At 38.7% G+C, this 46,294-nt stretch carries 36 protein-coding genes; 1 reads left to right on the forward strand and 35 read right to left on the reverse strand.

Features of this window, described 5'->3' with window-relative positions; all coding sequences use genetic code 11:
• Nucleotides 1-50: 50 nt before the first annotated feature.
• The 7 genes from JWR61_RS20040 to JWR61_RS20070 all read right to left on the reverse strand — a co-directional run bounded on the left by JWR61_RS20040 (nt 51) and on the right by JWR61_RS20070 (nt 17,154).
• Nucleotides 51-794 (reverse strand): ankyrin repeat domain-containing protein, encoded by a 744-nt coding sequence (locus JWR61_RS20040; RefSeq protein WP_301929500.1) that lies wholly within the window; start codon nt 792-794, stop codon nt 51-53.
• Nucleotides 795-1,195: 401 nt separating this feature from the next.
• Nucleotides 1,196-2,794 (reverse strand): carboxylesterase/lipase family protein, encoded by a 1,599-nt coding sequence (locus tag JWR61_RS20045; RefSeq protein ID WP_301929501.1) that lies wholly within the window; start codon nt 2,792-2,794, stop codon nt 1,196-1,198.
• A 107-nt stretch (nt 2,795-2,901) separates the two neighbouring features.
• Nucleotides 2,902-3,942, reverse strand: a complete 1,041-nt coding sequence (locus JWR61_RS20050) for a nucleoside hydrolase (protein ID WP_301929502.1) — start codon at nt 3,940-3,942, stop codon at nt 2,902-2,904.
• A 459-nt stretch (nt 3,943-4,401) separates the two neighbouring features.
• Nucleotides 4,402-4,857: a hypothetical protein gene (locus JWR61_RS20055; protein WP_301929503.1), complete on the reverse strand. Its 456-nt coding sequence runs from the start codon at nt 4,855-4,857 to the stop codon at nt 4,402-4,404.
• A gap of 76 nt (nt 4,858-4,933) precedes the next feature.
• The gene (locus tag JWR61_RS20060; protein ID WP_301929504.1) at nt 4,934-14,557 is read right to left on the reverse strand and encodes a LamG-like jellyroll fold domain-containing protein; all 9,624 of its coding nucleotides are present in this window, start codon (nt 14,555-14,557) and stop codon (nt 4,934-4,936) included.
• 1,165 nt (nt 14,558-15,722) lie between these two features.
• Nucleotides 15,723-16,700 carry a caspase family protein gene (locus JWR61_RS20065; protein ID WP_301929505.1) on the reverse strand — a complete coding sequence of 326 codons (978 nt, stop codon included), beginning with the start codon at nt 16,698-16,700 and terminating at the stop codon, nt 15,723-15,725.
• Between the two features lie 223 nt (nt 16,701-16,923).
• On the reverse strand, nt 16,924-17,154 hold the full coding sequence (locus JWR61_RS20070) for a hypothetical protein (RefSeq protein WP_301929506.1): 231 nt from the start codon (nt 17,152-17,154) through the stop codon (nt 16,924-16,926).
• Between the two features lie 224 nt (nt 17,155-17,378).
• Here JWR61_RS20070 and JWR61_RS20075 point away from each other — a divergent pair, with 224 nt between their 5' ends.
• Entirely contained in the window at nt 17,379-19,517 is a 2,139-nt protein-coding gene (locus JWR61_RS20075) for a tetratricopeptide repeat-containing sensor histidine kinase (protein ID WP_301929507.1), read from the forward strand.
• Between the two features lie 1,011 nt (nt 19,518-20,528).
• On the opposite strand, the gene JWR61_RS20080 is transcribed toward JWR61_RS20075, so the two are convergent.
• The 28 genes from JWR61_RS20080 to JWR61_RS20215 form a co-directional block, all read right to left on the reverse strand.
• Nucleotides 20,529-21,509 (reverse strand): YhcG family protein, encoded by a 981-nt coding sequence (locus JWR61_RS20080; RefSeq protein ID WP_301929508.1) that lies wholly within the window; start codon nt 21,507-21,509, stop codon nt 20,529-20,531.
• 137 nt (nt 21,510-21,646) lie between these two features.
• Nucleotides 21,647-22,234 (reverse strand): hypothetical protein, encoded by a 588-nt coding sequence (locus JWR61_RS20085; RefSeq protein WP_301929509.1) that lies wholly within the window; start codon nt 22,232-22,234, stop codon nt 21,647-21,649.
• A gap of 154 nt (nt 22,235-22,388) precedes the next feature.
• A complete protein-coding gene (locus JWR61_RS20090; RefSeq protein ID WP_301929510.1) occupies nt 22,389-22,886 on the reverse strand; it encodes a DUF4440 domain-containing protein in 498 nt (165 codons plus the stop codon).
• Nucleotides 22,887-23,146: 260 nt separating this feature from the next.
• The gene (locus JWR61_RS20095) at nt 23,147-24,190 is read right to left on the reverse strand and encodes a PAS domain-containing protein (protein ID WP_301929511.1); all 1,044 of its coding nucleotides are present in this window, start codon (nt 24,188-24,190) and stop codon (nt 23,147-23,149) included.
• Between the two features lie 492 nt (nt 24,191-24,682).
• Entirely contained in the window at nt 24,683-25,081 is a 399-nt protein-coding gene (locus JWR61_RS20100) for a hypothetical protein (RefSeq protein WP_301929512.1), read from the reverse strand.
• A 306-nt stretch (nt 25,082-25,387) separates the two neighbouring features.
• Nucleotides 25,388-26,464: a hypothetical protein gene (locus JWR61_RS20105; RefSeq protein ID WP_301929513.1), complete on the reverse strand. Its 1,077-nt coding sequence runs from the start codon at nt 26,462-26,464 to the stop codon at nt 25,388-25,390.
• Nucleotides 26,465-26,717: 253 nt separating this feature from the next.
• On the reverse strand, nt 26,718-27,521 hold the full coding sequence (locus JWR61_RS20110; RefSeq protein ID WP_301929514.1) for a polysaccharide deacetylase family protein: 804 nt from the start codon (nt 27,519-27,521) through the stop codon (nt 26,718-26,720).
• A 243-nt stretch (nt 27,522-27,764) separates the two neighbouring features.
• Complete coding sequence (locus JWR61_RS20115; protein WP_301929515.1) at nt 27,765-28,385, reverse strand: dihydrofolate reductase family protein; 621 nt, start codon at nt 28,383-28,385, stop codon at nt 27,765-27,767.
• A complete protein-coding gene (locus JWR61_RS20120; protein ID WP_301929516.1) occupies nt 28,366-28,920 on the reverse strand; it encodes a dihydrofolate reductase family protein in 555 nt (184 codons plus the stop codon). The genes JWR61_RS20115 and JWR61_RS20120 overlap by 20 nt, the downstream gene beginning before the upstream one ends.
• 72 nt (nt 28,921-28,992) lie before the next feature.
• Nucleotides 28,993-29,727: a helix-turn-helix transcriptional regulator gene (locus JWR61_RS20125; RefSeq protein WP_301929517.1), complete on the reverse strand. Its 735-nt coding sequence runs from the start codon at nt 29,725-29,727 to the stop codon at nt 28,993-28,995.
• A gap of 238 nt (nt 29,728-29,965) precedes the next feature.
• On the reverse strand, nt 29,966-30,778 hold the full coding sequence (locus JWR61_RS20130; RefSeq protein ID WP_301929518.1) for a hypothetical protein: 813 nt from the start codon (nt 30,776-30,778) through the stop codon (nt 29,966-29,968).
• Between the two features lie 252 nt (nt 30,779-31,030).
• Complete coding sequence (locus JWR61_RS20135; RefSeq protein ID WP_301929519.1) at nt 31,031-31,669, reverse strand: hypothetical protein; 639 nt, start codon at nt 31,667-31,669, stop codon at nt 31,031-31,033.
• 310 nt (nt 31,670-31,979) lie between these two features.
• The gene (locus JWR61_RS20140) at nt 31,980-32,708 is read right to left on the reverse strand and encodes a hypothetical protein (RefSeq protein WP_301929520.1); all 729 of its coding nucleotides are present in this window, start codon (nt 32,706-32,708) and stop codon (nt 31,980-31,982) included.
• Nucleotides 32,709-32,970: 262 nt separating this feature from the next.
• Nucleotides 32,971-33,732 (reverse strand): nuclear transport factor 2 family protein, encoded by a 762-nt coding sequence (locus JWR61_RS20145; protein ID WP_301929521.1) that lies wholly within the window; start codon nt 33,730-33,732, stop codon nt 32,971-32,973.
• A 236-nt stretch (nt 33,733-33,968) separates the two neighbouring features.
• Nucleotides 33,969-34,466 carry an Imm63 family immunity protein gene (locus tag JWR61_RS20150; RefSeq protein ID WP_301929522.1) on the reverse strand — a complete coding sequence of 166 codons (498 nt, stop codon included), beginning with the start codon at nt 34,464-34,466 and terminating at the stop codon, nt 33,969-33,971.
• A gap of 232 nt (nt 34,467-34,698) precedes the next feature.
• Entirely contained in the window at nt 34,699-35,316 is a 618-nt protein-coding gene (locus JWR61_RS20155; protein WP_301929523.1) for a hypothetical protein, read from the reverse strand.
• Nucleotides 35,317-35,569: 253 nt separating this feature from the next.
• Nucleotides 35,570-36,010 (reverse strand): hypothetical protein, encoded by a 441-nt coding sequence (locus JWR61_RS20160; RefSeq protein WP_301929524.1) that lies wholly within the window; start codon nt 36,008-36,010, stop codon nt 35,570-35,572.
• A 949-nt stretch (nt 36,011-36,959) separates the two neighbouring features.
• The gene (locus JWR61_RS20165) at nt 36,960-37,394 is read right to left on the reverse strand and encodes a response regulator (RefSeq protein WP_301929525.1); all 435 of its coding nucleotides are present in this window, start codon (nt 37,392-37,394) and stop codon (nt 36,960-36,962) included.
• Between the two features lie 10 nt (nt 37,395-37,404).
• Nucleotides 37,405-39,639 (reverse strand): PAS domain S-box protein, encoded by a 2,235-nt coding sequence (locus JWR61_RS20170; RefSeq protein ID WP_301929526.1) that lies wholly within the window; start codon nt 39,637-39,639, stop codon nt 37,405-37,407.
• A 592-nt stretch (nt 39,640-40,231) separates the two neighbouring features.
• Nucleotides 40,232-40,663: a DUF6640 family protein gene (locus JWR61_RS20175; RefSeq protein ID WP_301929527.1), complete on the reverse strand. Its 432-nt coding sequence runs from the start codon at nt 40,661-40,663 to the stop codon at nt 40,232-40,234.
• Between the two features lie 234 nt (nt 40,664-40,897).
• The gene (locus tag JWR61_RS20180; RefSeq protein ID WP_301929528.1) at nt 40,898-41,350 is read right to left on the reverse strand and encodes an IS110 family transposase; all 453 of its coding nucleotides are present in this window, start codon (nt 41,348-41,350) and stop codon (nt 40,898-40,900) included.
• A 13-nt stretch (nt 41,351-41,363) separates the two neighbouring features.
• Nucleotides 41,364-41,816 (reverse strand): transposase, encoded by a 453-nt coding sequence (locus JWR61_RS20185; RefSeq protein ID WP_301929529.1) that lies wholly within the window; start codon nt 41,814-41,816, stop codon nt 41,364-41,366.
• 455 nt (nt 41,817-42,271) lie between these two features.
• Entirely contained in the window at nt 42,272-42,751 is a 480-nt protein-coding gene (locus tag JWR61_RS20190) for a hypothetical protein (RefSeq protein WP_301929530.1), read from the reverse strand.
• Nucleotides 42,752-42,977: 226 nt separating this feature from the next.
• Nucleotides 42,978-43,301 (reverse strand): hypothetical protein, encoded by a 324-nt coding sequence (locus tag JWR61_RS20195; protein WP_301929531.1) that lies wholly within the window; start codon nt 43,299-43,301, stop codon nt 42,978-42,980.
• A complete protein-coding gene (locus JWR61_RS20200; protein WP_301929532.1) occupies nt 43,302-43,643 on the reverse strand; it encodes a hypothetical protein in 342 nt (113 codons plus the stop codon).
• Between the two features lie 234 nt (nt 43,644-43,877).
• Nucleotides 43,878-44,645, reverse strand: coding sequence for a hypothetical protein (locus tag JWR61_RS20205; protein WP_301929533.1), 768 nt, complete (start codon nt 44,643-44,645; stop codon nt 43,878-43,880).
• Between the two features lie 260 nt (nt 44,646-44,905).
• A complete protein-coding gene (locus tag JWR61_RS20210; RefSeq protein WP_301929534.1) occupies nt 44,906-45,406 on the reverse strand; it encodes a DUF6882 domain-containing protein in 501 nt (166 codons plus the stop codon).
• A 309-nt stretch (nt 45,407-45,715) separates the two neighbouring features.
• Nucleotides 45,716-46,030: a hypothetical protein gene (locus JWR61_RS20215; RefSeq protein ID WP_301929535.1), complete on the reverse strand. Its 315-nt coding sequence runs from the start codon at nt 46,028-46,030 to the stop codon at nt 45,716-45,718.
• Nucleotides 46,031-46,294 lie beyond the last annotated feature (264 nt).

Consider the following 46,294-nt stretch of genomic DNA (forward strand, 5'->3'; position numbering starts at 1 on the left):
CTGAATATAAAACATGAACCTGCAAAAACAGTTCAGCCAAAATTATTTTATCATGTATTCAGGTATTTATTGGGAACGTTCGCGGGATAATATTCAGTTCCGTAAGCAGCCTTCATCAACAGGGAAACAACAGTATAAATATGCGCCTCGGTGCGCTGGAACTGGCGCAGCAGTCCCATCATCGCGTAGCCGATTGGATTTACCGAAGGAATGAAAGTTTCCCATTCATAGCCCTTGCCCCACACAAGCCCCTTTACCGTACGTAACAGGTCAGCCTTTTGAGAAATCAAATATTGCAATACATCAATGCTCTTATTCGCATCCTGGTTTACTGTATGAAAAATGGGAGTTTGTCCGCCAAAACCATTTTCATCAAGCCCTGCCGTTGCGTTTATATTGGCACCATGTTGTACCAATACTTTCGCACAATCTAAATGGTTGTATTCAGCACAAATGTGCAACAGGGAAGCTTCCCGAAGTGGTGCAAAAGTACAGTCAAAGGAATATCTTTTTAGCAGTGCAGCTTTATCTTCATTTAATTGCATATCCAGCGCAGTTGCATCATCCAGTAAAACTGACAGTAATATTTTGTCTTCGAAATCTACTCCATACTCTACAAAGGCCCGGATGCATTCTTTAAAAAGTGGTCCGCGTGTATACATGTTGATTAAGGAGTAGATAAGCGGTTTACCATCCACCACTTCGTTGGGATTTACCCCGTTCTTGAAACAGGCTTTTATTCCCTCAACCGAATGCAATTCAAAATTGATTATGATTTCCTTTAAGTAATTCATGCGTATTCAGTTTAAAATAGTTGCTGCAATTTGCTGCGTTGAGCGGTTGCAGTTTAAAGGCGCTTTCTTCAATGGTATGTGTTGGCCTGTTAAAATCACTATACGAGATCTAATTCAGCTTCACACCAAATAGCAAGCCAGCATACTATAGTATACGACAGCAATAAATTTGCCGGATATAAACCGTAAAAATACCTTTTGGCAATTCTTCCAATGACAGGGTAAAAAAGAAAACAATATGCCTTAGCAGCCATCTTAAAAAAAGGATTGCCAACCCTTGCGCCTTAAACCATCTTCAACTTAGTTTGTGCAAAGATTGGCAAACCTTTTACGGCCGCATCCTTATGTATTGCGACAATAATAAGATATCGCCTTTAATCTCCTTAAAAAATTAACCGTACTTATTTTACAAGGTCAAATAACTCCTTATCCATTTGTGGCTTTACTTCGCAGGTATTATCCAGGTGCATGGTAGCAGTGCTGGCTGTTGTATAGGCAGGCCAGTCGGGTAATCCCTTGTGATTCGGATTTCCGGTTTTTGCAAAATTGATAAATGCATTGGAAACTTTATCAGCTAAAACATAGGCATCTTTATTTCCACCCGTCATCTCGTTGCAACGTTGAATATTATTGAATACAAAAGGAATTTCCATGCAGTGAATGGCTTTGTATTTACCATCCATCACAGACGATTGCCAGGTGAACAAATACATATAAACAGGTGCCGCATTCAATGCGGATTTTTCATTGGCCTGGCTAACTGCGCCCGGACGAAACATTACATCAACATCCAGTAAATCAATTGGCTTTGTATCGTTGGGATATGCCTTCTTAACGGCGGCCAGGTAGGTGTCTGCTTTATCACCCCGCTGGGTTTTGATTACTTCCTTTATTTTTTCAAGCGACGCGTTGTTCAGGGCGCCGTTTGCAAAAGGGGCGAATTCATTTTTTGTAGTTCCAATCAGCAATGGAATATTTTTTGATAATTCGAACGCTTCTTTTGAAAAGAGCTGGTAGGGAAGGTCTTCGCCATCAATGCTGGGCCCCCAGCTCAGTCCAAAGCCCGGTGCTGATTTACCATCTGCTTTCATTTTATCAGCTACCACTTTAAGGGCCTTTTTACCTGCTTCGCTTAACTGTGCAAACGGTATATGCTGCAGGCTATCCGCCTGGCCAGGCTGCAGGTTCAATGCCTTTAATACTTCTGCAGTAATTAACTGGGTAGTTGCTTTTTCAAGCATATTCGATCTGAACGAACCGCTTTCGTTGATGGCTTTATGAAACAATCCTTTTGCAGATGGCATGGCCATTAAGGTATTCACTTTTGCCCCGCCCCCTGACTGACCGAAGATGGTGACGTTGTTTGGATCGCCGCCAAAATTGGCTATGTTATCCCTTACCCATTCCAAGGCGGCTTTAATATCCAGTATGCTTGCATTGGCTGAGTGTTTGTATTTTTCCCCATATGCAGAAAGATCCAGGAAGCCCAATATATTCAACCGGTGATTAATAGACACCACTACAACATCTCCATTTTTCGCAAGATTTTCACCATCGTAAGAAGGCAGCTCCTGCGATGAACCGGCTGTAAAACCGCCACCGTGAATCCAAAACATAACCGGTCTTTTCTTTGAGTTATCAATACCCTTTGTCCAGATATTTAACCGCAAACAATCTTCGTTTGTATAGCCAAAATCGTGATGAAAAATAAACTCGCCTTCATCCTGAACCGATGTAATGGGGTCGAGTAAAGGCGCAACCGGGCCGTATACCATTGAACTGCGAACACCCTCCCACGGTTTGGGTGGCCGCGGTGATTCAAAGCGGTTGGCTTCCGCATACGGAATGCCTTTGTAAGTATACACGGTGTTGTTAATATATCCCCGCACTTTGCCGGAATTGGTGCTGGTTACCGCAATATTTTCGCCGGTTACCAGCTGGCTGATGGCAGCGTTAGCAATGGCCAACAGGCCTAAAGTAAAAAGAGTGATTTTTTTCATTTGCAATTTTTTAATCGTTACAGGTAATTTATTTTGAAGATAAGCAGAAATGCCAAGCTGCAGGCTTTAAAATTGATGGTCAATTTCATATATCCGTTGCTAACCGCTTATTTATTTTGATTAAACAAGACCAATTTGGAAAAAAAATCTTCCAGTAACAATCCTGTATCCAATGTTGTGTACACCCGTATATTTCTCCCCTTATGGTTTACTTCATACAAACCCTGGCTATTAATCAACGGAGACGGACGCAGTACATAAAAACTTGATGAAGGGTCCGCCTCAAACGACGATTGCAACGCAGTTAACAGCACCAGCGGGCTGTCACCAATAATGTAGGTTTCGCCAACATTGAAATTATATTTAAGGCCCATCTTCATAACGCGTTCAATATCTGCAGTTAGATACGCTCCTATCCTGCCCTGTGTTTTTACCTTGAGCAACAATGATGAGTAAGGCAGCATAACCTGGCGATAAACGTTTCTCGGAATTTGCCAAACATTGATGGCAGACTTATTAAAAATTACCTGCCCTGCTTTAAGATCTATTGCGAGATTATATTCAAGGCTGGTGTAACCCGGGGGAGGTGTTGCCAGTTCCGCATATTCGGGCCCGCCAATCCATATCAATGTTAAACGACTTGCGATGGCAGGCTCTTTTAAATATGCACTTGCAAGATCAGTCAAACCAGCACCGCATACTACGTATAAAGGAAGCTTGGTATCGTCCCGCATGGCTTCTTTAATGATAGCATTTGCTGCATCTGATGGTTGTGCCGTACTATCGTTTTCCAGCGCAACGTTTGATCCCTGGAATACATTAAAACTTTTGCCGGCATTCATAATGTTTAGCACTTCCTCTATTTTCTTTTTTGCATTGGCTGCAGTTTCTCTGGAAGGATCGAAACCATCTCCCGCTCTTAAATGAGACCCTATGATAGCCCGTATTTCAACAGAAGGCGACAGCAGGTGATGCACCAGTTGAAACAAGCCATCGGGATCGCCGCCGAAATCATTGTCGATGATAATTCGCATCCGGGGTTTTACAAGACTATCTGCAAAAAGTTGCGGTGCATGTTGTTGCGCAATAGCAGCGGCTAATGTGCTGCACAAAAAAAGCGTTAATAAAAGGCATTTCTTGTTCACCATGGTTCAATATTTAGATTTAGTGTTGGTGGTCAGTTATAATTGTAAAATGCGCAAGCCGTTAAATGAAGTATTTATGATTTCATATATGGCTGTCTTCGGTTTCAAGGTAAATATTTTTAAGACTAACTCCCTCATTTAAGTTTTTTAAAATTGAAACCTGTTTGCATTAGAAGTCATTTGTGCCACCGGCTAGCCCCTTAAGGTAATGCCTGTATACTTCTGCTTCACCGGCTGCCCACAAAAACACCCCTGAAAAATCAAGGGTTAAAAAATTACCGGCGTTCAACCAAAATCTTGCTGCTGCTTTTACACTTTATAGATAGTCGCAAATCTGCTTAATAAGTACTGATAACGTTTACCGTCAATGTATGTAAAGCCTGCTTTTTAAGAAGGTAACAGGTTATTCAACTATATTACTATTTCCATCAGGATCAAAACTAAATCCCCCGGTCGCATTCATTATTTCTTTACCTGGGTAAGCGCTACTATTTGCGGATCTTCAGCTGTTCCGTAGGTCGCATCTGCCGAAAAAGTGATTACAGGCTCCGACTTGTACATGTAAGCTGTTTTATTGCTGTAATACCTGATGGTAATTTTATTTGTCTCATCGGTTAAGCCCTGTACCAGCACAAAGAACAGATTCTGTTTATCCACCTTTACCACTACTCCTACCCCCCGGCATTCATCATTGATGAAGGCGGCCAGTTGATCATTTTCCATCGCATTGGCAGCAAGTGCTGCAGGCAAAGCAATTACGGCGGTCATAGTGGCCGGGTACTTGCCGGTATCATCTGCTTTCCAGTCTGGTGTTGGGAAAGTAGCGACTTCCTGTACCGGCATGTCTGCGGACTTCTTACTACAGCCGAAGGTTGCAAAGACGAGGGAAATAAACACCATTGCTGATATCCTTTTCATGTCAGATCGTTTTAAGAAGGTTTGCAACAGAACGGTTAGTAACACGTTGCTGCTGCAAACCAAAATGAATGCTGATTTATTGTTTAATCACTTTATCAATATGCGGCACACCATCAATCATCGTGTGAATAAAATATACTCCCGCGCTGCTCATCATGCCACCCGCATTTCTTCCATTCCAGTTGGTTGTGTAACCAGTGCCTGACACTTTCTGTACCGGTTTTGTCAAAATCACCCTTCCGGTTACATCAACAACCGACAGCCGGATTTCATGACTTTCATTAGCAGCCAATCCGCTTAAATTGATGCTGATGTTGGTTGTGTTGTTGAACGGATTTGGATACACGGTGACCGCACCTGCCTGTTTAACAAAATGCAATTCCAATGGCCGGTTCAAGGTACCCATGATGGTGTTGTTATTGTAATTGACAATGGTACTGGATTGTGCGATGATGCTTCCTCCCCTTTCTACCATAAATACCAATGGCTGTTCAGATTCACCACCTATATTGAAGAAGTAACTGAACTTGTTTATCTCAGGATTAAGAATAGGCTTAGCCTTTCCACGCAACTCTCCATTTACATAAGCTATGATGCTGTCACCCTTTCTGAAGTCGAAGTCGGCAGCCACTGTTGCAATAATGGTCATGTTATTGGCATTGCTGAAGTTACCCGGCACAGGCCTTTGGTCAGGATTTACGATACCGCCGCCTGTTATCGGTCTTCCTCCGGAAAGGCTTCCGCTGATTGACGGGTAGAAAAAGGCCGTATCATTTACCCTTGTTCTATATAGCATGTAACCTTTGCCTGGTTCAAGATAATTCAGGCTTCCGATCCAGCCGTTTTGTGCACTGTACATAGCAAACCCTGTCTGTGATTTAATAACGTCCTGGTCAAGTGCCTTATACCCGGACAATGCTTCTTTAATGGTAGCATTCACCTGCGGCAGGTAACTGATGTAATTCCAGCGGGCTCCTTTCAATGGTATGGCCGTGGTGCTAACGTTTACCGGTATGCCGTTTAATGTGAGTAACTGCGCATTGGTGGCTTTTAATTTAAAGAGTGAAATATTGTCAAGGCTCTTTAAAGATCCGGTCCAGCCTGTGCTGGTATAATTGCTGAATCCGGTGAGGTCATTCTTAATTAAGTCATTGCTTGTCCACAAACCATTGGCTAAGGTTGTGCCAACCAGGGTATTGACTGGTATGCTGAGGTTAAAGGATACCCAGTTCCAGTTTTCGTTAACGACCATATCCTGGTACAACATACTGCTGCCATCAAAAATTACAGGCAGGGAAGGTGAACCCACAATGGCATTGCTGGCGAAGTTGACAATAGTAGATGGCGTAGCCCTGAAAGTCTTGCTGGTACTTGACTGCCAGATTCTGAATTCCACGTTGTTGTTTGCCAGGTCATTGCTGAATAGGGTAAGGTATACATACCACAAGTTGCTGGATGCATTGTAAGTGTTGTTGCTAACGCCTACACATTTGCCGTTTACGAACGCAGCCAGCATATCGCCTTTGCTGATAGAGAAAAGATTGTTGAGCCTTATTTTTCCATACACATTCATGTTGTACTGGTAGTCGCCTGGCTTAACAACCCAATTTGGTTTTTTGCCGTTTACCTGCAGGGTTAATTTCAGCGCTTCTGTTTCATTGTTGTCATTGCGCATGAAAATGATCTCTTCATAGCTGCCAATATTCAGTCCGTCATTTACGGTAAAGTCAATAGTCAGATTACCCTTTGGATCAACTGTTCCGGTAAGCGGATCTGCTTTCAGCCAGGAAGGCAGGTTGGACAATGTAAAGTGTTGTGAACTTCCGCCACTGTTTACCAGGTGGCTTTCAAAACTCAATGGCGCATTTACTTCCTTCACCAGGTTGATTTCCTTATCGCTCCATTTCAGTTGATTCTGATCTATATAAGCTGTCCAGGTAACAGGCGATAAAATCTTGTTGCCATTCATATCGCGTACATTCTTTGATTGAAATGTGATGACGGTTTTATCGATCGATTGTTTTGGCTCCTGCATATTAATGATGAGCGCATCGTTGTTCACCACAAAATCAAAGTTGAGGTTAGCAACAGGGCCATGATCTTTCATTGGTGCTGCCTCATCGCTGGCCACAGCATTCACCAAAACTGCGTCAGGTACAACAGCATTCACGTCTTCCTGTACTTTTAAATCCTTCGGTGAAAAATACAGGCTGGTATTGCCCTGGAACATTTCATAATTCTCAAACGGGTAGTACGCCATCAGTCCGAATTCGTTACCCATCAAACGTACATTGTTATTCTTTGATATCAGTGTTTGGTTCATGTAAGTGTTCCATATCCTGAATTCATCAATGTAGCCTTTAAAATAGCGGTCAAATTTTGGTACTGTTGTGGCATCTGCACTGTACCAGGTTCTAACACCCAGGTAAGTAACAGCTGCTGCAATTCCTCCCAGGTTTTTGGCGTCAGAAAACTGGTTTAGCACACCATCTACCAATAGTTGCGCACTGCCTGAATTTCGGTTGACTGCAACCGCTACATGATGCCAGCTGTTATCAAGATAATTACCAGTGGCCTGTATTTTAAATCCGTTGTTCTGGAACGTGAGCAGGCCGCTTTCAAAACCAAGGTTGAACAGGTTAAGCGAGCCGCCGAACTCCGTACCATCGCCTTTACCATTACTGGCCAGCGTGCTGTTTGATTGTGTGGCATCGCCTTTAAACCACAGCTCTATCGTATAATCCATGGCAGCCAGCACGGGTGCAAATGATGTGTTCAGTTTCGCATAGCCGTTACCGTTGAGGCTGATGGCTTTGCCGGCAGGTGTGCTCCACAATCCATTCAGTGCAGCGTTGGAACCATGTGCCTTATCGAATGCAACCAAACCCTTTCCTTCATTCATCGGGTAATATGCCAGCAATGAATTTTCAGCACCCGATAACATACTTAAACTATTCACCTGAAGTTTGATCGAATTGAGTGTATCATTCCATATCCTGGCCTCGTGCACCTTGCCGGAGAAGTAACTGTTCTGCTTGCTGATACTACGGCCATACTCGATGTGCCCTGTACCGGTATATGGATTCACCGGTGCAGCATGTATCATCTCAACAAAATTATAAAACGCGGATACGGTTTTACTCTTATCATTGTATACCATGGCCACATGTGCCCATTCGCCTGGTTTATAGTCGTAGGCTGAAGTACTTTTTATTACAGTGCTACCTACCGTAATCTGCATTTTATTGTCGGCTGTCAATGACAGTTCCAATGATTCAATGGCACTACCATGACTGAATAAAGTTTGGTCGGCCTGTTTTGAAGGAAGTATCCACATTTCAGTGGTGATGCTTTTTCCGGTGAAACATTTTTCAAATTCTGTTCCGAGGTAATTGGAGGCACCATCCAATTTTACACTCACTGCATGATCGCCTTTTACGCCATTGCGGATGCCGGTAACCTGGAAGTCGCTGTTGGTTAAAAGACCGGCAGCAATTGTTTCATTAAAGTTCAGCCTTATATCGTCGTTTACACTTAACACGCCATCTGCCGGTTGCGGTGTACCAAACAAACGCGGGTTATACGTATCTTTTATACCGGTGATGAGGTTAGATTCCGTGGTAACAAAACCTGCACCCACTTTACAATAACTCACCGCCTGCACATCATAATTCTGGTCGTTGAAAGATCCATCATCCATTACAAAATTATAAATGATGCCGGATGCGTTGGTGATGAATTGCTTCTCACCCTGTGCGGCTTTCATCTTAACCGAATCCGAATAAAACTTTATAGCCGTGATCCAGGTACTGGAAGACGTGGGCTTGTATTGCAATTCTATGTGATCAAACAAACTGTTGGTCACATCAAACTGGTCTACGATAATCGGCAGATAACGCCTGCCCTGCGCATTGACCGGCGACTCGGAATTAAGCACCCATTTGTCTTTAGGCGATTTGATATTGATATCCGAACAGGAAGGAATAAAGTGTGCTGAAACGAGCACGGTATCGGCAATGTTCGACCGGTAGCCGGTAGGATCGTACTGGCAACTGGAATGCAGCAATATCTGGATGTTGTTATAATCCATAGCATTGGGGCCCCTTGTTATGGTCAATACTTTAGTGATGCTTTCACCATATTGTAAATACACCGCACGGCCTGCGCCTCCTATCGGGCTGCCGTCTACTGCAATCGTAGCGCCTTTTATTGAATCGTTGTCAACATAGCCGATTACAAATGTTGCCGGCAGTTTGGCTTCTGATTCGTTGCGCAATGTCAGGTTGTAAGTGGCTTTGCGGCTGGAGGGTACATCATTTACAACCGGGTTGTCCACTATCAAAACCGGTACTTCAATGCGTTGTGTAGGCTGATCGATTAACGTGCCCGGCTGATAATATTTGGAAATGGTAGCCGCTTCATAAGGGCAGCCACTCACGCCACCTTTGGTATGAAACACGAGGCTGTTATCGGCGGCTTTGTTCAAATCGATACTAAAATAATCATCGGTGCCTTCGGAGATAAGGTTAAAGCCCAATGTTGTACTTGTTTCCGTGCTGCTGCCGACACTGCCTCCCTGGTCGGTTCCTATCGACTCCGTGTATTTAAATTCCATTCCGATTCCATTAATTTTTACAGTGCTGGAATTACCGCCCTGGTACGCAATAATAAAATTAAAAGCGTTTTCTTTTGTTTCGTTGATGGTGGTAGTGGTTGAATATTCTATCGGGCTACCCGCGTGGAAAGAGTAGTTTTGAATCAGGGAAGATTCCAATTTTGCTTTTTCATTATCGGCCATTCTTTTTTCCCAGTTGGCTACATATTGGTTCAGGATCATGATGGTATCCGTGCGGTATTGCGAGCCCGCAGGAAACAATATCCGGTAGCTTTTTCCATTATCAAACGCATCGGTTTTGGCAGTTGGTCCAAACGCGGTCGTATCATTGTTTGACTTGGCAAAATTGGTATCGTCATTAGCGAGTTTAGAAATATACACTGGTTTTTGTTTGCTGTCAGCCAGGGATTGGGCATCCGCTAAGGAAGTGCCAAGCGGTAACAGCGCAATGTTCCTTATATTGATAAGATTCGGAATCAACACCTTTTCAATATGCTGTTGTGGAAAGGCAAATAAGGTTCCGAATGTTTCACCAACATTAATCCCGGCCCTTTGAATAACAATGTAGGTACTGGTGGGTGAAGACTGAAACAATAAAATATCGGATGCCTTCAGGTTAGTTCTTTTAATGATGGTGATGTTATTGCTTTGTCCGTAAGTTATGTTGGTTGAATACCCAATAAATACATCCGCTACAGGACCAACAAATAAGGGGTCATCACTTGTTTGAAACTTTGTTGTAAGTGTGGTGGATGACTCTTTGGTACTGGTGTTGGAGTAGTGCTCTTCGTGATGAATGCCAATACTGGCACCGGTAGATGCTACCGCGGAGTTGATAACTCCTACGCCAAAGCCGGTAAATGTTACAAGCTCAGCACCCAGTTTTTGAGTCAGGTCTAGGTCGCCCACCTGGTCAACCTTACCGCTATAGGTGGTTGAATTAGTAATGGTAGATCCCTTTTCGGCATAAGAGAAACTTTTGGAGCCCGGAGGATCACGCAGCACCATTAATACTTTATCTGGTCCCGCTGTAACAAAATCAGTACCTGTCAATTTTCCTCCAATTACAAAGCCTTTCAGTTGTGGATCACCAAACCATGTCCAGTTGATCGTAGTTGCTTCTCCAAAACGAATACTGGTGGATAAATCTTTTATGCCCTGCGTTGCGGGGCTTGGATCGCCTGCTGTAAATACATATTGGGCCATTCCTTTGTCATCCAGCCTGAATGTATCGGGTGCCACCGTACCATTGCGTATCCTGTTTAATACAGATACAAAACCGTCACTTGTAGGTACATTATCCAACACATTTTTGCCGCCAACCTGCTGTATCACCGGCACACCATTTACCACACTGGCATAAAACGGATATTGCTCAAAAGCTTTGACACCGAAAGTATATTGCTGATTTTGAATGAACACGGGGTTTCCAAAATTATAGATGGCTTTTACTGTACCCGTGGTATCCACAACAACAACGTTCTCTTTCTGACCCGTAAGCGATACGGATTCATAATCCAGGTTACCAAAATACGGCAAGCCTTTACCGTTATTATCCTGTTGTAAAATTTCTACCGAAGGTGTAACGCGTTTGATAAATTTATACGATGCGTTATACGTAAGGCTATCAAAATAGTTATTTGTATCGTAGGCGTTTTGACTGTTTAGTGTTGAATCAGCATAATGGCGGACCGAGCTTTGCACACTGAATTTATCGATGAAGTCCAGCAGCACAGGTTTACCATTTAATATATCGCCCCAACCAGTAACATTTACTGCAGAAGCAATAAATTTTACCGGGATAAGATCGGCCACGAATTCACCTGTTAAAGAATCCGGAGTGATAACAATGCTGTTGGTATTGTAGGTAACTTTTGTTTTATGAATTTTTGATGAGTCTGTTACATTTGAAGGCAACAGGTGATTGACTGCAACGGTTCGGATTGTCGGAGATGTGTTTAATGAATACTTATTTCCCGTAGGTAACAGTAAGGTTATGCTGACAGCTTTGCCCAGGTTGTTGACTGAAACGGAATGACCAAGCGGCAAATCCTGTTGAATAGCTCCACCGGCAACCCTGCCTATAAAACGAATGGTGGTGGTATCTGTCAAACTAAGTCCGGCGATATTATCCTGGTAGTTTAAATTGTGACCATCTTTATCGGTAACTTTTCCATCATTGGCAAATGCGTGATTGGCTTTAACCGTTTTTACTTCGTGCGTACCGACCGGCACGAATATGCTGAACCGTCCATTTTCATCTGTTTCTAAAATGGTGCCGTTGCTTTGTTGCGCATACTGTCCGTCAATTTTAAACTGAACGCCAGGTACCGGCACGGTGCTGTTTTTATAATACACAAATCCGGAAACGGCGAAGGACGACTTGTCCTTAAAATCAACCGTAAATTGGGTAGATGATGGTGAGATGAGCCTGTTAACAGATACCGGATCAAATTGGTGTGTACCTTTTAACGGTACAATGGTATAAGTAGTACCATTGCCAGTGTAGGGTATGCCGGCTATAAAATAATTGCCTGAAAGATCTGTATATGACTTCAGTGCAAGCTGATCGGCGGTCGGTATAATACCCGACCGCGTAACATCAGCCACGCTCATAGTTCCGTTATTTCTGTTGTAATTTTCTCCATGAAACGACAGGTCATAAAACTGGTCTTTGATCGCCTCGTCAAACCGCCAGTACGCTGCCAGACCGGTTTCATCGCCACTAAACAAACGTGTTTGGTTTTTAATTGCATTAGCTTGTGAAATGGCTATATTGTAAATACGCATTTCATCTATGTATCCTTTGAATTGTTGCGTGGTGAGGCCACGGCCTATGTACACTTTCTTGTCGGGAACCGATGCACTGTAGGGCGCCGCAATTTTACCAATCACCGTATTGTTCAGCATGATAAACAAGGAATCTTTGGTATGAATACCGGTAACATGAACAAATATATTAGCTGCGTTGCTATAGGTTCCTGTTGCACTGATTCCTTTGTAAGAAAAGAATAATTTTCCCGCAGCGTCAAAACCCAGCGCATACTGGTTGTTTCTGTAAAAAATAGTTTGGTTGGCAGGGTTGGTAACATCCGGCTTTATCCATGCTTCAATAGTAAAGGAAGAGTCGGAAAATGGCGCAGTTGTACTATCCAGTTGCAGGTAACTATTCGCTGTTCCATTCAGGTATACACTTTTACCCAACTGCACCTGATCGTTGCTTTGCAGCCGAACGGATACATCCTGAACAGCCTGGCCGTTTTCGTAAGTAATACGGCCGTATATATTGCCGGTAGGGCTCCTGAAGCCAACGCCAGCCAATGTTTCTTTGGAGAACACGGTTGTGTTGTTACATTTTACAGCACCTATTACCTGGTACGTATAATACACACCGGGCGTTCCTTTTGCATCATCGGTTTGGTACTCACTGTTGGTGGAACCTGGTACTGTTGCCATTTGTACAAAATTGGTAGTTCCATAAACAGCACGTTTTATAATGAAGTTATCAAAGCTGCCATTCGTTGACCAACGCAGCTCCGTTCTGTCAGGAAAATATCCTTTTGAAACGTCCAGTTTAACAAGCGAACCAATTTCGGTTGGCAATATTTCATTGGGTATCTGCACCGGCGCAAAGGCAGTGAAACTGGAGCCAACAGGCGGTACTACCTGCAGGGTATAATTATAACTGTTGCAGGTAGAAATTTGTACATCGCTGTAAGTGCCCTTATCAAAATCAGCCTTATTAAGTCGTATTTCACTTTGAGTTTTTGCTGTGTTATTGATGCGGGTGATAATAAATGTTGATCCCGGCAACCAGGCTGTCGCCAACGGGTTCCATGTAAGCACGGCTGTTTTGCTGTTTTGTAAAACAGCGGTAGCAGTTAAAGGAATAGTTGTAAAAGCAACGGCAGTGGTGGCCTGTTTTGCAAGCTCCCAGTTAAAGCCCGTATGGGCCCTTGCCACCCTGAAATACATCTGCGGTGAAAGGTTGTTATCAACAACATAACTAAACGATGCCTGGGCCGGATCATAATCATAACTTACTTCTCTTGCATCCGTAAAATTGGCATTGTTGGCCACCTGTATTTTAAATTTGTCGTTGATAAAATTGGTTCCGCTTACCGGGTCGATGGTCCACGAAAAAGTTACTTTTTGAGCGACAGGATCATAAGCAGCTGCCGCGGTTTTTGGAAAGGTAAAAGCAGGTACCGCAACTGGTATGGAACTGTTGTACCACCTTTCGTTATACGCCAGTTGCTGGTAATAATAATTTTTTGCAACGTTCAATGCAGGCAGTTGGTTGGAGCCGCTGGTAGCCACCGGCAGGTATCCTGTCAGGCGTTTGTCTTGTGGGGGACTTGACTCATTTATAACCATATTGCTAATTCTGTCAATGTCACCGAGGCTTGTTTTGGTATAGCTAAATATGGCTTTCGGTTCAAAAACGCCGTTGTTTTGAACCGTAGCAAAATCAACTGTCGGCGTATTGATTGCCGTAAACTGTGGAATGGCGATATCTTTTGTATCAGAGCCAATATACCAGTCATGATTGCCGCAACAAATTTCGCCCCACATTTCAAAGTCAATCTTTATGGCTTTAATATTTTTCATATTGTTATCGAGGTACAGGTCAATGTATCGTATCTGTGCATTATCTACCTGTATGGTATTCGACACCTGGTTATAAGGTGGCAAAAAGTTGGTATAGGCTACCGTGCTCTGACTATTACCAAACTGAAAAAAAGGAGTCCAGTTAACGCGGTCCGTTGTGAATGAAAGCGTTGCACTTCGAAGGTATGCCATGTAGTGGCTGAGCGCCTGCATCCAGTAATCCGGGTGGTGCGCAAACGTTTCAATATGAAGGGAACCATTGGTGATATTAAAACTCACTTTGAATTGGGAAGCTGCAGAAGCAGCGCCAGTTCTGGATTGCGCCCACATAGTTTGGGCTTCCAATGTGACCGACGTACAAAAAAAGATGCTTAACAAAAGCATTGTTCTGAGTAGTTTGCCAATACGCTTGTTACATGCTGCATCTCTGTGTTGACGTACTGCCGGTGTGTGGTTTGTAAATACTAAGCTCATTGGGGGTGTATTTTGGTTTGATTAAAAGAAAGGGGTATATCTGGCTATGCGTATTCAGGCTATCATATAATAGCGGCTGGCAAACACTCAGATAATAGACATGGTGACAGTAATTCTTGTTGGAAGCAGACGTAAATTTCGGAGCTTTCAGTAGGGGGCGGTCAGGTATCAACAAAGTGCTTTACTTTTTTTGCACTTCCTGATATTCATTTCACGTGCAGGTACAGGCGAGTTTTCAGCCTGCATCTTTGGAAATATTCATTCATATCATTGAGTGTATATTGCCTGGTCAATATCTTATTGAAGGAGTTTTATACAATGACTGAATAAAAATACTGTTAGTAGACAAGACAACAACAACAGCAGGGACGAACAGGGCTTAAAACTGTCCCAAAGCAGGGTATTATTTATCAGGGGTGATTCAATTAAAACTGCTCACGTGCAGGACGGTTTTAAAAACAAATTATTCGTCCGCTGGTTAGAATTGTACGGCCGAATTATATGCTATTTTCAAAATCAAGTTTATCCCTTCATTGCATTTACAAAAGATCATACTTGCTTGCAATGCCGGAAATCAGGTATAATTCAACGCGGCATATTGAGGCTCTGCTATCCGGGAGGGTAATGCTTCTTTTTTAATCGGAATATTTTTATATACTGTTTCAGAAAAGAATAAAAGATTTAAACCTGTTCGTGGTAAAAAATACCAAGCTGAACCTTGTTAGCTTCGTTGGAGTTTTTCTTGTAATCTGCTTCAACTTCATTGACTTAGATTGTAATCCGGTTATATCAATTAGCTCCATTATAACAGCTGAATGATCTTCGCAGGCTTTTACTATTTAAAAATCTGACTGTTGATTTTGTGCGTTTAAGCTGCTCATTGTTGCCATTGCCAACATGTTTGAAGTGATGAATAATTGTCTCATTTTTTTATTTATTTAATGAGGCAAATTCCAACTTCAATAATGGATAAACGATGACCCAGGTTAAGCCTTTTGTATTTTAACAATCCGGTGAAAAGGTAAAACAAAAGATAAATGACTACCGCCTCAAACCGCGGCAACTTGACGCAAACCTTACGACAATGGAAAAGTTTAGTTGTTTGAAGATGTACTTGCGTCAGGTACTCCTGCATTCCTATAAAAGTAAAAACACAGGGAAATTTTTATTTTGGTGTTGCTGTTTCTTCCAGGATCCTATATTTTGCTATCTGAATACATCTTCCACTTTCATTGTGCTTATTCTCCGGACACTCAGAGGCAAGGGCCTTCTTGCGGGCCTCGTCTTTGGTAAAATTCAGAATGCTTTCCCATGTAGGCTGCAGTTCGTCATCGTATATACTTTCATCAAGTGCTTCCAGAAAGAAATGCGTAAAAAATCCCCCCTCTGTTGGGGTTCCGCCGGCAAGTTCTGTGGAGTCTGAGGCCGTAGCGATGATGGATAGCGGGTTATCTGGCATAAAAAGGTTATCAAAATCCTTCGTGTCATTTTCCATTTCATCGGGTTTCGGCGGTTGTCGTTTACGTTTGGTCATCTTCTCTGCGGAACCGGCCCTGGCTCCGGGAACCGAATTGCAGCAATCGCTTAAAACAATATTAACGCCGGCTCCCATTTTTACGATGGGGTTAAATATATCTTCCTCCAGGCTCAGGTTGGCAGTGGCCGTATTTTGATCATCGGGTGTTTTTAACCACATCCGGGGATAAACACTTGTATCGTTTTGAAACCGAAATCCATGACCGCTGAAATAAAATACCACGATATCTGCCTTGGTTGGCGCCATTGATTTTAGCCAGATATTGATAGCATAGCTTACTGCAGCTTTACTATATTGTTTGCCTTTAATTACTTTTGGAACTAGAGTAACCATATCAAGCCACGAAGAAAAATCTTCAAAGCTGGCTGTTATTTCTTCAAGGTCTGTTTCACATCTTTGTCCAATAATTTCATCATCTGAATCAATTACTGTTATTAAAAACAGCCTGGCTTTGTCATCGCTTTTATGCTTTTTGATAACATCCCCGGATGCAAAGTAATTGCTATAACCGCCCGCATGCACCGGTAAGCAACATACAAGCATTATCAATCCTACAAAGTAATTTTTAAAAGGCCTGGCAAAGCGGTAAATCGTTTTTTTATTCATAAAAAATAGTGTTTAAACCTGCACCCAAATTAATTGATAACAACAGTTGGCGCCGCAAAAATAAACAGCTTGTTTGCTATCAGAAAATATCAGCTGCAATTGTTTGTAATAAAAAAACGTCGTATAAATGGAGGAATTAAACAGCGATAGCAATCTTATCAGTGAAGCATAGCTGCGCCACAGAATAAATGTGAAGTATTAAATGAATCAAACTACAGAACCCCTAGGGCTGCAGCGGCGGTTTTCCACCAGTTTGCGGTGGAACCGGCGAATGAACAATTGTCGGGTCAAGTGGCGGAGCATCCTCGTCACTCACTTCTGGTTCACCCTCATCTGTTTCTTCATCACCCGGGCCGGCTAAATTAACAGTGTCAGGAAAAAAATCTAAAAGCTGGTTTTCTGATTCAGCGAAGCCAGTTGTGTTTTCTAAGAAATTACCAATCGAATTTTCCATATCTTCATATTTATAGTTAAACCTAACATTTTTTTTGATTATTCCCAATTAAAAATCTTGTCATTCCGGTTATCATCTGTAAGATCAACCGCTGTTCTATTTTTCAGACACTATACAAATTGTATACTGGTTCAGGAAAAACAATTTTAAGCGTTTTGAATGATATGTTTTAAAGAATGTTTGATCAGTATTAGTTTTACATCAGTACCCATCCAATTTTAGTTATGAAGTTATTATTTAAAATAACAGTTTTAGCTGTACTGATTGCAATGGGTGCTCCGGTTTTTGTAACAGCACAAAATGATGCAGATGTTTTTCAGTTAAAAGAAAAATTGAAACAGTTTGAAAAGCGGCAGGTCTACCCGTCTGATACTGCTTATGTAAATACGTTGAACGACCTCGCTTATATTTATTCTTACAGCTATCCTGACAGTGCAATTGCCCTGCTTGCGGGCAACGCCGAACGTAGCCATTCAGCCGGATACTTTAAAGGTGAAACGAATACCTTTATTATTCTGGGAGATGCTTTTCAAACAAAAGGAATTTATAAACAAGCGCTGGGTTATTATGAAAAAGCGTTGCTGCTTGCACAAAAAAATAGTCCCCGGGATGTATTGCCACTTGTACTGAACCGGATTGGCATGATACATCTTAACCAGGGTAATTATGCAGAGGCGCTGAGCAAATTTTATGAATCGCTTAAGACCGCAGAAGCTTCCGACAACAAAGCATTGATTGGTGCCACACTCAATAACATAGCCATTGTACATTTTCACCAGGGTAATTTTGTGGAAGCCGAAAATGATTATCAAAAGAAACTTAAAGTGGCAGAAGCCATGCTCGATACCAGCAGCATGAGCCTCGCTTATAACGGCATAGGTGAAGCAAACCTGCAAATGAAAGACAAGGTTAAGGCGCTGCATAACCTTTCTATTGCGAACAAGCTGGCCTTACAAATTAACGACCAGGAAATGCTGTTAACTACCTCCTTGTCCCTTGCAGAAATTTACTACGCGACAGACAGTTTGCAAAAAGCAGTTTACCTTTTTAACAATGCACTGGCGCTTTCAAAACAAAAAGATAATGGCACGCATATTTGCAATGCTTTAATTGGTTTGGCAAAAGCCTACAACCGGCAGGGGATGTTGAAAGAGGCGCTGGCTGATGGGTTGGAGGCACTGCAAAGAGCTGAAAAAATGGGCCAGGTGCAGCTGATAAGAGATGCCAGTGAAATAGTTTCTTCCATTTATGAAGGCATGGGTGATGGGATAAAAGCCATCGCCTATTACAGGATATATAAAACAAATTCAGACAGCCTCAATAGCCTGGCAAGTCAGCGTGCAGTAGCGATAGAAAAAACCAGCTACGAATTTTCAAAAAAAGAAATTGCGTTTCAGCGTAAAACACTGCAGCAACAATGGTTAATTTTTTCCGCACTGGCGGCGCTCTTTTCCCTCGCAATTATTTTATGGGTAATCAGCCGCAGCCGCAACCGGCTTAACCATACTTATAAAGATCTGCAGCACAAAAACGAAGTGATTGCCGCTCAGAAATTAACGGCGGAAGAAACGCTTAGTAAACTGAAGGCGGCGCAGTCGCAGTTAATTCAGTCAGAAAAAATGGCGAGCCTTGGAGAACTTACCGCAGGCATTGCACACGAAATTCAAAATCCTTTAAACTTTGTCAACAATTTTAGTGAAGTAAGTGCCGAGCTGGTCGATGAAATGAACGAGGAAATTAACAAAGGAAATATACAGGAAGCAAAAGAAATAGCCGGGGATTTGAAACAAAACCTCGAAAAAATAAATCACCATGGTAAACGGGCAGGCGATATCGTAAAAGGAATGCTTCAGCACAGCCGTAGCAACAGCAATGCTACGATTGAACCAACTGATATCAATAAACTGGCTGATGAATATTTACGACTTGCTTATCATGGGTTAAGAGCAAAAGATAAATCTTTCAATGTTGCATTAAAAACAAATTTTGACGAATGCATCGGTAATATCAATATTATTCCACAGGATATTGGCAGGGTAATTTTAAATTTAATTACAAATGCATTCTATGCTGTAGATGAAAAAAAGAAATCAGGAATTGAAAACTATGAACCAACCGTTTCAATAAGTACAAAAAAGATGCATGGAAAGGTGGAAATAAAAGTTGCAGACAATGGCAATGGTATTCCACGGAACATAATAGACAAAATTTTTCAACCCTTCTTTACCACCAAACCCTCCGGACAGGGAACAGGGCTAGGATTAAGCTTAAGTTATGATATTGTAAAAGCACATGGGGGGGAGTTGAAAGTGGAAACAAAAGATGGTGAGGGGAGCGGGTTTATTGTTTCAATACCAGTTTGAATTATTAAAAATGAAACTGATAAAAAACAAAGGAGCAGTCTTGATAACACCAATTGCTTATTTGGCTGAGGATTACAGAGGGTGATCCCTGCTCCACCGCGACAGCGCATTCACTGGCGGGATACTTGCGCAAGATATTCCGGCAGTGCCGTTGTTTACTAGTTTGAAGAAGTGCTTAGACTTGGTGGGATGCAAAAGCCCTTGCAACGATGAGTGAAATTGACAACAAATCATTAATCAGTTAGCATGGTACAAAAAAAAGTGATATTCTTTATCATTTATAACGCGTCAATTAAACTGGAATAATAAAATAAGAATAATAAACAGGGTTCAAGGCCCGCCTTTTTGAGTACGCTTTAAAACTAGTCATTTCTCTGCGCCACACAAACTATTATTGTCCAGTATCTTGCTGGCGGAGCATGGAACAACTTACGAAGATTTTAAAAAATCAACTTGGCACGAGGGGCATAACTGATGCCTTCTCCCGCAACACATGTATTTTAAAGGAAAAGCAACTGCTTATAATAGACGAAAAGGGGGAAACTTGTCCGTTTCCCCCTCAGGTGGAGCTGCAGGGAGTCATTTCCGTTAGCTACCATATTGTGATTGAATATCTTATGAATTAAAATTGAAGAACTCACCTTTTTACGCACCGGCTCGTTTTTACAACAAAAAAACTATCAATTTTAGTAAAGGTAAATAAAGTTTGTTATTATAAATTAAGATCGCACTCAAACATGTCATCTCCGCACTTATTCACACGAGACATTTTTTTTACCGCCCGAAACAGTTTTTGCATTAACTCTTAGACATTTTGCTTCGTCGAAACCTACAATAACAAGTTGCTATAATTATAGTGTTACCAACGGTTGCACTTATTTTGTAACCAAAATTGCAAGAAGTCAAAGCAAGAAAAATGTCAGAATTAAAATTGGCTCTATGAAACTGCTGAAACACAGCATCCATCAACTTCAGCTTTCGCAAATACATTTGTTAGCAGCAGTAGCTCTCTTAAGCTTCACCGTCTTTGTCAAATAATTCATGCAGCTTTTGTTGTAATAGTTTTTTGTCTGGAAGTTGAGTTTTATATTCTGAGACCATGGTCGGAGAAAGGCTTCTACTCAAAGCATATTCAACTACTTCACTGTCTTTGTCTTTGCAGAGCAAAACTCCAATACTAGGATTTTCATTTGGTCTTTTTACGTCCCGGTCTAAAGCTTCCAGGTAAAAATTTAATTGACCCAGGTGATCAGGTTTGAATTTGTCCGCTTTTAGTTCAAACGCTACTAAACATTGTAAGCCACGATGATAAAATAATAGGTCCGTATAAAAGTCACTATTGCCAACTTGCAATTTGTATTCTTCACCAATAAAAAGAAAATCTTTTCCTAACTCAAGAATAAAATCTTTCATCTGCCTGATAAGGCCCCGCTGCAGGTCGCTCTCTGTGTGAGGGTCTGGTAGATTCAGAAAATCAAATACATAACTATCTTTAAATGTGTTTGTTAAATCAGGCCGGGTTTCTCTCAACATTGTTGAGAGTTTTGAATTAGCGATTATTGTCCGTTCAAATTGGCTTGCAGAAATCTGCCGGTCCAGTTCTCTGAAACTGTAATTCTCTTGTTTTGCCACCTTCAGATAAAACTCACGTTCTTCTGCCGTTTTGCACCTTGAAAAAATAGCCAAATTATGAGACCAGCTAATTTCCCTCAACAGTGTTGAGAGTTTTGGGTAATCCTTATAAGTTTCATAAAATTGCTTCATTCGCCAAAGATTTTTATCAGAAAAACCTTTAATCTCAGGCTCATTTTTTTGGATGAATTTTGCTAACTCAATAACAACCGATTCTCCCCATTCGGCAAGTTCAAGTCTTTTACAAATATATTCGCCGATGTTCCAGTATAAGTTTATCAATTCAGCATTAACTGCTCTTATGGCATTAACCCGGGATTGTTTTATAAGTTCAATAATGACAACAAACCGCTTATCCATGTAATTCCTAGTTTGCAACAAATTTAGAAAAATCTCACCCTGCTTGTCATTTTTTTATTGTCTACACTGTTCAAGTCAAAACTGTTCATTGTCAAGCTCCATTAGCCAAACCCGCTGTTGATAACAGTTGTTTTACGTTATAATGATTGTTCTAATTCGCTTGCTGCCTTAACCAAATAGTGTCGGGTTTCTCCGTCACGTTCAGTCTGTAGACGCTTTTGTATATCGATATACTTAGTGCTTCTATTGATAAAGTGCTCGGTCGAAATGAAGGTGTCCAACCATTTAGTAAAATCACCAAGTTCTTTTTGTTCTCTTGAGTAGTCAAAGTGTTTTGTAAAATCTGGAATTTCCAGATTAGAGCCTTCCCATTTGTCAATCGCAATGATTTGCCTTCCGAAATATTTGTCAAACAGGTAAGTATTGCTGCAAAAAGTTTGAAATGCCTTCTTCTCGGCTTCCTTTGTCTTACCTGTTTTAAACAAAATGATGGTCCACTCGAATAAAAAGTCGGGAAACCCCCTATCGTCTGGAAAGTTTTTATCAAACCACTTGGTATAGGTCAAGCCGCCTTTATAGTCGGTAAGTTGAATAAAATATTTTACCGGTAAGTAACGAAGCCCACGACTGTCATCATAGCAACCAAACTTTCTTTTCTCCGCGCTAAGTCTCCGCTTAATGTCGGTGATTTTTTTCTGAAGTTTCTCGATTTGTTTAGGAGTCATGAAGTCAGTTTACAATTGATACCAACGATCGAGTGTTACTGCAGGTGGGATATTTGCAGCTATGTCAGACCGGAACGTCCACCCAATAACAATTTAAAAGTACGAGTTAACAACTGTTCGCCGGAATGTAGTTGTGACAACTGTAACAAAGATTTTATTTTGCAGCTGGCATACTTGTACTCCCTATGTCACGATACAATTTCCAATCACCATTTCGCTTTTCCCAAACGACAACATATTTACCTCTGTCGATTAATAATTTTTTTTCATTTTTCATTTCATAGTTACCCGTTTCAATTATAAGCGCTGGGCTTGCGGTGATATCTGTGGTTGAAAACGTCATTTCTTTGATTCCCGCCCGAATAGCAGAACCCCAAGCATTGAGAATATCATTACCCTTCACAACTTCGCTATTGTCGAGCAATAATTCGGCATCTGGCCAATAATGAGACGCTAACGCAGAAGAATCACCGGCTGCAATTTGTTCTGAAAATTTCATATTGATACTGTCTATAAATGACTTCGCCCATTGTTTGTCTAAAGCCTGAATTTCAGCTTCCAGATTTGGCAATTTTTCAGAATTATTCGATTTGCAAGACGAAATATAAAAGCAAATTATTGATGCTGCGATAAAAAAATATGCCTTTGTCATAAAAATATATTTTAAATAAAACGAAATGTCTTTTAAAGTTACGTACAACGAACAGGGCTTGCTGCAGAGCTGGAATTCATTGCTCGCCCGCCCGGAACCGCTGCTGATTAAAGATATCAAAGTACAGGTTAATAAATAAAAGCCCAGCGATGTTTGTCCAGCCCAGATGAAGCACAATAGCGATAAAATGCCCATTGCTCCAATGTCCGGCCAGCCTTGCAGCAAACCTTTTGTTAGCTGCAGTCATGGGTTTTATACGCTCATCGCATCTCTGTTATAAAAAGTTCAATTATCAAAAGAGTTTGAGATTGATTTATAGTTTTGGATATTTTTCCTGAATAATAATCAACCCTGCTTGCAATTGTATGATATTCTTTTGAATCCTTATTAAGTTCGATTTTATTATCGGTGACAAATTTTATTATTACCTGGGACTCAGTATATTTTAAAGACACTTCAATGTTATTAATATCCCCAGAGTCAAAACAGATGGTTATACAATTCTGGAGTATTCTAAAAATTGCATATTTATCCTTTAAGCCAATATTTTCGATGTTATTTCCTCTAAAACAAAATGAAATCTTCTTTTGATGCTGTTTGGACAATCTGGCAATGTAATGCTCAACAGATTCAATTAGACCAAGTAAATCAATTTCTGTGGGCGACAGATTCTCGCATAAATGATTTAGTTGCCCAATAATTTCGCTGAGGTTTGAGCTGAGGTTTGTATACATGTTAATGTTACCTTCTTCCTTTCGTCTTCGTTCTATTTCCATTTTGGAAGCAGCAAGTGTTTGATTTACACTTTCTCTTAAAATTTCAACCACCTGCCTTTTTTCCGTTTCCTCTGTTTCAATGATCATTTGCAAAGTATCTCTTTTCGCTGTATTAATTTTCTTCTCCAGTTCTTTTAAAGAAGTAACATCTGCAACATGAACAAAAAAACCGATTACTTCACCACTATCTATATCAGGAATATAAGTGGCAAGTGAATGTCTGACGCCGCTGCCATCGGGCAATGGTATTTCCCTTTCAAACAATTGTTTTTGACCTAAAAGAACAGCATGTATATAAGGCAGGTTTTTTTCATAAAGGGGACCAAGTAATTCGTCAATACGCATATTGTTGATCATTTGCTCCTTGGATTTATTAAACCAATTTACATAAGCACTGTTTGCATACCGGCATACCAAATCTTTATCCCAATATGCAAGCATTGCGTCAATATGGTCTGATATTCTTATTGCTAACTCACCTAAATTATTGGAAGCGTATTTTTCAAATATTGCTTTTTTCTTTGTCATACTGATAAATATGCATTAAGGTATAACTTCCTATATTTTTTAATTGTGATGTATATCAGATTTCTAAATAATATTTGTCAGGTTAGTGGCTGGTTAAAGATTGCAGCTACCGTCAGACTGTGAAAAAACTAAACTATTTTTATTAATGTCAAAGACACCTATTAGAGAATGATTATCGTTTAAGCGATTCTCAAGCCTTTTTTTTAGTTTTTTCACAGTCTGACGTACCAGGCTTTATGTTGGGATTTTAACTGCCGTCTGCCCGGTACCGATGTTAAATTTATAATTAAAAGTTCATTGTTTGTACTGATGTTCAGAGATGCTGGTCAAGCGGAAACTGATGCCTGGCTTTGCTTTTGGATGAAGATTGTTGGTCAAGCCCCAATAGCATAAAGCCTCATGTTGACAGCATTTTTTTATGACTGATATAGTAAACCTATAACAACTTCGACCCCAAATGCAAATGCAATCGTGATTATAAGGCTTAGTATACTAGCTATAATCGCTCTTTCTGAGCCATAAAATGTCCCACCATTGGAAATATAAAGTCTCATTTTTTTCTACTTGAAAAAATTGAACACAAGCAGAAGCAATTATTGTAGAGCAGATTGGCAAAATAAAGTTCGGCACTTTTTCCAGTTGTGGTAAACCAATGATAGAGATAACCAATCCAGTTGTTATAATTATAGAGATTATCAAAGTGCGAACCTGACTTGACTTTTCTCCAAGGGCTTTGAAATTTTCGGCGATCATAAAGCCAGCAACTAAAGGACCAGTGAGCAAAGTGCAGATTAAAATCGTTCTTTTTTTGTAAAGTTTCGATTCCGGAATTATTGGTAAAATATGGTCTTCCATAGAGTCAACATAATTATGTTTAAAAATTGCTGCCAACGTTCCATGGCTTTATGTTGGGATATTTCCATTCATCCGCCCGGAACCGGTGCTGATTAAAAATATAAAAGTACAAGTTAACAAATAAAAGCCCAGCGATCCTTGTCCTGCTGAAGGTGGGATATTTTATAATGTCCAGCCCGGAACCGCCACCCAATTGAAAACATAAAGTTGAAATTAACGACAAAAAGCCAAATTGAAACTCGTCTGCCCGAACCAAAGTACAGCGATGCAGACAGCCGAAGTTTCAACGTCCATCCCCACTTGCAGCAATACCAATGTTATGTGCCGCTCTTTGTCTGCCCACTAATTGCTGATTAACTTTTTAAAGTCCTTATCATTAATTTCTTTCAAGTGCAAAGTGATTTTTTGTCCTTTAGTAATTGTCAAATCAGTTGAGTAAGCAAATACTTTTTCGTCCTTTACGGTATATGCAATTAGCCTTGCTTTGTAACCTATAGGCATATTTTCAAATTGTGGTGATTTGTCCGAATAGTATGAGGCTTGAATTACACTGTTTATGTCTTTGAAGACTAAATATACGTTTGCATTTTTCACACTGTCTTGCGGATTAAAAGTTGCATACAATTCGGTCGTGTTATCAGCTTCTAAAAATCTGTCGCAGTTAATCCAACCTAATTTACTTATTCCAATTTCATCATATACTTTTTGGCTAACAACATAGTTTTTCCGTTGCTTAATATTTCTCTCTTTTTCTTCTGGTGTTGGATTATAACCGCTATCCACATAATCCATAATTTTGTCGATGTCTGATTTCTTTTCATCATCCCACACTATATATGAAATTGATGTTGTGTCATTTGTTTTTGTAGTGTTTGCCGGTTGCTTTGATGCCTTAAATGTTTCAGTTGCTTTTTGCCAATTCATTTGTCCTAAATCATTCCTTTGTCCGTAAAAGAGTGCCATTTCTTTGTCTGACAATTTTGGTAATTGAACACTAAGATTTTTGCCTTCCTTTAATTTTAGCTGCTCACCATTTGAAGTCACACCGATAAAATATGCACCGCCTGATATAAGTAGTTTTCCATCAGAGGTAGTTTGAGCGTTAGACTTTAATAGCTGCCCTGTATTGGTTAGTTCTTTTAATTCAACTTCTATATTTTGTCCTAAAAGTTTACCACTCTCTGTAATAAGGTCATTGGGATTGATTGAAATTTTTGTTCCTCTTCGCCCTGTTACAACACTTGGTTTGTCACCAGAAACTTTAAATGTTTGCGAAGGCTCTTCGAATTTTTTTAAAGCATAATTAAGTATAGTTATGCCTGCTTTGTCATTGGTGTCATCGTCCTTTGTCTTTTTGGAATTGCTACAACTGCAGATTAATAAACAAACAGAAAGAAAAAATATCAATGTTCTTGTCATGGTAGGGTGTCGTTTAGAATAGCACATAACAATCGGGTATTTGCGAAGGCAGGGTATTCATTGATTGTCCAGCCCGATATAAATGCCCATTTGAAATTATGTTGTTGAAATTAGGAACTAAAGTTGAACATTGAACGTCGAGACTGAACCACTGCCGATGCTTTTACTTAGCTGATGTTAAATTGTTCCCGCCCCTGCTTTTGCAAATACTTTTGTTGTGCGTTCGCCTGTGTCAATTTATAATTGTAACGAATTACTGTTTTGTCACGAAATCCATTGCTTCAGAAAAAGTAGTTACCCAATAGTCGTCCTGATGTGCTTTTAAATAGGCAAGGAAAGCTCTATGTGTTGCAGTTGAAATTTGAAAAACTTGCCCCCCTACACCATGTAATTGAAAAACACCCATTCCACCCACTTTCTTTACTTTCTCTGCAAAGGCAATAAGTTCTTCCAGCGTTGTTCCTGTCCATACATGCCAGGACGGAACTTTCATTGTGTTCAGATTTTTGAAATTTGAAATTATGCTTGTACTGTCTCCACCGGCTCTAGCATACTTTACTAACCCTAGCTTTTTTATGATAGTTGTGTAATCCGTATCTCCAATTAAAAAATTATTGCAAGGAAAGGCAAAAGACCTTTCTTTTCTATTCGGGTCTAACAAGGCAAGAATAGAATTCTCGGTTTTAATTTCCGTTATTAATTTATCAATTGTGTAAGTATCAATTGAAATTGATTTTTGCCATCCTAATTTTTCAGGACATGCATGAAATAGTGTATGGTTTGCGAGTTCCTGTCCATTCCTAGCAGCTTTCGTCCAACCTAAAACAGCTTCTGGAGTTTGTCCAACGACATCAGATTGAGATGAACCTTGAATTGAATTCAGAAAGAATGTTGCTTTGAAACCTACCGAGTCTAATTGAGGAATTACAGTTGAAAGTTGTGTTTCCAAGCCGTCGTCATACGTTAGGCAAATGATAGCTTTTGCCCTCTGGGCGAAAGCGGACAAGAAAAAAGTAGTTACTAAAATTAAGGCTAGCCCTATTTTTTTATATTTCATGAAGCAGGGATTTGAACTTTATGTAAAGTGACGCACAACGGGCCAGGTATAGCCGATGGTGGGGAATTTTATATTCGTCCGCCCGGAACCGCTGCCTGGCTTTTTGCTAAAGTTAAATATTAAGAACTAAAGTCGGGCTTTATTCGTCACGCCCCGAACCACAGCACAACAGAATTACCGCTGCTGATTGCTGCAATGGCAAGCCCCACTATTGGCAATACCAATGTTAACGGTTCGTTGTTTTTATTTTTTTGTCAGTTTATATTTCAAATGAGTTGTCAAGTCGGATGGTATAACTTCTGTAATTTGCAAGTCATATTTGTCTTTGTCAATACCTTCAAACAGACGGATACCGCTACCTAAAAAAACTGGTGCAATGTGAATGAAAAACTCGTCTACAAGCCCGGCATTCAAAAACTGTTGGATAGTGTTTGCACCACCTTGAATTCTTATGTCCTTTCCTTTGGCCGATTGTCTTGCTTTGTCCAAAGCACTTTCTACTCCATCGTTTATAAAGTAGAAAGTTGTTGTTCCTTCTTGAACCCAAGGCTCTCGTATCTCGTGTGTTAAAACATATACGTCTGCTTTGTATAAGTCATTTGGCCAACTGGCTTCGCCTTCTTCAAACATTCGTTTACCCATAATGAATGCACCCGTCCTCGCAATTGTTTCTCTAATGTATTTTCCGTCAGCACTGTCTTCTTTTCCGCCTTCAAACCCAAGGTATTCCCAAAAAGCTTTTTGATTAAACATCCACGAGTGAATTTGTCCTGACACACCTCCCATAGGATTTTTAGGGCTTCTGTTATCTCCTGCGAAAAAGCCGTCAAGTGATATTCCGCTATCAAATATGATCTTGCTCATTTTTAATTTTTTGTTTGTAATGTAATTGTACTAATCCTGTATCAAATGTTTTTGCTGTCACAAATTCAAATAATTGCTCAGGTCGTCCGTCTTTAAAAAGGCGTGTCCCGTATCCTAACAACACTGGTATAACCGAAATTATTAGCTCATCTATTAAGCCGTGTTTCAATAGTTCATTTATTACTTCTGCACCACCGTCACAATAAATATTTTTTCCTTTTTCAGACTTTAGTCGTTTGACTAATTCGGTTATGTTTCCTGTATAGAAGATTGTTCTACCGACTTGAGATTTTTTAGTTCTTGTTATAACATAAATATCTCGATGTCCGTTATCGTAGTGAGATGGTCCGATCTCTTTAAGTACATAATCATAGGTTCTTCGGCCAATAATTATCGTGTCAATTGTGTTTGTAAATTCTGAATAACCGTAGTCTTCGCCTTCCTTTTCAACAAGCTTTAAGAAACTAAGGTCGTCATTTGGTTTTGCAATGTAACCATCTAAACTCATTGCAATGAAAAGTGATATTTTTCGCATCTGTTTTAAATTTTAACGTTTCTGCAAATCTACTTTCAGACAAGCAATCACACTTTGTAAAAATGCGACAAATTAAAGTAGTGATGGTGAAAGTCCGGTATTACGCTTGATTTCATTGCTAAGATGCGAATGGTCATAATAGCCACATTCAAATGCAATATCTAACAAGCTGCGTTTTTGATTTGAATTTTTGATTATACTTAAAGCATTCTGAAAACGAATAATACTTGAATATTCTTTTGGTGATAGTCCAATGAGCTTTTTAAAATTTCGCTCCAATTGTCTTACCGTAGTGAAATTTCGTTTTGATAGTTCGGAAATACTAATTTGTCCATTTGTTGAATGGATATCGTTGATAACTGATTGTAGTGGTTTGTTTTTGCTTTTTATTCTCTCTGAAAAGAAATGGTCAAAATAATTAAATGGGTTGTCAAATATCTTATCAACATTAAATGAATTGGATTTTTCAAATTCAATAGTATCGTTGGTTAACTCATTTTGCGAAGCGTAACTATAGAAATTATCAAAAGTTGCAGGTTTCAGGCACACACCTATTAAATGTGTATCGGTGTCAATAAAGCTGTCTTTAAATGTAGTCATCGCACCAACTATGTAAGTTTTCCCAAACTCCATTAAAATCGATCCGTTGTCAGTCAAACAAGTATCTCCTAAGTTCATTACTATACCAGCACAACCATCTGGAAAAACCCGTTCCCACTGTCTTTCCAGTTCGTTTCCTCTCAGTTCCCAATAGAAATGAATAAAGGGTTCTAATTCTTTGTACGGCTTTACTTTATGGTACTTCATTGGTTTTTGCAGTGTCGTTTTACAATGACCGCTAACGGACAGGGCCTTGCGCAGCTGTGGTATTAGGATTACGTCCGCTCGAGCCGCTGTTGATTAAAAATATTTGATGAAGTTAGAACAAAAGTTCAGCGATGTTTGTCAAGCCCGAACCAACGCCCGGCTTTGCAAACTGCTGAAGTTTTGATTGTTCAGGCCCGCTTGACAGCAATACTTTTGTTACCAGCCGTTTTTCAACGAATTATTTAACTGGATATTTACCTACTGCTTTTACTTCCTTGTCTGTAAACTTTAAAATTTCTGTTGTTATTGGATAGCCTGATTTTTTGTATTCATCAATTACTATCTGCCCAATTCTAGCAGAAAAGAAATTAAAATCTTTTTCTGAGAAAATGTAACAAAAGTCTCTAACTGGAATAACTGCATAAAATGGAAATCCGAAATCCTTTTTTACCTTTTCTTTCATCGAAGGAGCAAAAAGTAACGCAGGCTTTAATGATGTGTGTTCAACTTCAATAAGTCCAACCTTACGATTTTCGATTGTATCAAAAGAAATGGGAGTTACAGCCAAAAGCTTGTCAGCATTCTGATTCGCTTGTTTATCAAGATCTGCCTCCGTAATATTCCATTTTTTTAAATCATCTGGCGTTATCCATGTTAATTTTCCCTGTCCACTATGAATATAAACTTTACTAAATTCATCAGTGACTTTGCTATGCAAAGAGTCAGCAAATTCATAGTAATTTGGGAACAATGAGATATAAATGTCATTTTGTACATCTGTCCACTTTGAAGGAAGTTCAAGGGAATTAGATATTAAGGTTTGAACCAAGTCTGAAATGTGAGAAGTGTCTTTATCCCTTTCATAGTTCTTTCTTACATTATCCAAACTGACTTTTAACGTTGTTTCACCTTGCGAAATATAAATTAGTTCTGTTTCATCAAAGGAGTCAATACGCATTCCGTATTTTTCAATTTGTGATTTAAATTCGTCAAATACAAAATCCTTCTTCGCCTTCGCCTTGCACCCTAAAAGCCCAAAAAGCATTGTCAAAATTGTAAAGTATATGAAGTGTCTCATTAAAATGGCAGGTAACGGCCAGGGCTTTATGCTGTTGGGATAATTACCATTGTCCTGCCCGGTACCGATGCTAAATTTATAAATTAATGCTCATTGTTTGAATTAAAGACCAAAGTTGCTTGTCAAGCCCAAACCAAGGACTGGCTTTTCTTTTAGCTGAAGATTGTTGGTCAAGCCCCAATAGAATAAAAGCACATGTTAGCCGTAATGCATTTTATCACTAAATTAAATCAGAAACAAATAATAGAAAATTGATTGGTGCACACACCAGCAAACAATAGCAATTAAATAAGGGGAATATTTTTTCTTGTTTCTAATGTCAGAGATTATAAGGGCTATCAATATAGATTGTATAATTGCAAACTGAATATTTTGAGTAGCTAAATCAGAAAAACCAAAAATGTTTGGTAAGATCCGCCCCACTGTAGGTCCTAATAGCACCATTGCCGCTGCAATCATATACCGCATATGTAACGAGCTTTTTTTTCGATACTTAATTGCCATGCAATAAAAAAGTATAAGCAAAGATCCATCACCAATTGCAAAAAATGCATACTTGGGTGTATCAGAATTTAAGTTGTTGACTATACTGGGGATAAATGACAGCATCAGTAAAGGGAAAATGAAATAGGATAATTTGCCTAATTTTCTATGCCATGCCATTTTTTTGTTACCTACCAAAAATGGTTGTACAATGATTAGTGTAACCCATACCACAGCAATAGCTGCATGGATATGAATGAACGTATGTTTTACTTTTTCAAATGAAGGAAATTGAACAATATATGTTTTGTAAAACCCTACAAATATTAGTGGAATTAATAGTAGAAAGAAATAACCGAGATACCTATAGGATTTTTCCATTTTTATGATTGTTTAATGTGTTCAGTCATTGGTAAGCGCATTACAGCTAACGTCCGGGGTTTTAGGCTGTTGGGATATTTACCATTGTCCTGCCCGGAACCGATGCTAAATTTATAATTAAAAGTTCATTGTTTGTACTAAAGTTCAAAGGTGCTTGTTCTGCTGAAACTAAAGACTGGCTTTGCTTTTAGCCGAAGATTGTTGGTCAAGCCCCAATAGCATAAACCCACTGTTGTGCCTTCGGCTTGTTTGTCGGTGATAGTATAATTATTCTTTCAAGTGAGGAAATGATTAGATATTAAAACTCTTTTCAAAAAATAGTATCTCCAACGGAACGCACTACAGATTGCCAAACCTCTGTGGAACGAACATGATAGAAAATTGTATATACAAGCAAGCCGACCATTACTATAGTGTAAGGAATTGGGTTTTTCTTCCTTATAATATCATTTACTAAAAGTAGTGCTGATACTATAACACTAAAATATAATGGGATAAAAAAGTCGTACGGTTGAATGCTATCAGGCTCAAAACTGTGTTGCAAAATTCTGCTTAGAATGGCTGTGAGCATAATAAATGAAGTGCCAATCATGTATCTCTGGTGATTGAAAACATCTTTTTTATTTATGATAGCAAGCGAATAAAAAAGCAAAAATATCAGTGGTGCAATAAAATTTAATGCTTGTATACTAGCTACTTCGTTAAACGGTATTTTTTCTATGGTAGTAAGATAATTCTGCCTTGTTGCCAGAAACATTGAGATGACCATTAATGGAACTATGAAATAAGATACTCTCCCTATAAATTTGTGTGCTTTGTATTTGCCTTTATAAATCAGATAGGGCTGAATAAATAATATAATCATCCATGAAACCATTAGTGCTCCATGAGTATGATGTAACCAGTTAAATCCATTAAATTGAGGAAAGTATTTAGTGTATTCAGGATGAAAGGCTACCTGCAATAAAACGAATAAGAATCCCATTGCTATAAAAAATGCTTTGGGTGTGACGTCTTTCGTTTTACTTTCCTGGTTCATATTTTGTTAAATGATAGTGAAGGTCTTTTAAGCTGACGCACAACGAAGGCATTGGTGCAGTACGGGGATAGTCGCTGTGTCCACTTGGTGCTGATGCCAATTAAAGATGAGATTTTTAATTTAAACTACAAAAGCTAATTGGTTATCGGTCAAGCCGAGACTGAAGAAATATAGCGATATGATGCTGATAATATAAATGTCCGCACGTATTGCGCCAATGCAATGTTAGCAGTAGTGCTTTATAAACATTGAATTATAATACTTATTTAATTTTCCTAGCCTTTATTCCGATCCCATAACTTTTAAATATTAGATATTTTATTTTCCCGCTTTTATCTTTAACAAAAAAAACTTCTTCAGTCCCGCCATAATTGAAAAAGCCTATGTTAGGTTTGAAGAAAAATTCCTTATCAGAACATGGTATAAGTTCAATTTTTTCAGTATTATTATTTTCCTGCATCATTAGTTTATTGTTTTCTTTTGAAACAATATAAGAAAGAGAGGGCATTAGCTGATATTGTCCCACATAGGAGTCATAGAATTTCCAATTAGGTGCAGAGGCTTTTTTTATATAAGGATAAAATGTTTCATGTGAAGCTAAAAGGAGCCAATTCCCACCTCTATTTATGTACGTATCTGTCTTTCTAAGATCCGGCACTTCGTTTTCGTTATTCCCCCACCATTCATGCTCTTTAATTTTATAACTCATCACAACAACATTTTCTTCCTTGACTAAATAGACATCTTCGAAATTAAACACGTCTTTATATCCTTTAAACGGAGGCCCAAACCCTTTCATGACCTCGGCTTTATTAATAATTTTTCCGGTTGGAGTACTAATAATATAGTCATTTGCGACATACGGTGACCAAATACTTGTGTCGCCTAGATCAAATGCTTCTATTCGCTTATGAGCCAGCTGCATCATTTGACTGATAAAAGTTGAATCTACTTTAGACTGTGCTTGTGCAATTTTTATAAATGTAATTACAGTTATCGTCAAATATGTTGTAAGCTTTTTCATACTTTAAATTTATTGAGTGTTCGATTACATTACTGCTAACGAGCCGAAGCTTTGCGCAGATGTGGAATTAAGATTGTGTCCTGCCAAAACCGCTGATGATTGAAAATAATTTACTGAAATTAAAAATTAATGATCAGCAATGTTTGTCCAGCCCGGAACTGAAGTTTGGATTTGTACAAATGCTGAAGTTAGTTTGTCTAGCCACACTTGCGCAAAACTTTTTGTTGGACGCTGTTCTATGGGAATTTAGTGTTAGCTTTTTCTATTGCCTCGCTATAGAGAAAACCATTTGCTATTAAGTATCTCAAGTATGCATCTTTCTGTCCAGCATAATCGGTAAACTGGATTTGAGATGCAATGCCGGCTTGATATTCTTTTTCTTTTTGCTCCCATTCCCTTTTTAGTTTACCAAGTAGTTCCAGTTGTTTCTGAAATCGTACTCGACGGATGTCAACATTGGGTTGTGAATTTTTAGATGCAAATTCAATTGCCATTGAGCCAGTAATGTCTCGAAAAACTATATAAAGCAAGTGATCAAGATCAAGTGCATAATCTCTTTTAATTTCTTGTCCTCTTTCAAAGATTTCATACGAAAATTGCCCTGTGTCGCTTATTTCTATATTTGGATGCGAATCAGTCGAATTGCCAAAAGTTGGAATTAATTTTTCTGGGGCTTCAATAATAGAAGCTAGTTTGTTGATTGAAGATTTTATATAATTAAACTTATCTTTCAAGTTATACGAGATTTCAAAAAAATAGCGATAGCCGGCCAGGTATTGCTGCAGGGGCGGAATTCATTGCTTGTCCTGCCCCGGAACCGCTGTTGAATAAAGATAAAAAAGTAAAAGTTAACAAACAATAGCCCGGGAGGATGTTTGTCCCACCCAGCTGATGTTGATAGCGATAAAATGCTCATTGATACAACGTCCTGCCAGACTTGAAGCAAACCCAATGTTAGCTGCAGATTTATTGAACCTCAAATAGTTTGTCCGTGTGTAATTGCTTTACAAACTGCGTAATTTGTTCAATAAGTTTTTTAAGTTGTGTTTGGCTATTATAGTTGAAATACATATTCTTTCTGCCGTTGTCAAACTCTTTGAAAGACAAATCGAAGTCACTGGCTCTTTTACATACCTTTCTTTTCTTGATAAAAAAAGTCATTTCGTAAAAACAGGTGTGGTCAATAGTCTGACTAATTGTTGTTACTGTCTCACCATGCTTGGATTGAATATAAGTTGGACTATAGATTATTTCACCGTCAATCTTTTTTCGGTGGGTAATGTAAAAAGTCAGCGGGTTAATAGTGTCAAGCAGCAAAGGTTTATAGAGCTTACAACCGTCAAATTTTTGCAGAAATGTGTTTCCTTTTTGTTTCCAAAGCAGGTAACAATCGTTAAAGACGTTGCAGGTATCTGTTATATTTACGCTGCCCGAACAAACCAAAGAATATTTGAAAAATGTGTCAATATTATTTTCCTTTAAACTGTCCTGGAACCTTGTCACTCTTGTTTCAATTTCATTTAAGTTTTGTCCGAAAGAGAATGTTGAAATAAATATTATAGGGCAGAGAAGAAGTCTTGTCATTAGAATTTTTAACTAAAGATTCAATCGCAGAGTGTTTCCACAAAATTTGCAGCTAACGGCCAAGGTATTTGCGAAGGCTGGGCAATAGTATTCCGTCCGCCCATACCCCATACCGATTGAAATTATTTTGTTGAAGATAACAATTGATGCTGATTGTTTCCGTATCCGCCGGAACCGAAATTGATTAAAGATTTGCTGCAGATTGTTTTTCCGTCTGCCCAGCTTTTGCAAGATACCCGTGTTAGCTGATGTTTTATTCCTCAAATGCTGAAGGATATATTTCCATCCCATCTATCATAAACCTATATAGATTATAATCTTCAACAGATAATTGGTCTTCAGAATTTGCCGATACTAAAATTATTTGATTTTCTTCTGCCAATCCCCACCATACCCAATTGACGTTATCTTTTTTAAATCTTCGTTCGAGAAAAATTCTTTTGTTAGAGATTTCTTTTATTATCTCTGATTCAGGAATGTAGTTTCCAGTAAATTCTTGAAAGAAATCTGTTAGTACTTTTTCATCCACATCCAAACTAGCCTGATAACCGGTTAAGGTTAGGTTTGAGCTAGTTTCAGGAGATGTTATCGTAACAATATTATCTTCAGTTTCCTCAAGGACAAAATGTTTTGGATAGAAAATTCTGTAACTACCAGTTTCAGGTACATGGGGAATCAATTCAATTTGTGCCATTATATTCAATTGGAAATTAGGGTTCGTATAAAATATCAGCTAACGGTCAGGGATTGGCGAGGTGGTGATATTATAATTCCGTCCGCCCACAACCGCTGCTGATGAAATTATTTTGTTGAAGTTAGGATTCATAGTTGAAAGTTGAATGTCGAGCCTGACCCGCTGCTGGCGCTTTCATCTAGCTGATGTTACATTGTCCCGCCATGCTTTTGCAAATACTTTTGTTAGCAACAGTTTAGCTGTGTAAACTGTAACCATCCCGTGCTTCAATCAATCTGTCGCCGAATTTGAATGTCACACTATTAAAGATTAATGATTTTATGTCTGAAATATCTTCAGGTTCTTCACGGATGTCAAATGAAATTCCAGAGAATTCAAATTCTTTGGATAAAAGGATAAAAGAATATCTGTGTGCCTCCGTCGTAAGTGTTTCTCTTTGTTTTATAGTCTGGAAAGCGGTCAAGAATGTCCTACATTTTTAAAGAGAAATCTTCACCTGCAATTGCGAAGCAGTCAATGGGCTTATCTGCGTCGGTAGGTAACAAGTCAGGATTTATGCAAGCCCATACAAATCTTTTGTCAAAGGGAATTAGAAACTTCGAGCCACGAATTTCTTTGCTAGGATTTGGTTTTTCAACTCCAACAAATTGTACGAGTTGATGAGTTGATGGAAATTTGTCACGTTTCAATAGGTCACAGAAGCTGTCGAACCAGGCTAATCGTCTTTCTTTTCTAAGTCACTTCTCAAAGTTGCGAATTGTGTCATTTAAATTGTTGCTAACGTTCTAGGCTCGCCGCATGGCTGGAATTGTTGCTGTGTCAGCCCGGCAACTGAAGCCGATTAAAAAACTGATGTTGAAGTTAACAACTGAAAGCCAAATAGAATTCGGTCAAGCCCGATATTAGCTGATAGTAGTAAAACTGCCGATTGTTATTCCGTCCGCCAGCCTTACGGCAAACCTTTTGTTACCTCCTGCCCCTTGTCATGTACTGATGAGGTTGTGGCATTTTGTGAAGTGTCATACCTTAAAATATTTTGTGCGATTGTTTCTTTTAAAGTCTGAATGTCAAACGGCTTTTCGATATAACCATCCGCATTAATTTTTTTACATATCTCTTTAATTTCTGCATTGGCTGAAAAGAGAAGGACAGGAATGTGCTGTGTCGAAGGATTTTGTTTTATTAGGAATATGGCTTTTTCACCGCCAATTACCGGTATCCACAGGTCCATTAAAATAAGGTCGGGCTTAATGGATTCAATGTCGCTAATTACATTTTCACATCGGGATAATGTTTCTACCCGATATTGATTTTGTGATAAAAATTGTTTACAGAAAAACAAAATGTCCATGTCATCCTCGTAGATCAAAATACACTTTTCCATAACTCTTTTTTTATAAGATTAACGTATTTGATCTTAACGGTAACGTAAAATAAAATGTACTGCCTTTCCCCAGTTCACTTTCAGCCCACAATTTGCCGTTATGACGTTGAATAATTTCATACGAAATATACAATCCGACGCCCAAACCCTGAAATTGTACTGCATTTTCTTCTACCCGATGATATTTTTCAAATATTTTGTCAACGCTTTGTTGGGCAATACCGATACCGGTATCTTTTACTGATACTTTTATTACATCCATTTCCTGCTCTACCAGGATAAAAACCTTTGCTGCATAGGGAGAATATTTTACAGCATTGGTTAATAAATTTATCAGCACTTGCTGCAGCCTTGCTTTATCGCCGGTTACTTCGTCATTTACTTTACCGGTTTTTATAATTTTATGATTTGGCGAAGTAAGTTGTACACTTTCAACAGCACTTTCAATCATTTCATTAAAATTAAAAGTAGAGATATTATAATTTAACTTGCCAAGCCTTATCTTACTTACATCCAGCAATTCGCTTATCAATTCATTCAGCCTGTTTACAGACGCGTTTGCCTTTTTTACATACAGTTTTGCATCTTCCTCGCTTTCATTTACAGAAAGTTCCAGCATTTGCAAGTAAGCTTTGGCGGTGGTGAGTGGTGTCTTCATTTCATGGCTGGCAATGCTGATGAATTCATCTTTTCTTTCTTCATTTAGTTTTTGCTCATGTATATCAGTTAGTGAGCCAACCCACTTAATTACTTTTCCAGCAGGATCCAAAAAGGGTCCACCTATCAAATAAAACCATCGGTATATACCTTCTTTGTTTTTTAGCCGTATTTCATACTTATAACCTTTTCCACTGGTAAATACCTGATTCCAATGCGTTGTCAAACGGTCCCGGTCATCCGGGTGCATCATGTAGTTCCAAGCTTCGGCTACATCATCTATACCTGAATATTCTTTCCAGTTTTTTGAGCCGTACTCTATATTGCCCTCGCTATTTATCACCCATACCATTTGGGGCAAGGTTTCCGCAAGGTTGCGAAAGCGTTCTTCACTTTCTTTCAGCTCTTGTTGTTTTTTCTTCTCCTCTGTAGTGTTTCTGACTTCAATTACGGTTCCCTTGGCAATTCCGTTATGCGTAATAGGGCTTGCTGTAAAAGCCACAGGATAAAAGGAGCCGTTTTTGTGTACAAAAAACTCCTCGCCTTTCATTTTACTTTGCGAAGGTAGAGCTTGGTCTATCGGGCATTCTTCCAAAGGGAACGCTGATCCGTCAGGATAGGAATGATGCACATAATAATGTAACTGTTTTCCTTTCAATTCTTCCAGGGTAAAACCAGTCATTATTTCTGCGGATTCGTTCATGTAAACACAATATTGCTTTTCATCCATTAAAAACAAAGCCATTTCTGTATTAGCCGTAATGCTTTCCAACAACTCCTTTTGATGCCTAAGGGCATTTTGGATTTCTCTTGTTTTTTCTTCATTTTTTTTGCGTTCTGTAATATCGGTGAACAAAACTGCAAACTTTTCCTTTTCAATAGGTAAAGCTTTAATTTCAAACCAGCGATCGGTATCTTCAAAGTAGTGCTCAAATACAACAGGACGCTGATCATCCACCACGGAAGCATAGATTACCATCCATTTATCAAGTGAAGGAAAAACCTGCATCAGGGGTTTACCAATCACCATTTCTTTGGGAACTCCTGTTTGTTTTTCATAGGTTGGATTTACCTCCAGTATAGTAAGGTCAATTCCTTTACCTTCTTTATTACGTATTAGCTCGCAGAGGGTAAAGCCCTGATCAATGGAAAAGAAAAGGGTTCGGTATTTTACTTCACTTTCCTCAATTTTATTTCTTGCTTCCACCTGCTCTGTAATATCATAAGCCATTCCGATTATGCCTATTACTTCATTCAATTCATTTTTTAATGCATCCAAAGAAAAATGAAAATAACGCTTGGAGAGGATACCGTTATTGTCGACATCCATCATAACTGCATACTCGTTTGCAGTATATGTTTCACCAGTATTATAAACGTTATCAAATATTTCAAAAGTGCCTGTACCTTCAAATTCAGGAAATACGTCACGCAAACGTTTACCTAAAAAATCGCTTTCTTTTCGATTGTACTGTTTTTGATAAGCCACGTTTGCCATAATATACTCGTGGTCGGGCCCCTCAAATGCGGCAATGGCAGCAGGGGCATTCTGAAAAATATTTTGCAAGCTTTGAAGGATTGTTTCCATTTATTTTATTATTATGCCTAATCCTTTTATTACTTTTTCAGTGTCGGCAAAAGGGCCCATGAGAATTTTTTCCCGGCAACAGAATCGATTTTATTAATGATGGATTGCCTTTTGGAAATCCGCTTCCAATTATTTCATCTAATCCGGCAATGCCGGTAGAGTTTTGGGTAATGTGATTGTTATTTGATTTCATATTTTAAAGTAGTATACACAAACCAATTTATTAAAAGTTAAAATTAGTTATTTTTTCCATATAATAGTATATCATAGGGTTTCAATACTTTGTAAACTGGTTGTTTAGCTTCTGTCACATTCTGATTATCAGGGTGTGTCAGAAAGGGTAGCAGGTAACGTCCAGGGCTGTATGCTGTTGGGATATTTACTTCCGTCAGGCCACAACCGCTGTTAAATTTATAATTAAAAGTTCATTCTTTTTACAAAAGTTCAAAGATGCTGGTCAAGCCGAAACTGGAGACTGGCTTTGCTTTTAGCTGAAGATTGTTGGTCATGCCCCAATAGCATAAAGCCCCATGTTGTGTACGGTTTTCTAAATGGTACTGTCTACCTGTTATGGCATGATTTACTCGAATAACTATTTTGTCTTTAATTTAGTCATAAAATATCCAGCAAGTAAAAAAACAAACCCAATAGAAAAAATAAAAAGATTGGCGTCTATGTTGGCAAATATTGGCAGAACTCCATTTGGGTCTGATAATGCACCACCGTACAAATGTGTTATTGTCGCATTTGAAAGAAAACCACCTAAAACGATAAGCCCCAAAATAAATGAAATTTTAATTGAAAAATCTTTTTCAGTTTTCTTTGTCCATAAAAGATAAAGCCCTAAAAGCGAAAGCCCAAATGTGATAATTACTTGCCAAACTACATGAAACCTGGCGTGTCCCGGCCATAGTGGATTTTCTGCATGAGTTTGGTTGAAGTCGGCAAATGGTGGTATAAAACCATAAATAACGGCTGTCACTGTCATTAATATTTTTCCGACTGCTTGTTTTGTTGTTGTCATTTTTGTCTAAAAATTAAATTGTTAGTGAGAAAGTTTGATTTTTATTGTTTGCAAATCTAATGTCGCTACTTTGTTGGTTTGTAATGTCGCCATAAAATGGCACACAACGTCCAGGGCTTTATGTATTCTAGGATTATTAAACTACCAAATTTGTTTTAAAATCAAGCTGCATGCTGGTAGTTTTCCACATACATTTCCCCTTTTTTCACTACCGCAAACATCCGTAATATCAATTTAAATTTTATGTTGTTCAAAACGATTTTGTAGCACTTTGTTTTCAATTTTATTATCACTGTAATTTTTAATTTCTTTATCCCACGCCGTCGCGCTTTTGGCCGCCTGGTTTAGCTCCTGCTTCAATTCCTTATTTGCTAAATGACTTACTGTTTTCCTTCCTCTAATACTTGTTCCTGAACTATGGTCAAAGGGTATTACACCTACATATACAGCATAGGCTCTTGGGTTGGTAAAGCTTGTGAAATTTTCAATATAGGCGATTGTCATTAATCCATTCGCTTTGCCAATTCCTTTGATGCTGGTTATTAGTTGATAGCTGGTTTGAATCTTTACATCATTGGCTACGATCTTCATCATCTCAACTTCAAGTGCCGCAATTATTTCTTTATTTTCCTTTTGCTTTCGCTCTAACATTTTTATGACAATATCCTTTTTACTTGCTTCATACATATGCTTGCGCTCTTTAACGGTTGACTGGTAACCCGCATTTCCTCACCAATCGCTTTCTGAAATGTAGAAGCTCTTTAAGGCTTGCTATTGCTGGATTTAGTGGCTCGTCGGCCTTCAATGATTTATGCTTTTCTTCCCCATATTGTGCAATTCTGCTTGCATCTACTTTATCATTTTTTCCTCTCGTAATACCTAAGGAATTTTTGATTGCCAACCCAGGAATTCTTGTGTACAAGATTTGTCGTGATTGACAGAACTGCAGCAATTTGTATTGATAGCCTCCTGTATATTCTAGTACGATAAAGCTTTTTTGCAAATCAATATTGAAATGCTTGCACCACTTTTGAAATTGCAAAAATCCTTCTGTACCATTTTGAATTCTGATGTGCTCAGATATTTCAGCACAATAGATATCCAATGTGTTTTTAGAAACATCTACCCCTAAAGTTAAATCCCAATTTTTCATCGTCTAAGTTTTTAAGTGTGATAAAAACTTGCTCTTGTCAAAAACCTTTGATGATTCAAAGAAATAATTCTAGCTGGACCTGGAGCAAGAAAGTAAAGGAGGGAACTAATACATAAAAAAGTCCTTAATGACTAGCTGTTGGGCAAGTTCACCCACCCCTTACTTTCAAAATTGTCAACATTATTGGTAGTTATTAACACCCCCTTGCAACCCCCACTATAATAGTAGTAGATATTAATAAAATTCTAAGAAATTAATCCAAAGGCTGTTGGGATATTTCCTTCCGTCCGCCCACAACCGCTGTTAAATTTATAAATTAAAGTTGATTGTTTTTACTAAAGTTCAAAGATGCTGGTCAAGCCCAAACTGAAGACTGGCTTTGCTTTTAGCCGATGTTTGCTGGTCAAGCCCCAATAGCATAAAACCACATGTTGGGCGCAGGCTCTAATAATATATCAATTAAATGATTTGAAGATTGTAACTGATACTGCACCATATACGTCCTTCGCCAATTTATTATATTCAAGTATAGAGTAACAATAGGAATTTTTTTTAGCAATCATTTTCTGATAAAATATTCTATTATTCTTCTCTCCGCTAAGGACATAAAAATTTTTACCAAGTTTTTGATATGTTATTTTAGCTTTTGATAAAGCTAAGTTTTCAATATCCAAAGTGTATTGTCTTTTTAACGAAACAGGATTACCGTCAACGTCTTGATTAAGTCTACCATAAACGGTCAATACTTTTGTACCTTCTTTATTTACGAAAACTCTTCCGTCACCATTTTCACTTTCAGGATTCGGTATTAAAAATGTAGGATAATCGATACAATAACCAAATCTCGCATTACAATAAGTTTCAAAATCCTTCGTCAAATCTCTCCGTTGAAAATTTGTTGTAAAGAGCAGAGACACAAATAATAGTAATTTCATGGATTTCGATAATTATAGACTTCCAAATTGCTTGCGCCCAACGGGCAGGGCTTGCTGCTGTGCTGGTATTCAACGAATGTCCAGCCTGGAACCGCAGCCCAATTTAAAAACTGAGTTGAAGTTAAGAACTAAAGCCGAACATTGAACGTCGCGCCCGGACTGCTGCTGATAGCGAACAAAAAGATGAGGATTTATTCGTCAGCCAGGAATAGCAGCAAACCCAATGTTACAAGCCGTTATTTTCTGTCACCCTCTTAAAGTTTTTGTTTTTTAAAAGAAACAACTGAATGATGATTAGTCCAACTATAAGCCAAAAGTTAATGACAGATTTAGCTGAATATTTTTTATGAACACGGCGAATTGTGTCAAGATAACTTTTTGCCTTTTCTTTTACTGTGTCAATACTGTGAGTTGAGTCAACCTCCATTTTTTGCATATTAGTTAATGCATTATTTTTTGAGGCTGCAAAATCAAAATGCATAAAACTGTCCGCAAGCAGATAAAGCATAAGTCCGAACGAAATTATTTGTAAAAATTTTATAAGTGTCATTTATTGAACTTTACTACTAACTAATTCTGCTATGAAAAAAAGGATTATCAAACCAATGCCCCAAATAACAAGAGTTTTACTTTTTTTTATTGTCGCCCAAACTAAAAACAATGAAACAGTCAAAAAGACAACTCCGCTTGTCAGGTTATAGTTTGCATAAATTGAAGCGTTCTGATAATACCATTGGTTTTCATTTATTGGACCAAATGGATATGCAGATTCTTGTCCTGCAATTTTTACGTTGTAAAATTCAGAAAGTCCTATAAATGCAAATAAAAGTCCGAACGCTGCAACAACATAAGGGAGTGTCCAAATAAGTTTGCTGTTGCTTTTGTTTGTCATTGTGTGTAGGGTGTCCAATATAATGGCATGTAACGAGCAAGTATTTGCGAAGGCTGGGAAATAGACTTGTGTCCGCCCGTACCGCTGTTGATTAAAATTATTAGTTGAAGTTAAGAATTAAAGCTCGTTGATGTTTGTCCTGCCCGGAACCAAAGCCGAACAATGAAAAAATGCTTATTGTTATTCCGTCTACCCAGCTTTTGCAAATACTTTTGTTGTACGATGTATTGAGTACTATAAATTTCGGGGCCTTATTTTTGAACCAACTATTAACTCTTCACCTTTATAAGTTAAACCGCCAGATAATATTGCTAATACATTTCCTTTTAGATCAATTATTGGAGCACCACTTAAACCGTGAAAATCAAAATTACTCACTTTTTTAAAAAGATAATCTGTCTTTGCGTATTCACCTGCCAATTTTAATTCGAATAATGATTCTTTTCCCTCGCTAGTATAACCAACAACAAAATATGTACTTGGTGAATTTTTCAAGTCAATAATTCCTTCCATTGTCGTAAGTGGATAATTTTTGGTCAGTTTGAAAGATTTCAAGTTTGAGTTTGAAGCGTTATTTATCATTTTGAAAAATAAGACATCACCACTTGTTTCAAAAATATTGTTGGTATTTGTTGAAATAGCAATAGTCTTTGAAAGATTATTAAACTCCCAACTAGACAAGGTTTCAGAGATTTTATCTAGCTTGATGCTATCTTTAAAACCTCCATCGGGCCCCAATAAATGTTTAGCAGAAACAATAAATTTTGTTGTATCCATTTCCATAATAAAACTCAATCCGGCTCTATGTTTTTGGCCATCTTTTAGGGAAATTTCATTCTGATAAATTGAATTTGAAAAATCTTTTGTCTTCATCATTTCAGAAGTGACCGTGTCATTTGGATTTTTACTGGCAACATACTCAGCATATCTGTCAGATTTACTATTCAGATCACACGAAGCAAAAAGTGTCAAGATAAATAGTTGAAGAGTTAATCGTTTCATTTATGGTTTAATTTTTAGGGTGTTTCAAAATATATCGTACAACGAGCAGGGCTTGCTGGAGGGCTGGAATTCATTGCTCGTCCCGCCCGGAACCGCTGCTGATTAAAGATATAAATGTAAAAGTTAACAAACAAAAGCCCAGCATTGCTTGTCCTGCCCAGCTGATGTTGATTGTGATAAAATGCCCATTGATACAACGTCAGGCCCGGCTTGCAGCAAACCCAATGTTGGCTGCAGGCTTTCTTCTTAATACTGTTGCATTATTTTATTTTCGTAGAGTCTACCCAACGAATTGTCTTGTAAATCATAAATGAATATAATAAGCTATCTTTTGAAGGTACTCGATATGCACCTTTTGCCTTCATTAGGTAAGCGGCTATTGCAGTCATCTCCCAACCATCAAATTGGTCTGCTGTCCATTTAGGATTTATCAATTTTTCAAATTGTCTCCTTTGTCCATAATCACGAACTAATCCTATTTTTGATTTTATTTTTTCTTCCAAATTTGGATTCTCCCAAGCCCACAGCCAAGTATTAGATTTTAAAGAAAGTGAACCTACTTCTTCATAGTCAATAATGAATTTTTTTATGCCCTTGTCACTAAAGGTTAACTCCCCAGTAAATTGGTCATAATACCAGTCCTGATAGCCACCAATTTTATAAACGTTGGTACAGATGTCTTGCTGTTTATTTAGATATTCGTATGCTTTTTTGGACAGGTTTTCAAAAGAAATAGTGTCAAGTTCTGATGTTTTGTCCATAGAATGTTTTCTTGATTGGTCCGCACAACCGAATAATGAAAGTACGCCCATGCAAATAATGAAAATTACAACTGATTTAAAGGGTCTCATAAGCTTGGAGCCAACGATCAGGTATTGCTGCAGGCGGGATATTTATAATGTCTGCCCGGAGCTACTGATGATTGAAAATATTTTGATGAAATTAGGATATACACAAGATTAATAACGTCAAGCCCGAACCAAAGTACAGCGATGCAAACTGCTGAGGCTTCAATGTCCAGCCCCGCTTGCCGCAATACCCCTTGTTGGCTGCAGCCTTCGAATTTAGATTTATACTTCTACATATTCAATTCTAATGATGTCCCTGAGTAACTGCACTTGGAGATGTCTTGTCAACACCCGCATATTTTTTTTAGTTTCTATAACAACAGTTTTATCATCCTTCCAGTGAGCTTTAATGTATAAATTAATTCCAAATGCGTCATATGCAGTTGCACCCCAGTTGTTCCCGTTAATCATGACTGTAGTAACGGAATACATTTTGTCGTCACCACTTTCTCTAACATCTATTTCAAATTTCCCACTTGGCGACTTAATGAAAAAAAGCCACTTTGGAAAATCGCCTTCATCTGTCCTAACTATCAATATTTAATATTTTTAAAATTACTCGCTGTAATAGGTTGCAGCCAACGAGCAGGGCTTGCTGCAGGGCTGGAATTCAATGCTTGTCCTGCCCGGAACCGCTGCTGATTAAAAATATAAAAGTAAAATTTAACAAACACAAGCCCAGCAAAGCTTGTCCTGCACAGCTGATGTTGATAACGATAAAATGCCCATTGATACAACCTCAAGCCAGACTTGCAGCAAACCCAATGTTGTGCGTTCGCTTTTTAATTATGCTTTTCAACT

Source organism: Ferruginibacter sp. (genome assembly GCF_028288465.1).
Classification (GTDB): domain Bacteria; phylum Bacteroidota; class Bacteroidia; order Chitinophagales; family Chitinophagaceae; genus Ferruginibacter.

Bases quoted from the DNA above. Each gene is read 5' to 3' on its own strand.
- JWR61_RS20040 (WP_301929500.1), bottom strand. From the start codon at position 794: ATGAATTACTTAAAGGAAATCATAATCAATTTTGAATTGCATTCGGTT.
- JWR61_RS20045 (WP_301929501.1), bottom strand. From the start codon at position 2,794: ATGAAAAAAATCACTCTTTTTACTTTAGGCCTGTTGGCCATTGCTAAC.
- JWR61_RS20050 (WP_301929502.1), bottom strand. From the start codon at position 3,942: ATGGTGAACAAGAAATGCCTTTTATTAACGCTTTTTTTGTGCAGCACA.
- JWR61_RS20055 (WP_301929503.1), bottom strand. From the start codon at position 4,857: ATGAAAAGGATATCAGCAATGGTGTTTATTTCCCTCGTCTTTGCAACC.
- JWR61_RS20060 (WP_301929504.1), bottom strand. From the start codon at position 14,557: ATGAGCTTAGTATTTACAAACCACACACCGGCAGTACGTCAACACAGA.
- JWR61_RS20065 (WP_301929505.1), bottom strand. From the start codon at position 16,700: ATGAATAAAAAAACGATTTACCGCTTTGCCAGGCCTTTTAAAAATTAC.
- JWR61_RS20070 (WP_301929506.1), bottom strand. From the start codon at position 17,154: ATGGAAAATTCGATTGGTAATTTCTTAGAAAACACAACTGGCTTCGCT.
- JWR61_RS20075 (WP_301929507.1), top strand. From the start codon at position 17,379: ATGAAGTTATTATTTAAAATAACAGTTTTAGCTGTACTGATTGCAATG.
- JWR61_RS20080 (WP_301929508.1), bottom strand. From the start codon at position 21,509: ATGGATAAGCGGTTTGTTGTCATTATTGAACTTATAAAACAATCCCGG.
- JWR61_RS20085 (WP_301929509.1), bottom strand. From the start codon at position 22,234: ATGACTCCTAAACAAATCGAGAAACTTCAGAAAAAAATCACCGACATT.
- JWR61_RS20090 (WP_301929510.1), bottom strand. From the start codon at position 22,886: ATGACAAAGGCATATTTTTTTATCGCAGCATCAATAATTTGCTTTTAT.
- JWR61_RS20095 (WP_301929511.1), bottom strand. From the start codon at position 24,190: ATGACAAAGAAAAAAGCAATATTTGAAAAATACGCTTCCAATAATTTA.
- JWR61_RS20105 (WP_301929513.1), bottom strand. From the start codon at position 26,464: ATGACAAGAACATTGATATTTTTTCTTTCTGTTTGTTTATTAATCTGC.
- JWR61_RS20110 (WP_301929514.1), bottom strand. From the start codon at position 27,521: ATGAAATATAAAAAAATAGGGCTAGCCTTAATTTTAGTAACTACTTTT.
- JWR61_RS20115 (WP_301929515.1), bottom strand. From the start codon at position 28,385: ATGAGCAAGATCATATTTGATAGCGGAATATCACTTGACGGCTTTTTC.
- JWR61_RS20120 (WP_301929516.1), bottom strand. From the start codon at position 28,920: ATGCGAAAAATATCACTTTTCATTGCAATGAGTTTAGATGGTTACATT.
- JWR61_RS20125 (WP_301929517.1), bottom strand. From the start codon at position 29,727: ATGAAGTACCATAAAGTAAAGCCGTACAAAGAATTAGAACCCTTTATT.
- JWR61_RS20135 (WP_301929519.1), bottom strand. From the start codon at position 31,669: ATGGAAAAATCCTATAGGTATCTCGGTTATTTCTTTCTACTATTAATT.
- JWR61_RS20140 (WP_301929520.1), bottom strand. From the start codon at position 32,708: ATGAACCAGGAAAGTAAAACGAAAGACGTCACACCCAAAGCATTTTTT.
- JWR61_RS20145 (WP_301929521.1), bottom strand. From the start codon at position 33,732: ATGAAAAAGCTTACAACATATTTGACGATAACTGTAATTACATTTATA.
- JWR61_RS20155 (WP_301929523.1), bottom strand. From the start codon at position 35,316: ATGACAAGACTTCTTCTCTGCCCTATAATATTTATTTCAACATTCTCT.
- JWR61_RS20160 (WP_301929524.1), bottom strand. From the start codon at position 36,010: ATGGCACAAATTGAATTGATTCCCCATGTACCTGAAACTGGTAGTTAC.
- JWR61_RS20165 (WP_301929525.1), bottom strand. From the start codon at position 37,394: ATGGAAAAGTGTATTTTGATCTACGAGGATGACATGGACATTTTGTTT.
- JWR61_RS20170 (WP_301929526.1), bottom strand. From the start codon at position 39,639: ATGGAAACAATCCTTCAAAGCTTGCAAAATATTTTTCAGAATGCCCCT.
- JWR61_RS20175 (WP_301929527.1), bottom strand. From the start codon at position 40,663: ATGACAACAACAAAACAAGCAGTCGGAAAAATATTAATGACAGTGACA.
- JWR61_RS20180 (WP_301929528.1), bottom strand. From the start codon at position 41,350: ATGTATGAAGCAAGTAAAAAGGATATTGTCATAAAAATGTTAGAGCGA.
- JWR61_RS20185 (WP_301929529.1), bottom strand. From the start codon at position 41,816: ATGAAAAATTGGGATTTAACTTTAGGGGTAGATGTTTCTAAAAACACA.
- JWR61_RS20190 (WP_301929530.1), bottom strand. From the start codon at position 42,751: ATGAAATTACTATTATTTGTGTCTCTGCTCTTTACAACAAATTTTCAA.
- JWR61_RS20195 (WP_301929531.1), bottom strand. From the start codon at position 43,301: ATGACACTTATAAAATTTTTACAAATAATTTCGTTCGGACTTATGCTT.
- JWR61_RS20200 (WP_301929532.1), bottom strand. From the start codon at position 43,643: ATGACAAACAAAAGCAACAGCAAACTTATTTGGACACTCCCTTATGTT.
- JWR61_RS20205 (WP_301929533.1), bottom strand. From the start codon at position 44,645: ATGAAACGATTAACTCTTCAACTATTTATCTTGACACTTTTTGCTTCG.
- JWR61_RS20210 (WP_301929534.1), bottom strand. From the start codon at position 45,406: ATGGACAAAACATCAGAACTTGACACTATTTCTTTTGAAAACCTGTCC.